The sequence below is a fragment of the Actinoplanes sp. L3-i22 genome, from assembly GCF_019704555.1.
Lineage (GTDB): Bacteria > Actinomycetota > Actinomycetes > Mycobacteriales > Micromonosporaceae > Actinoplanes.
Genome location: NZ_AP024745.1, coordinates 9,082,246 through 9,139,916 on the forward strand (window position 1 = coordinate 9,082,246; position 57,671 = coordinate 9,139,916).

Annotated in this window: 39 protein-coding genes (2 of these 39 only partly in view); 22 read left to right on the top strand and 17 right to left on the bottom strand. The window is 69.5% G+C overall.

Annotation, left to right across the window (positions count from 1 at the left end; all coding sequences use genetic code 11):
* Positions 1–170, bottom strand: partial view of a LuxR family transcriptional regulator gene (locus tag L3i22_RS40790; RefSeq protein WP_221322785.1) — the beginning only. 2,437 nt of this gene lie to the left of the window's left edge; only the first 170 of its 2,607 coding nucleotides appear in the window; its start codon is at positions 168–170; its stop codon lies off the left edge, out of view.
* A 108-nt stretch (positions 171–278) separates the two neighbouring features.
* On the opposite strand from L3i22_RS40790, the gene L3i22_RS40795 reads away from it, so the two are divergent.
* On the top strand, positions 279–986 hold the full coding sequence (locus L3i22_RS40795) for an alpha/beta fold hydrolase (protein WP_221322786.1): 708 nt from the start codon (positions 279–281) through the stop codon (positions 984–986).
* Here L3i22_RS40795 and L3i22_RS40800 read toward each other — a convergent pair.
* On the bottom strand, positions 960–2,552 hold the full coding sequence (locus tag L3i22_RS40800; RefSeq protein WP_221322787.1) for an acyl-CoA synthetase: 1,593 nt from the start codon (positions 2,550–2,552) through the stop codon (positions 960–962). The two genes, L3i22_RS40795 and L3i22_RS40800, sit on opposite strands and share 27 nt — an antisense overlap.
* Entirely contained in the window at positions 2,549–5,596 is a 3,048-nt protein-coding gene (locus L3i22_RS40805; protein ID WP_255657544.1) for a crotonase/enoyl-CoA hydratase family protein, read from the bottom strand. Before L3i22_RS40805 ends, L3i22_RS40800 begins: the two co-directional genes overlap by 4 nt.
* Before the next feature lie 122 nt (positions 5,597–5,718).
* Here L3i22_RS40805 and L3i22_RS40810 point away from each other — a divergent pair, with 122 nt between their 5' ends.
* Both L3i22_RS40810 and L3i22_RS40815 read left to right on the top strand, forming a co-directional pair.
* Positions 5,719–6,345, top strand: a complete 627-nt coding sequence (locus L3i22_RS40810; RefSeq protein WP_221322788.1) for a TetR/AcrR family transcriptional regulator — start codon at positions 5,719–5,721, stop codon at positions 6,343–6,345.
* A 2-nt stretch (positions 6,346–6,347) separates the two neighbouring features.
* A complete protein-coding gene (locus tag L3i22_RS40815) occupies positions 6,348–7,499 on the top strand; it encodes an acyl-CoA dehydrogenase family protein (RefSeq protein WP_221322789.1) in 1,152 nt (383 codons plus the stop codon).
* A gap of 10 nt (positions 7,500–7,509) precedes the next feature.
* Here L3i22_RS40815 and L3i22_RS40820 read toward each other — a convergent pair whose 3' ends face one another.
* Positions 7,510–8,313 carry an aminoglycoside N(3)-acetyltransferase gene (locus L3i22_RS40820; RefSeq protein WP_255657545.1) on the bottom strand — a complete coding sequence of 268 codons (804 nt, stop codon included), beginning with the start codon at positions 8,311–8,313 and terminating at the stop codon, positions 7,510–7,512.
* 326 nt (positions 8,314–8,639) lie between these two features.
* On the opposite strand from L3i22_RS40820, the gene L3i22_RS40825 reads away from it, so the two are divergent.
* The 3 genes from L3i22_RS40825 to L3i22_RS40835 all read left to right on the top strand — a co-directional run bounded on the left by L3i22_RS40825 (position 8,640) and on the right by L3i22_RS40835 (position 14,191).
* On the top strand, positions 8,640–9,908 hold the full coding sequence (locus L3i22_RS40825) for a TIR-like protein FxsC (RefSeq protein ID WP_221322790.1): 1,269 nt from the start codon (positions 8,640–8,642) through the stop codon (positions 9,906–9,908).
* Between the two features lie 9 nt (positions 9,909–9,917).
* The gene (gene fxsT, locus L3i22_RS40830) at positions 9,918–13,808 is read left to right on the top strand and encodes an FxSxx-COOH system tetratricopeptide repeat protein (RefSeq protein ID WP_221322791.1); all 3,891 of its coding nucleotides are present in this window, start codon (positions 9,918–9,920) and stop codon (positions 13,806–13,808) included.
* Between the two features lie 197 nt (positions 13,809–14,005).
* On the top strand, positions 14,006–14,191 hold the full coding sequence (locus L3i22_RS40835; protein ID WP_221322792.1) for a hypothetical protein: 186 nt from the start codon (positions 14,006–14,008) through the stop codon (positions 14,189–14,191).
* On the opposite strand, the gene L3i22_RS40840 is transcribed toward L3i22_RS40835, so the two are convergent.
* Positions 14,167–15,804, bottom strand: coding sequence for an HEXXH motif-containing putative peptide modification protein (locus L3i22_RS40840; protein ID WP_221322793.1), 1,638 nt, complete (start codon positions 15,802–15,804; stop codon positions 14,167–14,169). The two genes, L3i22_RS40835 and L3i22_RS40840, sit on opposite strands and share 25 nt — an antisense overlap.
* The gene (locus tag L3i22_RS40845) at positions 15,801–16,904 is read right to left on the bottom strand and encodes an FxsB family cyclophane-forming radical SAM/SPASM peptide maturase (RefSeq protein ID WP_255657546.1); all 1,104 of its coding nucleotides are present in this window, start codon (positions 16,902–16,904) and stop codon (positions 15,801–15,803) included. The genes L3i22_RS40840 and L3i22_RS40845 overlap by 4 nt, the downstream gene beginning before the upstream one ends.
* Positions 16,905–17,087: 183 nt before the next feature.
* On the opposite strand from L3i22_RS40845, the gene L3i22_RS40850 reads away from it, so the two are divergent.
* The 5 genes from L3i22_RS40850 to L3i22_RS40870 all read left to right on the top strand — a co-directional run bounded on the left by L3i22_RS40850 (position 17,088) and on the right by L3i22_RS40870 (position 23,846).
* Positions 17,088–19,445, top strand: a complete 2,358-nt coding sequence (locus L3i22_RS40850; RefSeq protein WP_255657547.1) for a bifunctional diguanylate cyclase/phosphodiesterase — start codon at positions 17,088–17,090, stop codon at positions 19,443–19,445.
* 48 nt (positions 19,446–19,493) lie between these two features.
* Entirely contained in the window at positions 19,494–20,300 is an 807-nt protein-coding gene (locus tag L3i22_RS40855) for an SAM-dependent methyltransferase (RefSeq protein ID WP_221322795.1), read from the top strand.
* Positions 20,297–22,303, top strand: coding sequence for a bifunctional diguanylate cyclase/phosphodiesterase (locus L3i22_RS40860; protein ID WP_221322796.1), 2,007 nt, complete (start codon positions 20,297–20,299; stop codon positions 22,301–22,303). Before L3i22_RS40855 ends, L3i22_RS40860 begins: the two co-directional genes overlap by 4 nt.
* Before the next feature lie 81 nt (positions 22,304–22,384).
* Positions 22,385–22,810: a hypothetical protein gene (locus L3i22_RS40865; protein ID WP_221322797.1), complete on the top strand. Its 426-nt coding sequence runs from the start codon at positions 22,385–22,387 to the stop codon at positions 22,808–22,810.
* A gap of 46 nt (positions 22,811–22,856) precedes the next feature.
* Positions 22,857–23,846, top strand: coding sequence for a LacI family DNA-binding transcriptional regulator (locus L3i22_RS40870; RefSeq protein ID WP_221322798.1), 990 nt, complete (start codon positions 22,857–22,859; stop codon positions 23,844–23,846).
* Here the strand turns inward: L3i22_RS40870 and L3i22_RS40875 are convergent.
* The 5 genes from L3i22_RS40875 to L3i22_RS40900 all read right to left on the bottom strand — a co-directional run bounded on the left by L3i22_RS40875 (position 23,840) and on the right by L3i22_RS40900 (position 32,664).
* Complete coding sequence (locus L3i22_RS40875) at positions 23,840–24,583, bottom strand: hypothetical protein (RefSeq protein WP_221322799.1); 744 nt, start codon at positions 24,581–24,583, stop codon at positions 23,840–23,842. The genes L3i22_RS40870 and L3i22_RS40875 overlap by 7 nt on opposite strands.
* The gene (locus L3i22_RS40880; RefSeq protein ID WP_221322800.1) at positions 24,580–25,047 is read right to left on the bottom strand and encodes an Asp23/Gls24 family envelope stress response protein; all 468 of its coding nucleotides are present in this window, start codon (positions 25,045–25,047) and stop codon (positions 24,580–24,582) included. Before L3i22_RS40880 ends, L3i22_RS40875 begins: the two co-directional genes overlap by 4 nt.
* 425 nt (positions 25,048–25,472) lie before the next feature.
* The gene (locus L3i22_RS54035) at positions 25,473–30,554 is read right to left on the bottom strand and encodes an AAA family ATPase (RefSeq protein ID WP_255657548.1); all 5,082 of its coding nucleotides are present in this window, start codon (positions 30,552–30,554) and stop codon (positions 25,473–25,475) included.
* 600 nt (positions 30,555–31,154) lie between these two features.
* The gene (locus L3i22_RS40895) at positions 31,155–32,204 is read right to left on the bottom strand and encodes an NAD(P)-dependent alcohol dehydrogenase (protein ID WP_221322801.1); all 1,050 of its coding nucleotides are present in this window, start codon (positions 32,202–32,204) and stop codon (positions 31,155–31,157) included.
* A 4-nt stretch (positions 32,205–32,208) separates the two neighbouring features.
* Entirely contained in the window at positions 32,209–32,664 is a 456-nt protein-coding gene (locus L3i22_RS40900) for a DUF4334 domain-containing protein (protein WP_221322802.1), read from the bottom strand.
* A gap of 183 nt (positions 32,665–32,847) precedes the next feature.
* Between L3i22_RS40900 and L3i22_RS40905 the strand changes: the two genes are divergently transcribed.
* From L3i22_RS40905 to L3i22_RS40915, 3 genes are all read left to right on the top strand, one after another.
* The gene (locus L3i22_RS40905) at positions 32,848–34,077 is read left to right on the top strand and encodes a phosphatidylserine/phosphatidylglycerophosphate/cardiolipin synthase family protein (RefSeq protein WP_221322803.1); all 1,230 of its coding nucleotides are present in this window, start codon (positions 32,848–32,850) and stop codon (positions 34,075–34,077) included.
* A gap of 63 nt (positions 34,078–34,140) precedes the next feature.
* Positions 34,141–34,482, top strand: coding sequence for a nucleotide pyrophosphohydrolase (locus L3i22_RS40910; RefSeq protein ID WP_221322804.1), 342 nt, complete (start codon positions 34,141–34,143; stop codon positions 34,480–34,482).
* Between the two features lie 104 nt (positions 34,483–34,586).
* Entirely contained in the window at positions 34,587–35,198 is a 612-nt protein-coding gene (locus tag L3i22_RS40915; RefSeq protein WP_255657549.1) for a type II CAAX prenyl endopeptidase Rce1 family protein, read from the top strand.
* An 18-nt stretch (positions 35,199–35,216) separates the two neighbouring features.
* On the opposite strand, the gene L3i22_RS40920 is transcribed toward L3i22_RS40915, so the two are convergent.
* Complete coding sequence (locus L3i22_RS40920; protein ID WP_221322805.1) at positions 35,217–36,614, bottom strand: tol-pal system YbgF family protein; 1,398 nt, start codon at positions 36,612–36,614, stop codon at positions 35,217–35,219.
* A gap of 239 nt (positions 36,615–36,853) precedes the next feature.
* On the opposite strand from L3i22_RS40920, the gene L3i22_RS40925 reads away from it, so the two are divergent.
* Both L3i22_RS40925 and L3i22_RS40930 read left to right on the top strand, forming a co-directional pair.
* Positions 36,854–37,687, top strand: a complete 834-nt coding sequence (locus L3i22_RS40925; RefSeq protein WP_370644562.1) for a hypothetical protein — start codon at positions 36,854–36,856, stop codon at positions 37,685–37,687.
* Between the two features lie 1,301 nt (positions 37,688–38,988).
* On the top strand, positions 38,989–40,893 hold the full coding sequence (locus L3i22_RS40930) for a hypothetical protein (protein ID WP_221322806.1): 1,905 nt from the start codon (positions 38,989–38,991) through the stop codon (positions 40,891–40,893).
* A 33-nt stretch (positions 40,894–40,926) separates the two neighbouring features.
* Here the strand turns inward: L3i22_RS40930 and L3i22_RS40935 are convergent, their stop codons facing one another.
* A complete protein-coding gene (locus tag L3i22_RS40935) occupies positions 40,927–42,219 on the bottom strand; it encodes a DUF3500 domain-containing protein (protein ID WP_255657551.1) in 1,293 nt (430 codons plus the stop codon).
* 325 nt (positions 42,220–42,544) lie between these two features.
* On the opposite strand from L3i22_RS40935, the gene L3i22_RS40940 reads away from it, so the two are divergent.
* The 6 genes from L3i22_RS40940 to L3i22_RS40965 all read left to right on the top strand — a co-directional run bounded on the left by L3i22_RS40940 (position 42,545) and on the right by L3i22_RS40965 (position 47,022).
* The gene (locus L3i22_RS40940) at positions 42,545–43,006 is read left to right on the top strand and encodes a YbaB/EbfC family nucleoid-associated protein (protein WP_221322808.1); all 462 of its coding nucleotides are present in this window, start codon (positions 42,545–42,547) and stop codon (positions 43,004–43,006) included.
* Positions 43,003–43,317: a type VII secretion target gene (locus L3i22_RS40945; RefSeq protein ID WP_221322809.1), complete on the top strand. Its 315-nt coding sequence runs from the start codon at positions 43,003–43,005 to the stop codon at positions 43,315–43,317. The genes L3i22_RS40940 and L3i22_RS40945 overlap by 4 nt, the downstream gene beginning before the upstream one ends.
* A complete protein-coding gene (locus L3i22_RS40950) occupies positions 43,314–44,000 on the top strand; it encodes a WXG100 family type VII secretion target (protein WP_221322810.1) in 687 nt (228 codons plus the stop codon). Before L3i22_RS40945 ends, L3i22_RS40950 begins: the two co-directional genes overlap by 4 nt.
* Positions 44,001–44,094: 94 nt before the next feature.
* On the top strand, positions 44,095–44,679 hold the full coding sequence (locus L3i22_RS54040) for a hypothetical protein (RefSeq protein ID WP_370644285.1): 585 nt from the start codon (positions 44,095–44,097) through the stop codon (positions 44,677–44,679).
* A 10-nt stretch (positions 44,680–44,689) separates the two neighbouring features.
* Entirely contained in the window at positions 44,690–45,121 is a 432-nt protein-coding gene (locus L3i22_RS40960; RefSeq protein ID WP_221322812.1) for a SitI3 family protein, read from the top strand.
* A gap of 191 nt (positions 45,122–45,312) precedes the next feature.
* On the top strand, positions 45,313–47,022 hold the full coding sequence (locus tag L3i22_RS40965; protein ID WP_221322813.1) for a DEAD/DEAH box helicase: 1,710 nt from the start codon (positions 45,313–45,315) through the stop codon (positions 47,020–47,022).
* Between the two features lie 455 nt (positions 47,023–47,477).
* Here the strand turns inward: L3i22_RS40965 and L3i22_RS40970 are convergent, their stop codons facing one another.
* From L3i22_RS40970 to L3i22_RS40985, 4 genes are all read right to left on the bottom strand, one after another.
* Positions 47,478–49,619, bottom strand: a complete 2,142-nt coding sequence (locus L3i22_RS40970) for a DEAD/DEAH box helicase (protein WP_221322814.1) — start codon at positions 49,617–49,619, stop codon at positions 47,478–47,480.
* Positions 49,620–49,659: 40 nt separating this feature from the next.
* A complete protein-coding gene (locus tag L3i22_RS40975) occupies positions 49,660–52,212 on the bottom strand; it encodes a DUF262 domain-containing protein (protein WP_370644286.1) in 2,553 nt (850 codons plus the stop codon).
* 62 nt (positions 52,213–52,274) lie between these two features.
* Positions 52,275–56,348 carry a DNA methyltransferase gene (locus tag L3i22_RS40980; RefSeq protein WP_221322816.1) on the bottom strand — a complete coding sequence of 1,358 codons (4,074 nt, stop codon included), beginning with the start codon at positions 56,346–56,348 and terminating at the stop codon, positions 52,275–52,277.
* On the bottom strand, positions 56,348–57,671 hold the end of the coding sequence (locus L3i22_RS40985; protein WP_221322817.1) for a DEAD/DEAH box helicase. The gene runs 1,580 nt beyond the window's last position; the window shows 1,324 of its 2,904 coding nt (coding positions 1,581–2,904); the start codon falls outside the window, past its right edge; its stop codon occupies positions 56,348–56,350. The genes L3i22_RS40980 and L3i22_RS40985 overlap by 1 nt, the downstream gene beginning before the upstream one ends.

The window sequence follows — 57,671 nt, forward strand, 5'->3', positions numbered from 1 at the left end:
TCCCGGCCGGTCACCGCGAGCGTGCGCATCGCCGCGGATCGGGCCACACCGGTCAGCACCGCGGTCTTGCCCAGCCCCGGATCGCCGATCAGGACGTGCACGTGGGCGCGGCGCGGCGGCGGGTCGACCAGGGCGCGCAGGCGGGCGAGCTCCCGCTCCCGGCCGATCATCAGCGCCTCCGGGAGGTAGTGCAGTCAACATGCCGATACCGGCGCCGGTGCCCCGCGGGCCAGCATGACTATGCACCAACACCGGTGCCGGGGAAAGGAAGCACCGACATGGACACACTGCCGAACATCGTCCTCGTGCACGGCGCGTGGGCCGACGGCTCCAGCTGGAGCGAGGTCATTCCGCGCCTGCAGGCGGACGGGTACCGGGTGACCGCCCCGCAGTTCCCGCTCACCTCGCTCGCCGCCGACGTGGCCCGGCTGCGGCAGGTGCTGGAGGCACAGGACGGGCCGACCGTGGTGGCCGGGCACTCGTACGGCGGGCAGATCATCACCGCGCTGGGCACCGACGCGCCGAACGCGGTCGCGCTGGTCTACGTCGCGGCGTTCGCCCTGGACGAGGGCGAGTCGCTGGGCGCGCTGCTGGCCCAGGGGCCCACGCCGGCCGCGCTGGAGCACCTGATCACCGACAAGCAGGGCCAGGTCTGGCTGCCGGAGGGCGACTTCGTCGAGCGCTTCGCGGCCGGCGTCGACCCGGCCCGGGCCCGTGTGCTGCACGCCGTGCAGCAGCCGATCGCCGGTTCGTCGTTCGCCGACGTGCTGGGCGCGCCGGCCTGGAAGTCGCTGCCCTCCTGGTACCTGGTCGCCGAGCGGGACCAGGCGATCCCGCCGCAGGCCGAGCAGCTGTTCGCGAGCCGGATGGGCGCCACCACGGTCTCGGTCCCGGCCGGTCACCTGGCGATGCTCTCGCACCCCGCGGAGACCACCGACCTGATCAAGGCGGCGGCCGGGTCAGTCGGTGGGCAGCTCCCGGCGTAGCACCTTGCCGGTCGCGTTGCGGGGCAGCTCGTCGAGGAAGAGCACGTCGCGCGGGACCTTGTAGCGGGCCAGCAGCGCCCGTACGTAGTCGCGGATCTCCTGCGGATCGCGGGCGGCGCCCTCGGCCGGGACGATGAAGGCGCGCAGGCGGGTGCCGAACTCCGGGTCCTCGACGCCGATCACGGCGGCCTCGATCACGTCGTCGCGCTCGGCGAGCAGGTTCTCCACCTCCAGCGGGTACACGTTCTCGCCGCCCGAGATGATCATGTCGTCGTCCCGGCCGTCGATGTGCAGCAGGCCGGCGTCGTCGAGGTGGCCGCGGTCGCCGGTGGCCATGAAACCGTCGATGACCTGCTTGTGCCGGCCGTCGGTGTAGCCCTCGAACGGGATGCCGGTGCGGACGAAGACCCGGCCGGTGACGTGCGGCCGGGTCACCCGGGCGTCCTGGTCGTCGTAGATCGCCAGGTGCACGGTGACCGGCGGTTTGCCGACCGTGCCGGGCGCGCGGCGCGACTCGGCCGGCTGGGCGACCGACGCGACGGCGACCTCGGTGGACCCGTACACGTTGTAGATCACCTCGCCGAAGGTGTCCTGGAAGCGGTTGGTCAGCTCGGGGGCCAGCGGGGAGCCGGCGACGAAGACCGACCGCAGCGACGACGTGTCGTACTTGGCGATCACCTCCGGCCCCAGCGCCAGGATCCGGGTGAGCATGGTCGGCACCGCGACCAGCATCGCCGCCTTGTGCTCGGCGATCGCTTGCAGGATCCGCTCGGCGTCGAAGCGGCGCAGCAGGATCGCGTGGTCGGCCAGCGACAGCCCGACCGTCCAGGCGCCGAAGCCGGTGCTGTGGAACAGCGGGGAGGCGACCACGATCGCGCCCTGCCGCGGGAACGGGATGCGGTCCGCGATCAGGGCGCTGGCCAGCGGGGACACCTTGGTGCGCGGGGCGCCCTTGGGCAGACCGGTGGTCCCGCTGGTCAGGATGATGAACCCGGCCGGCCGCTCGGGCATCGGCAGCGGGGTGATCGGCCGCCCGGCCATCAGCATGTCGATCGTCGGGTCGGCGGCGCCCTCGTCGGCCCAGGTCAGATAGCGCGGGAGGTCGTCCGGGACGGCGTCGACCAGCGCCGCGAACTCGCTGTCGTAGAGCACCGCCCGCACCTGCTCCCGGGCCACCACCTCGGCGAACTGCTGCGCGGCCAGGCCGGTGTTCATCAGCGCCAGGCGCAGGTTCGCCCGGGCCGCCGCGCTGATCGTCAGCACCAGCCCGCGGTGGTCGCGGGCCACCACCCCGATCACGGCGCGCGGCGGCAGCCCCAGCTCGCGCAGCGCGTGCGCGAGCGCGTTGGACTGCTCGTCGAGCTGCCGGTAGTTGAGCGTGCCACGGTCGTCGGTCAGCGCCGGCATGTGTGGGTGCTCGGTGGCCGCTTTCATGATCAGGGCGGCCTGCGGGCCGAGCCGCGCGTTGCGGACCGCGGCGCCGGCCAGCCGGTCCGGGCGCAGCAGGTTGACGATGCCGATCTGGTGCATCCGCAGTACCGCGTGCAGGTTTTCCAGCGCGCTCACGATCGGGCCTTTCGCTCAAGGTCGAAGTTCGCGGAGCCGAGCACCTCACCGGCGATCTCGGCGAGGTGCTCGAACGCCTCGTCGCCGCGCCAGTCGAGCTGCTCGTCGACGATGCGTTTGGAGCTCAGGACGGCCGCCGTCGGATGGCCGGCAATCAAAATCGCAAGATCAATTGCGCTTTGGTACGTCGTTCCGGGCGCCACCACCCGGTTGATCAGTCCCAGGTCGTGCAGTCGCCGAGCGGGCATCGGCTCGCCGGTCAGCGCGAGTTCGAGCGCGGTCGCCCGGGGCAGCGCGCGGGCCAGCCGGAGCACCCCGCCGGCCGCGGCGACCAGGCCGCGCTTGACCTCGGGGATGCCGAACAGGCTGTCCTCGGCGGCGACGATCAGGTCGGCGGCCAGCGCCAGCTCGCAGCCGCCGGCCAGGGCCGCGCCCTCGACCGCGGCGATCAGCGGTTTCCGCGGCGGCCTGGCGGTCAGGCCGAGCAGGCCGCGGCCCTCGGTGATCGGGTACTCGCCGCGGGCCGCGGCCTTGAGGTCCATGCCGGCGCAGAAGACCGGGCCGGCGCCGGTCAGCACCGCGACCCGGGCGTCCGGGTCGGCGTCGAAGGCGTCGATCGCGCGTTCCAGGGCGCGGGCGGTGGCCAGGTCGACGGCGTTGCGGACCTCGGGGCGGTTGAGCCGGATCACGGTGACCGGCCCGTGCCACTCGACCAGCACCGGCGGCTCCCCCGGCGGCGGCAGTGCCCTTCCGAACACCAGGCGCCCGCCCTTGTCGCCGCGCTCCGCCTCGCCGCCCGCTGTCTCGCCGTGCTCCGGCGCACCGCGCTCCGGCTCGCCGCGCTCCGCCTCGCCGCTGCCGCCGGGGAGTTTCTCCGGGGGGACGGTTCGGACCACTCGGGTGCCGTTGTTCAGGATCGCGGTGGTGATGCCGGTTTCCGGGGTGCCGTCGCGGCGGTAGGTGACGGTGTAGGCCTCCGGGGTGCCGGGCTCGTCGGACTCGGCGATCACCCGCCGGGCCGGGCGGGTCAGGCGCAGGCCGGCGTCGATGTCGCGGAACTCCGCGGCCGGCGGGCGGGCCGAGAGCACGGTCATCGCGTGCTTGGTCAGGTACCAGCCGAGGGCGGTGGCCAGGCCGAACCCGTCCGGATCGGCGCGCAGCCGCGGGACCAGGCTCGCGACCGCGTGACTCGCGTAGTTGTTGCCCGGGCCGCCGGCGAACGTCAGTCCGCCGGTGACCGTGAGCGGGCGGTCGAGGGGCAGGCCCAGTTCGGCGGCGGCGATCTGCACTGCGGCGGGGAAACACGCGTACAGATCGAGGTGCTCGATGTTCTCGATCTTCAGGCCGGTGTGCGCCAGGACGGCCTGGCCGACGGCGTGGATCGCGGGGGACGCGGCCAGGTCGGCGCGCTCGGTCACGAACCACTCGTCCTCGGCGTGCGCCCCGGCGTGCACGAAGATCCACTTGTCCTGCGGGATGCCGGCCTCGTGTGCGGCCTGGGCGCTGCACATGATCAGGCCGGTGGCCTGGTTGACCTGCAGGTTCGCGGTGAGCAGCTTGGTGTAGGGGGCGCTGACCGGCCGGTTGTCCCGGTCCGGGGTGGCGAGTTCGGCGGCGGTCCGGGGCTGGGGCAGCCAGGCGTGCGGGTTGGCGGCGGCGACCTGCGAGAACCGGGACCACAGCTCGGTGATCCGGGCCTGGTGCTGCGCGGGGCTCAGGCCCAGCCGGGCGCGGATCGCGGTCTCGATCAGGGCGTACAGGTGCAGCGGGGAGGTCAGGCCGGCCGCGGTCTCCGGGTCGTTGTTCGGTTCCCGGTCGGAGCCGAGAGTCCTGGTCGGGGCCGTGCCCTCGGGTTGCACCGGCCAGTCGGGCTCCACCCCGGCACGTTCCGCGGCGGCCGTGGTTGCCGCGGATTCCCCACCCGCGATCAACGCGATGCTGGTCTCGCCACGGGTGATCGCGGCGGCGATGTCGTTGATCAGGCGCAGCGGGCCGTCGCCACCGAAGAGGCTGGTCTGCACGGTCCGCACCGCCGCGCCGCTGTCCGCTCCCGCGAATCCGGTTCCCGCTCCGGACGCCGGTCGGGTGGCGCCGACGGCTTCGGCGATCAGGGCGGCGGCGTTGGCGTATTGCCAGGAGACGCTGGCTACCCAGCCGATCGTGTCCGCTTTTTTCAGGATTTCGGGGGTGCCGGCATCGGTGGCGGCGCTGGTCAGGGCGCGGATGGCGAGCGTCACGGGGTCGCCGTGGCGGGGGTTGGTGGAGCGTTCGCTGAGTTGGCCGGCGCCCACGATGACCGGGGTCCACGGATCGAGTTCTGTCCCCGTACGCAAATGGGGGATTTTTTGGGATTTTTGGGGTCTTGGTGGGTGGGCGGATGCCACGGGTGCGGAGACTTTGAGGTCGGCTTGGGTCAGGCGCCGCAGGGAGGCGCGCAGGGCGTCGGTGAGGTTGCGGGCGACCATCCGGCCGAGCGGGCCGTCGGTCGGTCCGCCCTGGACGCCGCCTTCCAGGCGCACCACGGTCTCGCCGCCACCGGCCACGAGGGGCGGGCCCTCGCGGTCGCTGGGCGTGAGGGAGAGGTAGAGGCCGACCTCGATGCCCATCGGGCCGGTGCCGTCCAGCCAGATCGCGCGGCCCGGGGTGATGCCGGTGATCGTCCAGCGGACCTCGACCGGGGTGTTCATCAGCTTGACCCGCTGCCGGAACCGCTCCCCCGCCGTGAGCACGCCGGGCGGATCCGCGGGCCAGCCGGCGTGCATGACCAGCCAGTCCGCCATCGTCGAGGCGTTCGCCAGGTAGCCGAAGACCTGATCAGCGGCGGCGTCGACGGTGACGGACAGCGACCACGGCCGCCGCAGCCGGCGCGGCGCGGCAAGGGACGCGGGCGGCGACGTCGGGGCAGGCTCGGGCAGGGAGGCGGCAGGCGGTGCGGGTGGAGGGGTCGGAGCCGACGCGGAAGGTGAGGCGGCGGGCGGCGCGGATGGAGGGGTCGGGGCGGTTGCGGGCGGGGTTGCGGGCATGGCGCGGCGACGGAAGCGCATCGACACCTCCTCAAACAGTCTGGCGTGACGGTAAGCCAGTGACCTGCATCACGACAAGACCGAAAACGGCCAGGACAATCCGCAGTGGACCGCACTAACCGTCAGGCCGTACGGTAAGTGCCGTGAGGCGCACCCAGGCCCAGCGCAGCGGGGCCACCCGGGCCCGCATCCTCGACGCGACCCTGCAGGCCCTGGTCGAGCGGGGTTATGCGGAGACCACGACCGCCGAGGTGCTGGCGCGTGCCGACGTCCCGCGCGGCACCCTGCTGCACCACTTCCCGACCAAGGTCGACCTGCTGGTCGCCTCGGTGCAGCACGTCGCCCGGCGCCGGCTCGGCGCGCTGGACGCCGAGCTGAGCGCGCTGGACGGCGACGCCGACGCGCTGGACGCGTTTGTCGACGGGGTCTGGCACCACTTCTCGTCGCCGCTGTTCTGGGCCGCGCTCGAGCTGTGGAACGCGGCCCGCACCGACCCCGAGCTGCGCGCCGCGCTGATGCCGGTGGAGAAGGAGATCTTCGGGGTGCTGCACGAGCGGGCGCGGGCGCTGCTCGGGCCGGACCCGCGGGTGGCGACCGTGGTGCAGATGACCTTCGAGATGATGACCGGCCTGGTGATGACCGGGATCGTCAGCGGCGAGCTGGGCCGCCGTGAGCTGCTGATCCGCCGGTGGAAGCGGGCGGCCGCGATCCTGCTCGGGCGCCGCGACCCGGACACCCTGCTGGAACGCGACCGTGCGAAGGGGAACTGAGCATGTATGAGGATCCGTTCGAGACCGCGGAACGCTCGGCGCTGCGCGAGGCGGTGGCCTCCTTCGTACACAAGGAGGTCTTTCCGTCTCTGAATGCTTGGGAGCGGGCCGGGGAGATCCCGCGGGAGCTGCATGTCAAGGCGGCGAAGGCCGGGCTCTACGGCGTCGGGTTCCCCGAGGAGGCCGGCGGCGACGGCGGGGACACCGTCGACATGGTCGTCGCGACCGAGGCGTTCATCGAGGCCGGCGGCTCGTCCGGGGCCCACGCGGCGCTGTTCACGCACGGCATCGCGCTCCCCCACATGATCGCGTCCGGCGATCCGGAGCTGATCGCCCGGTTCGTCCGTCCGGCGCTGGCCGGCGAGCTGATCTGCTCGCTGGGCGTCACCGAGCCGGACGCCGGCTCGGACGTCGGCGCGCTGCGCACCACCGCGGTCCGCGACGGCGACGACTACGTCGTGAACGGCGCGAAGATGTTCATCACCTCGGGGACCCGCGCCGACTTCGTGACCACCGCGGTGCGCACCGGCGGGCCCGGCGCGGCCGGCCTGAGCCTGCTGGTGATCGAGCGGGGCACGCCCGGCTTCACGGTCTCCCGCAAGCTGGACAAGATGGGCTGGCTCTGCTCGGACACCGCCGAGCTGTCGTTCGCCGACTGCCGCGTCCCGGCCGCGAACCTGGTCGGCGCGGAGAACGGCGGCTTCCCGCTGATCGCCCGGGTCTTCGTCCCGGAGCGGATCATCGCGGCGGTGCACGCGTACTCGGTGGCGCAGCGCTGCCTGCAGTTGACCCTGGGCTACGTGCGGGAGCGGGAGACGTTCGGGCGGCCGCTGATCAGCCGGCAGGTGGTGCGGCACAAGCTGGTCGAGATGCGGCAGCGGATCGAGCTGGCCCGCACGTTCACCCGCCGGGTCGCGGCCCGGCACGCCGCCGGCGAGTGGGTGGCCGGCGAGGTCTGCCTGGCCAAGAACGCCGCGGTCGACGCCGCCCGGCACGTGGTCGACGAGGCGGTGCAGCTGCACGGCGGGGCCGGCTACCTGCGCGACTCCGAGGTGGAACGGCACTACCGCGACGTGCGGATCCTGCCGATCGGGGCGGGCGCCACCGAGGTGATGACCGACCTGGCCGCCAAGATCTTCGAGTACGACCGCTGACCGGCGCCCGTCACCGGGGGCGGTTGGCGCGCATCCACTGCGCGGCGTAGCTGACCGCGCCGTCGATCGGGAACAGCCGGCACCACGCCGAGCCGACCCGGCCGGCGGTCACCGCGCCGCTGTCCGCCTCGAAGTCCGCGCCGAGCCGGGCGAAGTCGCGGTCGTCGAGGACCACGTCCTCGTACTCCAGCCAGCGGCGGCCGCCCTCCGGCGTGCGTACCGCGCAGGCGTAGATCCGCCGGGCCGGGGCCGGCAGCCGGTACTCGGCCAGGTGGAACGCGGTCGTCTTGGCGAAGCCGACGCCGAGCAGCAGGGTCGACGCGCCGGCCGCGGCCAGCTTGGCCAGCGGTGACTCCTCGCCGTGGTGACAGTCGGTGTGGTGGTCGTGCATGAGCTCCTTGGCCCGCGGCCCGAGCGCCGCGTACGACGTCTGCGGATGGGTGCTGCGGACCGCGCCGGGCCAGGTGCGCACCTGCTCGGTGATCACGCCGACGCCGACGCTCGGTGTCCGATCCGGATCAAAGCCGGGCAGGGTCGCCCGGATCGACGGCCACCACTCCCGCGGCGGTGGCGACGACCAGGTCGACGGGTCGCGGTTGTTCGCGGTCTGACTGGGAACGACCAGGGTGCCGTCCGGGCCGAGCACGTCCAGCAGCGCCTGCACCACGGCCAGCGCACCGCCGCTGACCCAGCCGAGCGAGCTCAGCGAGGTGTGGATGAGCAGGATCCCGCCGCGGGGGACGCCCAGAGCCCGGAAATCCGCGGCGAGCGAGGCCCGGGTTCGCGGTTCCGGCGCGCAATAGCTGATCGGCACGCCGTAGTGTGGCCGGTCCGCCGGGTGCGCAACACCTCCGACCGGATAATTACCTCTCCCAGGGCTACCGAAAATGATCAAAGGCGTGATCTTCGGGAATGGGGAAACCAGGTCTGGCAACTGTCCGAATTGCTGGTCCGAGCGGGTTTTCGGATGGTGGGCCCCCCGAAGCGGCGTGTGCAGGTGGCGACCGGTGGACCAGTGAAAATCGTCTGTCTATTCGCGATCTTGATCGACACACATGTTTCACCGAGCATCAGGATTAATGTACGGTGCGTTACGCGGCACCGTCCGCCGCATAGGCCCTGACCTTTGTCGGAGACTGCGTGCTGTACTTCTTCCTGAGCTATGCCCGCGGCGGCGACGACGTTTACGTGCGACAGTTCTTCAGCGACTTGTGCCACGAGGTTCGCGTGCTGGAAGGCCTCGGCCGCGACGTCGAGGTCGGTTTTCTGGATGCCCGCAACATCCATCCAGGTCAAGCGTGGTCCGAGTCGCTGATCGACGCGCTGGCCCAGAGCCGGTCGTTTCTCGCGCTCTGTTCCCCGGCCTACTTTCTCAGTGAGCCGTGCGGCAAGGAATGGGCGATCTTCGAGGAGCGGGTGGAGGAGCACGAGCGCCGCACCGGCCAGCGACCACCGGGCCTGATCCCGCTGCAGTGGCTGCCACCGCGCACGCTGCCGCCCACCGCGGCCCGGATCCAGTACTTCGAGGAGCCGGTGGGCGCCGGCCAGCAGGCCGACCAGCGGTTGCGCGGGATCCGCCAGCTGCTGCGCCTGCAGCGCAACCGGGACGACTACCTGGAGTTCGTCACGCTGGTGGCCGAGCGGGTGGTCGAGGCCTCGCTGGTCGACCCGATGCCGCCGATGCAGAACGAGCGCCGGCAGCGGTTCGAGGCGGTCGCCAGCGCGTTCCACAAGCCGGTGCCGGTGCACGCCGGCGCGGTCAACGGGGTGCAGCCCGGCCCGATCGCGGACGTCGAGATGCCGATCTCCCGCAAGGTCTACTTCGTGATGTCGGCGCCGACCCGGGTGGAGGCCGAGGACGAGGAGCTGGGCCGCCGGGACCGGCGCTTCTACGGCGACTCGGCGCCGGACTGGGCGCCCTACCGGCCCAGCTCCGAGGAGGCGCTGGCCAGCTACGCGACCCGGATCGCCCACGAGCGCAGCCTGCTCGCCGACGTGATCGAGGTGGGCGAGCTGGAGCAGTGCATCGCCCGGGCCGAACGCGACAACCAGATCGTGGTGCTGCTGGTCGACCCGTGGAGCACCCAGATGCCGCGCTATCACGAGATCCTCAAGGACTACGACGGCCGGGACGAGCCGTCGGCCGCGGTGATGATCCCGTGGAGCCGCGACGACTCCGAGATCCGCGACAACGCCCAGCGGCTGCACAACTCGATCAACGAGACGTTCCCCCGCAACGTGCGCAAGCCACCCAACACGCTCTTCCGCCCGGCGGTGATGTCCACCGAGATCTTCGGCGCCGACCTGCACGTGGTGCTGGAGGAGTCCCGGAACCTGGTGATGGCCAAGGGCCGGGCGCGGCGGCCGTTGCCGGACCCGCCCAGCAGCCGACCCGTCATCGAGAGTTAGGAGGCGACGATGAGCAGCGGTCACATCGTGACGTTCTACTCGTACAAGGGTGGCACCGGGCGCACCATGAGCGTCGCCAACATGGCCTGGCTGCTCGCCGCCAACGAACTGCGGGTGCTGGTGGTCGACTGGGACCTGGAGTCGCCCGGGCTGCACCGCTACTTCCACCCGTTCCTGCTCGACAAGGAGCTGGCCGCCTCGCCGGGCGTGATCGACATGGTGCGCGACTTCGCCTCGACGGCGATGGAGCCCGATCACACCGACTCGCGCGACTGGATCCGCGAGCACGCCGCGGTGCTGGACTACGCCGTCTCGCTGAACTACCGGTTCCCCGGCAAGGGCGGCATCGACCTGCTGCCGGCCGGGCGGCAGGACCAGTCCTACGCACGCAGCGTCAGCACGTTCGAGTGGCCCAACTTCTGGGACCGGCTCGGCGGTGGCGCCTTCATCGAGGCGCTGGCCAAGGACATGCGGGCCAACTACGACTTCATCCTGATCGACAGCCGGACCGGGCTCAGCGACAGCGCCGGGATCTGCACGATCCAGCTGCCGGACACCATCGTCAACTGTTTCACGTTCAGCACGCAGAGCATCGACGGCGCGGTCTCGGTGGCGCACTCGGTGACCAAGCAGCGCGGCCAGCGCACGGTCCGGATCCTGCCGGTGCCGATGCGGGTGGAGAACTACGAGGCGTCCAAGCTGGAGGCCGGCCGCGACTACGCCCGCCAGGAGTTCCGCTCCTTCCTGACCGAGCTCGGCGACGAGCTCGACCACTACTGGGGCGACGTCGAAATTCCCTACAAACCCCTCTATGCGTACGAGGAGATCCTGGCCACGATCGCCGAGCGTCCCCTGGTGGAGAACTCGGTGCTGGCCTCCTACGAGCGGCTGGCCGGCTGGCTCACCGACCGTCAGGTGACCAGTCTGCCGCCGCTGGACGAGGAGACCCGGCGCAAACTGCTCGTCCAGTTCGAGCGGCGCCGGCCGACCACCAGTTACGACGTGCTGATCAGCTACGCGCCGGTGGACCGGATGTGGGCCGAGTGGGTCGCCTCGGAGCTGTCCGCGGTCGGGCTGCGCGCCCAGCTGTGGGACATCGACTTCGTCTCGGTGAACCAGGCCCAGGAGCTGGCCCGGTCGCTGGCCGGGGTCCGGTTCGCCCTGCCGCTGCTGTCCAAGGAGTACGTGCACTCGCCGCACGCGGGCGCGGTGTGGCAGCAGTTCTCCAACGTGGGCTCCGGCAGTCGCGTCCCGGTGATCCCGGTGCGCCTGGACGGCACGCATCTGGACTGGCCGTTCACCACGCTGCAGCCGGTCGACGTGACCGGCGCGACCGCCGAGCGCGCCCGGGAGCTGCTGCTGACCGCGGTCGGCAGCGCGCCCACCGCGGCGCCGGCCCGGCGTACCGGCCCCCGGTTCCCCGGCACGCTGCCGCCGATCTGGAACGTGCAGCAGCGCAACTCGGCCTTCACCGGCCGTGGCAGCGTGCTGGCCCAGCTGCGGGAACGGCTCTCGGCCAGCATCACCACCGTCGTCCCGCAGGCCCTGTTCGGCCTCGGCGGCGTCGGCAAGACCCAGCTCGCGCTGGAGTACGCGCACCGGTTCGCGGCCAACTACGACGTGGTGTGGTGGATCTCCGCGGAGCAGCCGCACATGGCCCGCTCCTCGCTGGCCGAGCTCGGCCGGGCGTTGCAGCTGGAGGGCGGCGACAACCTCGACGAGGCGGTGCGCATCGTGCTGGAGGCGCTGCGCCAGGGCCGGCCGCACCAGCGCTGGCTGATCATCTTCGACAACGTCGACCGGCCCGAGGAGATCCGGCACCTGATCCCGCAGGGGTCCGGGCACGTCCTGCTGACCTCGCGCAACCAGGCGTGGAACGAGGAGAACCGGGCGCTGCAGCTGGGCGTGTTCACCCGGGAGGAGTCGGTGGCGATGCTCAACCGCCGGCTGCCGCAGCTCGACCCGGAGGAGGCCGGCCAGGTCGCCGAGCGCCTCGGTGACCTGCCGCTGGCGATCGAGCAGGCGGCCGCCTGGCTGACCGCCACCGGGATGCCGGTCACCCAGTACATGGAGCTGCTCGACACCCAGCTGATCCGGGTGCTGGACGAGAACCCGCCGCTGGGCTACGAGAAGACCACCGCCGCCACCTGGCTGCTCTCGCTGGACCGGCTGCGCCAGACCAAGCGGGCCGCCGCGAAGCTGCTGGAGGTCTGCGCGTTCTTCGCGCCCGAGCCGATCTCCACCAAGCTGATCTACAGCAGCCGGTTCACCCAGGTGCTGCTGCCGCACGACCCGAGTCTGCGGGACCCGATCCTGCAGGGGCAGCTGCTGCGCGAGATCGGCCGGTACGCGCTCGCCACCCTGGACAACGCCCGCACCGGCATGCAGATCCACCGGCTGGTCCAGGCCGTCATCCGCAACAGTCTGACCGAGTCCGAGCAGGCCGCGAACCGGGCGGACGTGCAGATGATCCTGGCCACCTACGAGCGGGGCGCGCCGGAGAACCCGGAGAACTGGCCGTCGTACGCCCTGATCTGGCCGCACCTGCGGGCCTCCGGGGCGCTGGAGTCGGCGGACCCGGCGGTCCGGCAGCTGGTCTCGGACATGGCCCGCTATCTGGAGCAGCGCAGTGACTACTCCAGCAGTCAGGAACTGGCCGAGAACGCGCTGGCGATCTGGCATGATCGCTTCGGCGAGGACACCGCGACGGTGCTGCTCACCTTCCACATGGCCAACGCGCTGCGCTGGCAGGCCCGCTACGAGGAGGCCTACGCGGCGGACAGCCGGGTGCTGGAACGGCTGACCGAGACCGAGGGCCCGGACCACCCGTACACGGTGATCGTCGCCGGGAGCGTGGGCGCCGACCTGCGCGCCCTGGGCCGGTACGAGGAGGCGCTGGAGATCTCGGAGAGCGCGCGGACCCGGGCGCTCGACGTGTTCGGCGACGCCGACGACCGTACGCTCAAGGCCGCGATGAACCTGGCCGTGTCGCTGCGGCTGGTCGGCAATTTCGCCAAGGCCGCGGAGATCGACGAGAGCGTGGTGATGGACCGGCAGCGGTACTTCGGGGCCGACTATCCGATGACCCTGCAGGCCACCGACAACCTGGCGCACGACTACCGGGCGCTGGGCCGGTTCCGCGAATCCCGGGGTCTGCTGGAGCGAATCCTGGAACGCTACCGGGAAGTGCTGGGACCGGGCGCCTCCCTGACCTTGCGGACTGCCAAGAGCCTGGCCGCCACGCTGCGCAAACTGGGCGAGTTCAACGCGGCGCACGCCCTGACCAACGACACTCTGCGCCGCTACCGCGAAACGGTCGGCCTGGAGCACCCGGAGGCGCTGTCCTGCCTGATGAACCGGGCCTGCGAGGAGTCCGCGCTGGACGACCACCGCCGGGCCCGGGTGACCGCCCAGCAGGCGGTCGACGGCTTCCGGGCGGTGTACGTGACGAATCACCCGTTCGTCCTGGCCGGGGCGAACAACCTGGCGATCTTCACCCGCCTGGCCGGCCACGTCGAGGAGGCCAAGACCCTGCACAACGAGGTGTACCGGGCGTTCCTCGAGGTGCTCGGCGAGCGGCATCCCTATACGCTGTCCACCCAGGTCAACCTGGCCAGCGACATGTACGAGGACAGCATGTTCGACGCGGCCCGGGAGATGGACGAACGGAGCGTGGCGACGATGCGGGAGGTGCTCGGTGAGGACAACCCGGACACGCTCGCGGCCGCCGCGAACCTGGCGATCAGTCGCCGCAAGGTCGGCGACATGGCCGCGGCGGAGGAGCTGCGGGTCGACACGCTGCGGCGGGCCAAGCGGGTCCTCGGGGAGACCCATCCGACCGTGCTCCTGATGTCCGAGTCGCGGCGCCTCAACTGCGACATCTCGCCCCCGCCGAGTTAGTCATCTGATATCCCTCGCCAGGGGATCGCTTCCCGCAGTCGTACGACTACCCAGAGAAAGGCAGGCAGCTCAACCTATTTGTCCGATCCACGAGCCCGAGTCGGCTGGTCAGCCGTCTCGCGGTTCGGTGCTGCCGTGTTGCCGAAATGTGGTTTACTTGGGCGTCTTTTCTAAAGTCCAACTTCATCGAGGACCGCATGCCCAGGACGCTTGGTGACGACCAGATCGTCACTTCAGAGCTGGTCGACTTGTCGCACGTCCGGCTCCTGGAGCTGCGTGAGAGCGATGTCCCGCCCGCTCTTCAGGCGGTTATCGACGACATTCTCGAGTCCTCCGAAGAGATCTTCCCGTTCGGTTCCTACGCCGACCGCCCCACCGGCTGACCCTGCATCCAGCCCGCGACCGTCGCCGGATCGGCGCCGTCCTCGCGGGCTGACCTGTGCAGCACGGCCCGGGCCAGGTCCGGCCGGTCCCGCAGCACCGGCCGCCGCGGCGCGGCGTCACTGACCGCGAGCGCGAACCCCACCCAGGCGTCGTCGGTGTCGTTCAGGCGCTTGGCGTACAACTCGGCCGCCAGCTCCAGATCCCCGCTCAGATAGGCGTGGTCCGCCGGATCCTCGGCCTGACCGCCGGTCAGCACGTCGCGGAGCACGCCGACGATCCCCGGAAGGTGCAGCGGCTCGTTGCGGGCCGCACCGCGCAGCCGGCCGGCGCTCGCGACCGGGCCCAGCGCACGTCCGGACCGCCAGGCCGCCAGTACCGCGTCCACCTCGGCGTCGGCCGGCGACCAGTTCCTCGAACGCCACCGGATCGTCTGCGCCCGGACCATCGCCGCCACCAGCGCCACCGTCCGGCCGGGCAGCTCCGGGTCCGGCCACGCGGCCAGCGTGTCGCGCAGGAGCCCGACGAACCGTGTGCCCTGCGCGGTCAGCTCGTCGCTGCCGGCCAGTTCGTCGGCGGCCAGGCCGCTCTGGCGGTGCCAGTACGAGAACTCCACGTCGGCGATCGCCGGCGCGCCCGCGTCCCGGCGGCGCTGCCGCCAGTAGTCGGTGACCCCGGTGTGCGCGTAGACGCCCTGCAGCAGCGCCGGAACCGGACGCGGATCCATCCGCCACGGCGCGTAGTGCCGGCCCACCGGGCTCTTCACGTGCAGGGGCGTCAGATCCCGCAGCGCGTCCAGCTTCATGTGCATGAACTCGTGCAGCAGCAGCAGGCACAGGTTCTCCGCCTCCGGGGGGATCACCACGGCGACCGAGCCGGAGGCCCGGCGCGAGGCCGCGCTGACCAGGTCGCCGGAGGGCGGGGTGGCCAGCGGCACGACCATGGTCAGCAGCACCCGCATCGCGGCCGCGTGCTCCGGATGCCGGCGCACCAGGATCGCCCAGGCCGCGCGCAGCAGCTCCGCGAACCGGTCGGCGGCCGGCTCGTCGAGCCGCGGCTGCGGACGCCACTGGTAGGTGTCCCGGTACAGCTCCTGGTCCTCGACGACGATCGAGTAGCCCGGCTCCAGCTCGACCCGCCGGGTGGCCGCCCAGCCGGGCCCGCCGAGCCGCACCGGGCCGATCCGGGTCGTCCCGTCCGCCGCGCCGGTGACCTCGACCCGGTCGCCGGTGACCGTCGCCGCGCCCAGGGTCGGCAGGTGGACCGAGCCGCCGACCACCGGCACCTCGATCGTGAAGGTCACCCCCGCCCGGACCGCGGCCGCCGCCGCGACCTGCGCCAGATAGCCCAGGTCGCCGCCGGACTTCAGCGCCTGCCCGAGGCCGGCGTCGAGGTGCGGGTGCCGCAGCACCTGCTCCACCGCCGCCGGATCCCGCTGCTCGGCCCGGATCAGCAGGTCGATCGCGGCGGCCGAGGCCGGCATCGCCATGATCCGCTGCAGCAGCTGCTTGCGCTTGGTGAGCTGGACGGCGCGCAGGACGGCGAGCGCGTCCGGGGTGCCGTAGCCCGCGCCCAGCCCGTCGAACTGGGCCGTGGTGAGCGTGAAGCCGGTCATCGGGCCACCCGGAGATCCGCGGTGACCCGCGACTGGATGTGCCGGATCAACGCGTAGAGGTCGTCGCAGTACGCGGACGGGTTGTCGTACGACCCGTCCCGGAACCGGTGCGCCCGCAGGCCACCGCCGCAGACCGCGACGACCGGGCACTGCAGACACTGGGCACCCAGCGGCGACGGCGTGTCCACCAGGGCCAGCACGTCGTCGAGCGAGTCGGTGAGCACGCTCAGGCCGGTGGCGGCGGCGCCGTTCTCGGTGGTCCGCAGCGAGTCGGTCGCCTCGTACGAGCCGTCGGTCTCGATCACCACCACGCCGGTCTGGTCGCCGCCGATCGCCTCGGTCGCGCTGTGGCCGCCGAGCAGGCGCATCATGATCGACTCGAAGAGGCGGATGCGGGTGCGCAGCTCGGGGCCGCCGTACCAGTCGTCGAAGATCGCGATCAGCCAGTCCGCGTACGACATCGCCCCGGCCGGCCGCGGTGGCGGGTTGGTCCAGTTGCCGTGCGGCAGCAGCAGGTCGATCAGCGGCGGCTCGAAGGCGAGCAGGTCACGGTAGGTCTGCACCGGGTCGTTGCGGACGTCGATCGTGCACAGCAGACCGCTGTAGACGGCACGGTGCTCGGGGCGGGCCAGCAGGCGCAACCCGGTCGCGGTCTGGTCGTAGGAGTCGCGGCCGTTGGCGTAGACCCGGTGCCGGTTGGCGGCCCGGCCACCGTCCAGGCTGACCCCGACCCGGACCCCGAACTCGTGGAAGATCTCCAGGAAGCGCTGGTCCAGCAGGATGCCGTTGGTCTGCATGCCGAACCGCACACGGGTCCCGGCCGGCACCGCGTCGCGCAGCTCGCGCAGCAGCGCGGCGGTCCGGTCGGGCCCGGCCAGCAGCGGCTCGCCGCCGTGCAACACGATCGACAGCGACGGCGGGCGGTGGCGCAGCACGTGCTCCCGGACGCGCTCGCCGATCCGGGCCGAGGTCGCCGCGTCGATCGTCAGCGGCTGGCGCTTCCAGGAATCGTCCACGCTGTGATAGACGTAGCAGTACGTGCAGGAGAGGTTGCAGCGGCTGTGCACCTTGAGCACGATCTGCCGAACGGTGTCGGGCACGCGTGAAATAGTGCCAGCCGCCCGCGCCCGCCGGAACAGAAACGCCGTGACATCACCCACCCGGCCATCGTCAAAAATTGAACGAATCGGGCGCAAAGCCGCCGGACCGCGATAGCCGGGCATCGGTCAACGTCGAACGTTCGGGGGAGATTAGCTCCACATCGGACACGCTAGGGTCGGCCGGTGACGTGGGAGAGGCTTCAGCCGACGGCTCAGCTGTACGTGCGGGCGGCCGCCGCCGTGGCGGTGCTCGGCACCCTCTGGTGCGTGGCCTACCTGGGCTTCGGCATCGGTGTCGAAGCGGTTGCGTACGTCTTCGCCCCGCTCGGCGGGCTGTTCGCCGCCCCGGCCGTGCGGCACCTGCTCCGGCGCAACCCCGCGCTCGATCCGGTCGCCGCCCGGTTCTGGCGGGCGATCCTGCTCGCCGTCACCGTGGTCGCCGGCGGTTACGCCTGGCTGGCGGTGGACATGCTGACCCACGCCGACCAGGCCGCCACCCGCAGCATGCCGGTGCCGGCCGCGGGCCTGGCCGCCCTCGGCTTCCTGATCGCGATCTGGGCGCTGGCCCGGGTGCCGATCGTCACCCCGAGCGGCGTCGAGCGGTGGCGGATGGCGCTGGACCGCACGATCGCGTTCCTCGGCTGCGCGGCCGTGCTGTGGTACGCCGGGCTCGCCCCGATGCTCTCGGCCCGCGAGCCGTGGAGTCCGCAGGCGATGGTCCTGGTCGGGCTCGGCCTGCTGGTCGCGGTGGGCGCGGCGACGAAGGTGTCGTACCTGGCCGACGGGCCGATCGACCGGGTCGCGATGCGGTTCGTCGCGGCCGCCGGCGGTGTGCCGACCGGGCTGTCCGCGGTGCTGGCGGCGCAGTTCGGCCTGATCGGCAGCGTCCCGGCGCAGACCATCGTGCTGCCGCTGGCCCCGCTGATGATCACGCTCGGCGTCGCCGCGCAGCTCCGCGCCGACCAGGGGCGGCGCGTGCCGGGCCGGCCCGGCTCGGTGCTGCCGTACCTGGCGATGATCCTGGCCGACGTGCCGCTGGTCGCCGTCGCGTTCGGCGCGCCGCTGCGCTGGCCGGTCCGGGTGGTCCTGGTCGCCGCGGTGGTGGTGACCGCGCTGGTGATGATCCGGCAGTACCTGGCGTACCGGGAGAACGCCCGGCTGCTGCACACCTCCCGGGTCCAGGAGGAGCGCCTGCAGCACGAGGTCAGCCACGACGGCCTGACCGGGCTGGCGAACCGGGCGCTGTTCCGCGAGCGGCTGACCGCCGCGCTGGCCACCCCCGGCCCGGTGTCGGTGCTGCTGATCGACCTGGACGACTTCAAGACCGTCAACGACCTGCTCGGGCACGGGGTCGGGGACCGGCTGCTGGTCTCGGTCGCGGGCCTGCTGCGGGCCGCGGCGGGGGAAAAAGCCTTGCCGGTACGGGTCGGTGGCGACGAGTTCGCGGTCCTGCTGACCGGCGGCGACGACGATCCGGCGGACCTCGCCGTGGCGATCCTGGCCGCGCTCGCCCAGCCGATCAGCGAGCACCGCCTGCTGGTGCAGGCCAGCATCGGGATCGCCGGCGCGGCCGGGCCGGAAGTCACCGCCGACACCGTGCTGCGCAACGCCGACGTCGCGTTGTACGCGGCCAAGCAGCGCGGCAAGGCCGGCTTCGTGCGCTACACCGACGGCATGGAGGAGCCGGTGCTGGCCCACATGCAGCTCGGCGGCGAGCTGCGGCGGGCCCTGGACGACGACGAGTTCCGGGTGGTCTACCAGCCGATCGTGCGGCTGGACTGCAACCTGGTGACCGGTGTCGAGGCGCTGGTGCGCTGGCATCACCCGACCCGCGGCGTGGTCAGCCCGGCCGAGTTCATCCCGGCCGCCGAGCGCACCGGCCTGATCGTGCCGCTGGGCCGGTTCGTGCTGCGCGAGACGTGCCGGCAGGCGGCCGCGTGGCTGGCCGAGTTCGGCCCGGACGCGCTGGGCGAGGCCGGGCTCAACGTGTCCCCCCGGCAGCTGCACGACCCGGACTTCGTGGCCGACGTGACGAGCGCGCTCGCCGACAGCGGGCTGCCCTGCGAGCGGCTGGTGCTGGAGGTGACCGAGTCGGCGGTGCTGCGCGGCCGGCAGGTCTCGCGCGCGCTGTACGAGCTGGACCGGATGGGCATCCGGCTGGCCCTGGACGACTTCGGCACCGGCGAGTCGTCGCTGAGCCTGCTGCGGGCGTTCCCGGCCGCGATCGTCAAGCTGGACAAGTCGTTCGTCGACGGGATCGAGATCGACGACGGTCAGCCGGCCGCCACCGACGCCCGGCGGGCAGTGGCCCGCGCGGTGATCCAGCTGGCGCACGCGCTGCGCCTGGACACCGTCGCCGAGGGCATCGAGAGTCCCGAGCAGGTGGCCGCGCTGCTGGAGCTCGGCTACACCCGCGGCCAGGGCTTCTACCTGGGCGAGCCGATGACCGCCGGCGCGGTGTCCGGCCTGCTGGCCCGCCAGCGGTCGGTGGCGCCGCGGAGCGCGGACGAGAAAGTTGCCTTCCGGAGCCATGAACGATAGACAGTTGTGGTTCTTGGCGGGTGTCCGAAGAGGTTCATTGGGGGAACGGTGGCGGAGTCGAACGACTGGGTGCCGGCGGGGATCGACGTCAACGTCCCCAGCGCCGCGCGGGTGTACGACTACTTTCTCGGCGGGGCGCACAACTTCGCGGTGGACCGGGCGCTCGCCGGGCAGATCGCGTCGATGACGCCGAACATCGGCGAGACGATGCGCTCCAACCGGGTCTTCCTGCGCCGGGCCGTGCGCTACCTGGCCGCGCAGGGCGTCCGGCAGTTCCTCGACATCGGCTCCGGCATCCCGACCGCCGGCAACGTGCACGAGATCGCGCTGGAGGCGGCGCCCGGCGCGCGCGTCGTCTACGTCGACATCGACCCGGTGGCGGTCGAGCACAGCCGGGCGATCCTGGCCGGGGTCGACGGCACCGGGGTGATCCTGGCCGACATGCGCGACGTGGACCGGGTGCTCGCCGAGTCGGAGAAGCTCGGCCTGGACTTCGGCCGGCCGGTCGCGGTGCTGCTCGCCGGGGTGCTGCACTTCGTGCCGGACGCCGACGGGCCGGCCGCGCTGGTGGCGGCGCTCGGCGCGGCCGTCGCGCCGGGCAGCTACCTGCTGATCTCGCACGCCACCGCGGACGGGCAGCCGCCCGAGGTGATCGAGGCGCAGCGGCTCTCCGGGCGCACCGGGACGGAGATCGCGTTGCGGTCGGGGGCGGAGATCACGACGTACTTCGCCGGCTTTGATCTTGTTGATCCTGGTCTGGTCTTCATCCCGCGGTGGCGGCCGGACCCGCAGGACCCAGCCGACGAGCACCCGGAGCGAGTGGGGGCCTACGCCGGCGTCGGCCGCAAACGGTGACCGAATTCGCCCGGCTCTGGTTCCAGCGGATCGCGGCGCGCGAGGGTTTCGTCCCGCTGGACGGCGCCGACCTCGAGGCGCTGCTGGAACGGCTCGCCGACCAGCTGCCGCAGGCCGCCCGTGAGGTCGGCGCGGCGCTGGTCGGCGCGCACCTGACCGACCCGGCGGTGCTGGCCGAGACGATCACCCTGCTCGCCGAGCACCCGCACGGGTCGACCGAGGTGCAGGCGGCGCTGGCCGCCGGGTACGCCCAGGCCCTGCGCGAGGCGACGATGGCCGAGCAGGAGCAGCTCACCCGGGCCGTGCTGGACGCGCACGCGGCGGTCGAACGGGCGTTGCGCGGCAGCGAGTCCCGGCTGCGGGCGATCTTCGACAACGCCGCGGTCAGCATCGGGGTCAGCACCATGGACGGGCGCATCGTCCGGGTCAACCAGGCGTTCGCCGACCTGCTGGGCTACCGGCCCGACGAGATGTGCACGATGGCCGTGCCGCAGCTGGCCCACCCGAGCGACCCGCCCGGCATGTGGCAGCTCTACGCGGAGATGATCCGCGGGGAGCGCGACCACGTGCGGCTGGAGAAGGCGTACTACCGCAAGGACGGCACCGCGGTCTGGACCGACATGACCTCGTCGCTGATCCGCGACGAGCACGGCGCGCCCGAGCTGACCATGGTGATGGTGCAGGACATCACCGGCCGGCGCCGGCTCGAGGCCAGCCTGCAGCACCAGGCCACCCACGACCCGCTGACCGGCCTGCCGAACCGGACGATGATCTCCGCGCACCTGGACATGATCTTCGCGAACGCGGGCCGGGTCGGGCTGTGCTACCTGGACCTGGACGGCTTCAAACGGGTCAACGACACACTCGGGCACCAGGTCGGCGACGCGCTGCTGGTCGCGGTCGCCGAGCGGCTCACCGGGTGCGCGGACGAGCCGTGCCGGATCGCCGGGCGGATGAGCGGCGACGAGTTCGTGCTCGCGGTCCGCGACCCGTCCGGGCCGGCCGAGATGCGCGCGCTGGCCGAGCGGGTGTTCACCGAGCTGAGCCGGCCGTACGAGATCGAGCGGCACCGGCTGCGGGTCTCGGCCAGCATCGGCGTGGTGGACAGCGACGTCGCCGACACCACGCCCGCCGAGCTGATGAAGGCCGCCGACCTGACCCTCTACACCGCCAAGTCGGCGGGCCGGGCCCGCTACATGATGTACGACGCGGACCGCAACGCCCGCCAGGCCGCCCGCTACGCGCTGGCCGCCGACATGCCCGACGCGCTCGACCGCGACGAGTTCACCGTGCTCTACCAGCCGATGGTCTCGCTCGCCGACGAACGGCTGCGCGGCGTGGAGGCCCTGGTCCGCTGGCGGCACCCGGATCTGGGCCTGCTCTCGCCGGACAGGTTCATCCCGCTCGCCGAGGAGACCGGGGTGATCGTCGCCCTCGGCCGGCACGTGCTGCAGCAGGCCTGCGCGCAGGCCGCCGAGTGGGCCCGCCGGTTCCCGGACAACCCGATCTTCGTCAGCGTGAACGTGACCGTCGCCCAGGCTCGCGAGCCGGGGTTCCCGGCCGAGGTGGCCAAGATCCTCGCGGACACCGGCCTGGACCCGCGCCTGCTGGTGCTGGAGCTGACCGAGAGCGCGATCATGGACACCGACGGGGCGCCGCTGGCCGCGCTCGACGGGCTGGCGGCGAGCGGGATCCGGATCGCCATCGACGACTTCGGCACCGGCTACTCGAACCTGGCCTACCTGCGCCGGCTGCCGATCCACATCCTGAAGCTGGCCGGCCCGTTCGTGGACGGCCTGCGCGACCCGGACGCCGCCGTCGACGAGCAGATCGTGGAGACGATCGTGCGGCTGGCGCACGCGCTCGGGGTCAGCGTCACGGCCGAGGCGGTGGAGACCCGGCCGCAGGCGGACCGGCTCCGCCACCTGGGGTGCGACACCGGGCAGGGCTATCTGTTCGCCCGGCCGTTGCCGCCGGCGGCGCTGCTGCCTCTACTTGGTTGACGGTTCTCACGCCGTACCCAAGGAAAGGGTTTATGGTCTCGTCGCCGCGACCGTTTCCGCGGCGGCGTCGTTGAGCCGGGCATGTCTCGCAAGCTTGTCATCGCCGTCACCGCGCTCGCCGTCTGCCTCACCGGATGTTCCAGCGGCTCCAAGTCGACGATCGCCCCGGCGGCGCAGAACTCCGCCGCCGTGCAGTCGCAGCCCGACCTGCGGGCCAGCATGGAGGCGCAGCTCGGCTTCCCGCCGCGGCCGGACGCGACGACCGCCCAGGCGTTCCTGGCCGACCTGAAGACCATCGACCCGCAGCTGGTCGCCTCGCAGGACGCGGACTCGCTGGTCAACCGGGGTCGCGACCAGTGCCGCGACCTCAAGGCGCGCCCGGCCAAGGAGTGGGTGACGGTCGCGAACGAGCGGTTCGTCACGCCGCAGGCGCCGAAGGGTCTCGGCGAGCCGACCGCCGAGAAGATCATCAAGGTGGTGCGCGCCCGGCTCTGCCCGCAGTTCTGACCGGATATCGATTGACGACCATGCCCGGGGTGGACAACGCTCGGGTATGGACTCGGATCGGGTGACCATGGCGGCCATCGCGCAGCTGGCGGGTGTCTCGGTGCCGACCGTGTCCCGGGTGCTCAACGGGCGCGACGGGGTCTCCGCCGCGAACCGGGAGCGGGTCGAGGACCTGCTGCGCGAGCACGGCTACCGCGCGCGGCACTGGGCCCGGTCCGACGACGTCGCGCTGATCGACGTGGTCTTCCCGGAGATCGACTGCTCCTGGGAGACCGAGCACATCCAGGGCATCGAGGCGGCCGCGACCGCCGCCGGCGTCGGGATCGTGGTGTCGTCGCTGAGCGGCGGCGCGACCGCGACCGAGCAGCTGCTGCGCCGGCTGCGCCTGGGCCGCACCGACGGGGTGATCCTCGCCGGGGGCAGCTCGGCGGACCCGATGCGGGCCGCGCTGAGCAGCCTGAACGTCCCGATGGTGGCGCTCGACCCGGCGACCCGGGCCTCCGGCGAGCTGCCGACCGTCGACGCGGCGAACTTCCTGGGCGCGCACACCGCCACCCGCCACCTGATGGATCTCGGTCACCGGCGGATCGCGATGATCACCGGGCATCCGGAGATCCGGTGCAGCCAGGCCCGGCTGGACGGCTACCGGGCCGCGCTCGGCGGCCCCGGCCAGGTCGAGCCGGGCGACTTCTACTTCGGCTCGGGGCGCACCGCCGCGCTGCGGCTGCTGTCCGGCTCCACCCCGCCGACCGCGATCTTCGCGTCCAACGACTACATGGCGCTCGGCGTCTACGAGGCCGCCCGCCGGCTCGGGATCGCCGTCCCGGCGCAGCTCAGCGTGGTCGGGTTCGACGACGTGCCGAGCGCGCGCTGGGCGTCGCCGCCGCTGACCACGATCCGCCAGCCGCTGCGCGACATGGGCCGGCGGGCGGCCGGCACGCTGCTGGCGCTGGCGCGCGGCGAGTCGATCGGCGCCGGGCACATCGAGATGACCACGAACCTGATCGTCCGGGCGAGCACCGCCGAGGTCTACTGAAGCAGCGCCCAGTCCAGCTCGGCGAACAGCTCTTCCGGTACGGAATCGGTCAGCCGTCGCCAGTAGCCGCGCCCGCAGCGCCACGCCGCTTCGATCCCCGCCCGCAGCGAGTCGGCGTCCGCCGTGGCCGTGGCCCGGTGCAGTGCCGCGACCACCTCGGCCGGCAGATCGGTCTCGGCGGCCCGGGACGGGGTCAGCCAGTGCTGGGTGCGCCCCTCGGCGAGCCGGGCCATCCACAGCAGATGCCGTTGCACCTGTGCCATCGCGTCGACCGCGCGCAGCAGCTCACCGCGGGTGGCGACCCGATGCGCGAGCAGCAGCCAGTTCGCGAACCGCCCGCAGATCGCCGCGCCGTCGGTCTCCACCGCCGGCGCCGGCACCTCGAGAGCGGCCCGCAGCGCGCCGTCGCGGTCCACGAGCAGTTCGATGTCGCGTGCCGGCCAGTTCCCCACGTCGGCGATGTCCGCCACGGTGGCGAAGTGGAACTCTCCCCGGATCAGTCCCGGAAAGAACGCCACCTGCGCCCCGAACTCATTTATCGCGACATATCCGGTATTGCCGATCTGTCGCAGCCACTCGCCGGGCGCGACCGCCGCGTCGAAGAACAGCCAGAACTCGATGTCACTGTGTTCGTCCGCCTCCCCGGTCACGAACGAGCCGTACATCAACGCGGCGGCCAGCCGATCATCCGCCGCACACAGCTCACGGACCCGCTCGATCAGCCGCCGCTGGATCACTCCGGCATCAGGATGTCGTCGACCTTCACGGTGCAGTTGTTGACGTGCACCCCGTACTTCTCGACCGCCTCGATCACCCGGCTGCGCACCTCGCCGGTCACCTCCGAGACGACCTCGCCGGCGCGCAGGCAGAGAATCACGGTGATGTCCACATAGGTGCCCTCGACCCGGGCCGAGACCCCGCGGGTGGCGTCGCCGACCTTGTCCAGGCCGACCTTGTCGAGCACCGAGTTGAAGAACCGGGCCACGTCCCCGCCGAGCTCGGCCACCCCGGGCACCGAACGCGCCGCGGCCGCCGCCAGCTTCTCCACCACCTCCCGCTCGAAGACGGTGTCCCCTCGGTAGGCGGCCGCCTCGATGACCCCCGCCCCGCCGTCCTGCGGCGGCACCGGCGTGGCATGCGCCACGGTGGGAAGGAACATCTCCTGCGTACGGTCCGGGTGAAACGCGGACTCGTCGTTCATGTTGCGGATCCCTCGAGTCGCATCGACGTGCGTGTCCGGGCGAGCCTACAAGAGATCATCCGCGCCCTCGCGAACACGTCGAAGACCTTCAAGATCTTCATTGCCTATGCTGCGGCCAATAACTGATCGTCGCTCCCGCGGGGACCCTTCCGGGCCTCGCAGGGCGCTGCGCGCCCAGAACGCGAGCCCCTCCAGGGCGACGTCCGAGGGTGGTCGCGGTTTCAAAGGACCCACGCGAGCCGGTTGCCGGGTCAAGGCCCAGCCGCGCCCCACGGTCACGGGTTCGAGTCCCGCCCGGCCCACCTTTTCCTGCCTGGGGGCGACCCCCAGACCCCACGTTACGTGGGGCGCCGTGGGCGGGCCGGTCACGGCCCCCCGTTCGCATGGTGCCAACCTTCGGCCCGCCTTCACCGGCAGGGCGGCTTCTAGCGGGAGCTGCGTTTCAACAGCCCTTCCGGACAGGCGGGTGGGAGGCTGAACCAGAAGGTTGCCCCCTGGCCGTCCGCACCCTCGGCCCACGTTTCCCCGCCGTGTCGTTCCACGGCCCGGTGCACGGTGGTCAGCCCGATCCCGGTGCCGGGGTAGTTGTCGGCACTGTGCAGCCGTGCGAACGGCTGGAACAGCTCAGCGGCTCTGCCAGCCGGGAAGCCGGCGCCGTTGTCGCGGACGAAGAATCCTCGTGACGTCCTACCGATCGCGACGGTGGGCCACTCGGCGTTGCGGGTGAACTTGACGGCGTTGTTGATCAGGTTCTCCAGGACGACCCGGACCAGGCCCTCGTCGGCGTCGGCGGTCATCGCCTCCTGCACGGTGAAGCTGACCTTGGTGTCCGGGTTGCGGCATTCCACGTCGTCGATCACCTGCCGGGCCGTCGCACTGAGATCGAAGGGTGCACGGCGCAGCTGCCCGCGGCTGGCCCGGGCCAGGACCAGCAGCGAATCGACCAGTTCGCCCATCCGGACCGCGGCGGTTTGGACGCGGCTCAGGCAGCGGCGGCTCTCCGGGCTGAGCGTGTCCTGCTCGTCCTCGAAGATCTGCTCGGAGTAGCTGCTGATCACCTGGAGCGGCCCGCGCAGATCGTGCGAGACCGAGCCGGAGAAGGCCTCCAGTTCCCGGTTGCGCCACTCCAACTCCTCGACGAGGGCGGCGCTGGTCGCGGTACGTTCGGCCACCTTACTTTCCAGCGACGCGTAGAGCAGGGCGTTGTCGACGGACACGGCGAGCTGGCCGGAGATGAGGCGGACGGCATCGAGCCGGTCGACGGTGAACGCGCCGCGAGCGAGCCGGTTCTCCAGCAGCAGCATGGCCCGCGGCAGCCCTTGGGCGAAGATGGGCACCACCATCAGCGAGCAGCAGGCCAAGCCGGTCAGGTAGGGATCCCGGGCGAAGCGGTCGTCGTGTGCCGCGTCCTCGACCAGCAGCGGCTCGCGGGTGCGTTCGGCGTAGCGGACCACCGACATCGGTACGAGACCCTCATCGACTGCGACGGTCGCACCGGGGCCGCGGAGGCACCAGCTGCCGGCGGTGTCGTCGCGGAGCAGGAGCTGGACGCCGGTGGCGCCGGTCATGGCGCTCAGCACCCCGCTGACCTGGGCTCGGATGCGGTCGAGGTTGGTTTCCGAGCTGAGTGCCTGGGAGGCGTTGAGGACGGCGAGCAGATCGATGGTGTCGGTGGACATGTCACTGTCGCTGCGGCTGGTGTCGTAACAGAGGTCCACCTGATGCCCGGTGGGCAGACCGGGGTGGGCCGCGTCGATCTGGCGGACTTTCGCCGTGGCGCCCCAGGCCTCGTAGGCGGCGCGAGCTTCGGCCATCAGGGTCCGGCCGGTGTGGTCGAGTCCCTGAGCGAGGTGGAACAGGGCGGCGCGTTCGTGGATCAGCGCACGATGCCAGTGGCGTCCGGTCGTCCCGGCCGCGCGGACCGCCGCGTCGAACGCGGCCGCGGCCGGCCATGCGTCCCCAAGAGCCCACGCCTGCTCGGCCTCGATGAGGTGGGCGAGGTGCGCGAAGTTGGCGGGCGCGTCCACGGCGCGGGCCACGAACCAGCGGCAGCAGGCAGCGAGGCCGGCGGTGGCCTGCTCGTCCGCCGCTGTGGTCCGGACCTGCTCGGCGAGGGCGAACCCGCGCAGCAGTTGCGCGATCGCCGTGCAGTAGCCGCCGGAGTTGTCCGGCAGCACGGTGGTCGCCGCCGCGTTGGCGTTGAGCCGTGACGTGCTCCCGCAGAGGAGTTCGGCGACACCGCGCATCGTGTGGAACGTCAAGGCGCCGATGAGATGCCCGGCCAGCCGGCCGGCGACCGCAGCCTCGTCGAACGACTCGTCGTCGAAGCAGTCCGGCGCCGCGGTCTCTCCCCGCAGGGCACGGACCAGCTGGCGGATCGACGTCAGCGTGTCGACGACGATCCGGTCGTCGGTCCGGCTGGTGCACGCGATCGCGGCCTCCAGCTCGGTGAGCAGGCCGGTGAGTGTCGGCGAGCAGTCGACCAGGACGCTGCCGATCGCGACACGGCAGTAGCTCGCGATGCACGTGTCCCCTACGCGTTGCAGGCCTTCGTGTGCCCGCCGCAGGATGGTGACGGTCTCCTCCAGCGGTTCGAACCAGTGCGCGACCCCGGTGCCGAACACCAGGAGCGCGTTCGGGGCGGTGGGGTACCCGCGTGCCTCGGCGACCGTGACAGCGTGCCGCGCCATCGCGTGGCCGCCGTCCCGGAGCTCGTGCCGCACCGCCTGTTCGATGAAGGCCACGCAGCTGATCGGGACGATCAGGTCGGCGCAGGGTCCGTGTTCGACCCAGAGGCGCCAACCTTCGAACACCATCCAGCCGTACGTGGCCGGATCGCCGATGTGGGCGACGGGCATCAGGCGGTTCAGCAGCCGGGCGACAGAGAGCACCCGTGAGTCGGTCACGTCCGGCCGGTCGAGGTCCGCGGCCGGTCCGCCCTCGGCCGCCCAGCGTTCGACGGCGGTCAGGCCGTCGGCGATCCGGGCGTCCATCGTCTCTGCCGTCGGCTTGGCCAGGCCGAGCCGGCCGAGCAGGTCCAGGCCCAGTGCCATCGCCTCGCTCGCCCGGTCGCGGTTGACCAGGCTGGAAATCTGGGCGTACGCGGCCGCCGCGAGCGCTTCCGGTCCGGAGCCGCGGCGCTCGATCGAGCGGTAGACCTCGTCCGCCTCCGCCATCCGACCGAGAGCGAACAGGGCGGCATGCCAGTCGATCTCCAGCCGCATCAGCAACGGTTCGCCGGCCACCGGCTGGTCGCCGCCGGCCAGGGTCAGTGCCGTGGACAGCAGGAGCTCGGCCGTCACCGGGTTGACCAGTCGCAGAGCCGCCGCCTGGTCACGGAACAGTTCGGCGACCAGCAGCCGCTCATCGCCGCCGGTCACCTCGCCGGCCACCGGCAGGTACTGTTCCGCCGCGGCACCCCGGAACCGCGGCGCCGAGGCCAGCCGCCGGGCCAGTGTCAGGTGCAGGCCGGGCCGGGCCGGCGGCGCGAGGTGGAGGAACGCCGCTTCCTGAACCCGGTCGTGACGGAACCGGACCGAGGGGACGGCGCCGCGTTCCATCAGCAGCAGGCCGTCCTCGAGCGCGGGCCGTAACCCTTCCTCGACGGCCTCGGCGCGCTGGCCCGCCGCGGCCGCCAGCATGTCGATCGTGATCTCGCTGCCCAGCATCGCCATCATCTCCAGGAGTTCCCGGGTGGGCGGCGGTAGCGTGTCGATGCGGGCCAGTCCGAGTTCCGGCAGGTCGGCACGGCCGAGATGGCGGCGCACCGCGTCCGCGTCCCACTGCCATCCGTCGCCGCCGGGTACGAGCAGGCCCTCCCGGCGCAACGAGTTGACCACCTCGACGCAGTCGTAGGGATTGCCACCGGTGCGGGCGGTGAGCACGTCGGCCAAGCCGGCCGCACGGTCCGGTTCCAGCCGCAACATCTGTGCGAGCAGCGTGCCCAGGTCGGCCGGTGGCAGGTTCATCAGCCGGATCCGCTCCGGCCCCGGCCCGTCCGGCGCCCACCGGGACAGCAGCGCGGTGAGCGGATGGGCCCCGTCGATCTCGGTCTCCCGGTACGCGCCGACCAGCAGGAGTCCCCTCATCTGTGCATCGGTGAGAACCGCGTCGACCAGGCCGATCTGCGTGGCCCCCGCCCATTGCAGGTCGTCGAGGACCAGCACCAGCGGCTGTTCCGGCGAGGCGACGACGCGCAGCACGTCGAGCCCGACCCGCACCAGTCGTCGTTCGACGGTCATCGGGTCCGGCGGCGTCAGGTCCGGCATCACATCCATCAGCACCGCGAATTCCGGCACGATCGCCGCGGCCAGGCCGGTGTTGACGCCCAACGCGTCGTGCAGGCGCTTCCGCAGGGCCGCCACGGCTTCCTCCGGCTCGGCCAGCAGGAGGCGGCACAACGCGCGCAGGGCCTGGCGTACCGCGTCGGAGTTCAGTTCTCGCCGGTACTGGTCGCATTTTCCCGTCACCAGCCAGCCGCCGCGCCCGGTCACGTACGGCCGCAACTCGTCGATCAGGCTGGACTTGCCGACCCCGGGGCCGCCGCTGACCAGCACGCCACGTCCCCGGCCGGCCATCATCTCGTCGAACGCGGCCCGCAATCGGGCGATTTCGGCGTTCCGGCCGACCGGCCGCGACGGCGGAGCCAGCCGGATCGGGAAGTCCCGTTCACCGAGCGGGAAGACGGCCGGCCCGGCATTGCGCAGGCCGTCACGCAGCCGCAGCAGGTCATGGGCGAGACCGTCGGCGCTCTGGTACCGCTGGTCCGGCTCCTTCTCCAGCAGTCGCAGAACGATGTCGGACAGCAGCCGTGGCATCAGGGGGTTCACCTCGGCCGGCGGGGCCGGCACGCGGGCCAGGTGGTCGTGGGTCAGCCGCAGCGGGTCACCGGCCCCGAACGGCGGCCCACCGGTCAGCGTCTCGTACAACGTGGCGCCGAACCCGTACAGGTCGGCGCGGTGGTCCACCGACCGGGCGGTGCGCCCGGTCTGCTCCGGCGCCAGATACGCCAGCGTGCCCACGATCTGGTTCTGGTGGGTGAAGGCCGGCCGTTCCTCGGCGAAGGTCGTCGCCAGGTCGAAATCGATCAGCGCCGGATGTCGTGGCGTTCCGGACAGCAACACGTTCGACGGGGTGATGTCCCGGTGCACGACACCCCGGCGGTGCACGGACGCGAGGACGCCGGCCAGTTCCGCGGCGAGGTCCACGGCCTCCGCCGGATCGAGCGGTCCCGCGGCGAGAACGGCGTCGAGGCTGACACCGGACGTGTCCGTCGACACGATTGCCTCGTCACTGTCGTGGTGTACCAACTCGGGTACACCCTGGACGCCGGCCAGCCGCTCCAGGATCGCCTGCTCGTGACGGTACCGCCCCGCCGCCTGGACGCCGAAAGCCTCCTTGCGGATCACCGCCCCGGCATCCGATCGCACCCGGGTCACCCGCGTGCGGTCGCTCTCGTGCAGCACCTCCTCGGCGGCGTAGACAGCCGAGGTCTCACCCGTCGCCATCCGTCGCCCCCCAAAAACCCGGTTCGCTGGTCTCCGCCATGTCCCAGGTGCCGTGCCAGGCCGGTGGACACGGCACTTCCTTGATCATTCCTCTTGGTAAAGAGCAACTTCGGATTTCGCCAAGGCCCGGCAGAACGGACGATCGGCGACTAGCCTGACTTTCCCCGGCGCACAGCGAGAGATGACCACACCTCCCCTGGCCACGGATGGACATCTCCGGGGATGGCTACGGCGGGAAGAGGGCGGCCGCTTTGCTGCCACGTGAGCTGATCAAACGTCCCTGTAGTGGTGCGCCCGAGGCGACGGTGGGATGGTTCGCATGGTGCAACGTCCGGCCCACCAGCAGGTTGACCTGCTTGGACGTCTAGTTCGGTTGGAGTATTGCGCGAACCGTCTGCGAATCATCGACAGCGCTGGCGCACGTAGCGGCGGTCTGGCCTTTGCCGGCCGCCGCCCAGTGTCCGACGTGGCAGCGAATCGGGTGGCTCGTACCAGCCGACTAGCGGACTGGAGGAGAATCGGACTTCGACGTCTGCGCAGTTGGAGGGGCGCTCAGCGCCTTGTCAGCGGCGTGAGGTCCACTTCGATGTCGTGTCCGCTCTAACGACTGTTGAAAGTGAGCACCGGTTTGATCGTGTGGCCGGCCAGCATGTCGGTGGCGGCCTGCTCGATGTCGGCGAACGGGTAGGTGGTGATCAGCTTCTCCAGCGGGAAACGGCCCGCCCGGTGCAGGTCGATCAGGTGGGGCAGGAAGTCGGCCGGACTGGCGTCGCCCTCGATCACGCCGCGGATCCGGAGGCCGCCGGCCATGACGGTCATGATGTCGAACGAGGCCGCACCGCCCATGCCGACCAGGGCCAGGGTGCCCCGCCGGCGCAACGACGCGAGCGCGGCCTCGATCGCGTCCGACCGGCCGGTCGTGTCCAGCGCGTGATGAGCGCTCGGCAGCGGGGCGCCGGGTTCGACGGCGTCGGCCGCGCCCAGGGACAGGGCCAGTTCCCGGCGCGCGGGCCGGGGTTCCACGACGGTCACCACGCACGAGCGGGTGAGCGCGGCCAGCAGCGCGCTGAGCCCGACTCCCCCGCCGCCGAAGATCAGGATGCGGTCACCCGGGGCGGGGTCGAGCACGTTGAGAACCGTCCCGGCTCCGGTCTGGACGCCACAGCCGAGCGGCGCGGCCAGCTCGGCGGGGAGGTCGGCGGGGATCGGGACGGTGTTCGTCTCGTACGCAATCGCATGGGTTGAAAAGCTTGATTGCCCGAAAAATCCGGAGAAGACAGGCTGCCCGTCGCGGCTGACCAGACCGGTGGCGCCGCGCGTGTTCAGCTCGCCGCGCAGGCAGTAGGCCGGCTGCCCGAGCCGGCACTCGGAACAGGCCCCGCAGCTGCGAAAACTCAGGCACACCCGGTCCCCCACGGCGACCGTCGTGACCCCGGATCCGACCGCCGCCACCACCCCGGCGCCCTCGTGACCGAAGATCATCGGCAGCCGCGCGGCCGGCCACCGCCCGCGCATCGCCAGGTCGGTGTGGCAGATCCCGGCCGCCTCGATCCGCACCAGGATCTCCCCGTCGCCCGGCCCGGCGAGCTCAACGTCCCGCGGCACGAACGGCCCACCGGCCGCCTCGACGAGCGCCGCCCGAATCCGCACCGGCTCAGTCCCGCTCGAGCCGGAACCAGTAGTGCCGGCCCTGATCACGGACCCCCTTGCCGTTCATCACCCCGAGCAGCGTGTCCGCCCCGGCCCACTTGAAGTGGTCGAACACCGGCTGCCCGTCGTAGACCATGGTCGCCGTCGACTCCCCGCGGAACTCCACGCTCCACAGGCTCGCCCCGCCCTTGGCCAGCTCCACGTTGTCGTAGAGGCGCCCGTCGGCGCCCCGGCACACGATCGGCGCCACCTCGGTCAGCGAGGTGAACCGCTTGCCGTACCACCCGACCCGGCCCAGCGTCCCCTCGAACCGGTGCCCGGTGATCAGCTCGGCACCCCGCCACAACCCGAGCATCTCCACCGGCCGCACCACCGGCAGCGCCGCCCAGATCTCGTCCAGCTCCGCAGTGTCGAACTTGTTCTCACCGGCCAGCCGACCCCGCGCCACATCAGCATCCATCACCGCACTCTAGCTGCCCGGACAGAAGATCGGGGAATCACTTCCCGGCTTCGGTCAGTCAGCAAGCAGCCATGTCCACATTGGGCAAGATCATTGGGCGCAATCTCACAGTAAATTGACGTTAATATATATTCAACCTCATACTCCCCGTTCCGACATGAACGTGACACGGGGAGGCATTTCATGCGGGGTAACTTCATGCTGCGCGCCGGACTGGCCGTGGCGCTCAGCGCCATCGCGCTGACTCCGCCGGCCGCCGCGGTGGCCACCACGAGCGACACGGTGCAGGCGACGATCGGTGGATATCCGGTCTGGGCGCACTTCAACGACCCGTACGCCAGCGGTGCCAAGGGCGCCGACAACACCATCCACCTGGAACTGGAGCGGCTGATCAACAACGCGCCGGCCGGCTCCACGATCCGCGGCACGATCCACTCGCTGAGCGTCGACGGGCCGGCGAACGCGCTGAAGGCGGCCCAGGATCGCGGGGTCAACGTCTCGATCGTCATCGACGGCAAGAACGAGGCCTCGACCGACAGCGGGGTGGCCAAGCTCAAGGAGCTGACCAACCACAAGTTCTGTACCTACGGCACCGGCCGGGCCTGCATCAGCACCAGCGCCGACGGTGACATGCACACGAAGATGTTCACGTTCAGCGCCACCAAGGACCCCAACGGCGTCGACCGCACCAACGTCTCGTGGTTCGGCTCGGCGAACCTGACCTACACGACCGGGCCCAACTCGTTCAACAACACCATCACGGTGTACGGCGACACCGCGCTGATGAACGGGCTGAACACCAACTTCACCGACATGTGGAACCGCAAGCACTACACGGGCAACGACTACTACGACGCCGCCTCGGGCCGTGGCTACTACCAGGCGACGGCGGCGGACGCGTACGCGTCTCCGGAGGCGCCCGGCCAGACCGACACCATCGTCACCCGGCTCAACGACGCCACCCCGGACGCCAACTGCCAGATGCGCATCGGCATGGCGTTCATCACCGCGGGCCGGCCCGGCATCACCAGCCTGGTCAAGCGCTTCGCGGCGGCCGGCTGCCGGATCTGGATCGTGGCCGGCAGCACCGAGGCCGGTGGGATCAACGTGACCGAGAGCGTCTACGACGACCTGATCGGCGCCGGCGTGAAGATCCACCGGATGAGCGACGTGCACGACAAGTTCTTCGCCGTCTACGCCAAGTACGGCAGCGCCTACGAGTACCGGGTCTACACCGGCTCGCAGAACTGGAGCCAGGACGCGCTCAGCGAGAACGAGGAGATCTTCGTCAAGATGGCCCCGGAGTCGGGCACCACGCACCCGCTCTACAACGGGTTCTACAACCACTTCAACGACGCGTACAACAGCACCTTCGGCACCGCCTGCACCGCCTCGAACTACCCCTGCGCATAGTCGCCGACCGGCCGCGCCCGTCCTCGGGCGCGGCCGGTGTGCTGCACTGGTGGCGTGCCGGACATGGGTGAGCTGACCGAACGGGTGCGGGCGTTCGCCCGCGAGCGCGACTGGGAGCAGTTCCACACGCCGAAGAATCTGGCGATGGCGCTGGCCGGCGAGGTCGGTGAGCTGCTCGCCGAGCTGCAGTGGCTGACCCCGGAGCAGTCGGCCGCGGTGATGGCCGACCCGGAGCTCGGGCCGCGGGTGCGCGCCGAGCTCGGCGACGTCACCATCTACCTGGTGCGCCTGGCCGACGTGCTCGGCATCGACCTGGTCGACGCGGCCCTCGACAAGCTCGGCGAGGCGGGCCGGCGCTACACCGTCGAGGCGGCCCGCGGCACCGCCGCGAAGATCAAGGACTAGACGGTACGGCGATCGCGCGCCCGCCACGACGTCAGGTGCGGTGACATCTGCGGGTCACCCCGGCGTCGCATGCCGGATGCCCGGGGCGGTTACCGTCCCCGCTGGTGATCGTGGAGCATCTGCTCGTCTTCTACGGGCTGGTCGGGCTGTTCATCGTGGCCCACATCCCGGGTGGCCCCATCCCGTTGCTGCTGGTGGCGGGGGCGGCGGCGGTGATCTGGCTCCGCCGTACCCCCAATTTTGACAACCGTGATCTGTGGCGGCCGCAAGCGTTGCGCCCGGCCCTGCCCGCCATGATCGCCCCATGGGCGATCTTCTCGGTTCTCGCCGCGGCCGGCGTGGCCGTCTTCGACCGGGGGCACCTGTTCGACATGCCGCGGCAGCACACGCTGTTGTGGCTGCTGATCGTGGTGTTCTATCCGCTGGCGTCGGTGTATCCGCAGGAGCTGTTGTACCGGGCGTTCCTGCTGCACCGCTACGCGCCGCGGTTCGGTGCCGGGCGGCTGGCGGCGGGGGCGAGCGCGGCGGCGTTCGGGTTCGCGCATCTGCTGTTCGGCAACGTGCTCGCGGTGGTGCTGACCATCGGCGGCGGGTGGCTGTTCGCGCGCCGCTATCAGCGGACCCGATCGCTGCTGACCGTGTCGGTCGAGCACGCCCTCTACGGCATCACGATCTTCACGGTCGGGCTGGGACGGCTCTTCTACCACGGGGCGTAGAAGAGCCGTCCGCCCGAACTACTTGACGATCAGCTTCTGGAACTGGGCCTTCACGTCGGCGGCGTTGACCTTGACGTCCATGTGGCGCGGCGGCCCGAGATCGGCCCCCAGCGTCGAGGTGTAGGACACCGTGGACGGGCAGCTGGACCCGCCGAACTGCATCGTCGTGCTGAAGACCTGCTTGCCGGTGCGGATCTCGTAGCCCTTCACGGTGATCTTGACCTTGTGGAACGTCACCGGGTAGCGGCCGGTGCCCAGGCCACTGCGGTAGTCACAGGTGCGCACCGCCGAGCCCTGCGTGTCCGAGCCGATGCACAGGACCAGGGTCGCGGCCTCCGGGTTCGTCGTCTTCCACGACGCCGGCAGCCGGTTGGACTGCGTGGTGTTGCCGAACACCATCGCCTTGTTGACGCCCTTGCCGTAGCCCTTGGCCGCGCTGTACTTCGACGGATTCTGGCAATAGTCCGCCGTGGTGCCGGTGGTGCGCTCGCGCAGCGTGTCCAGCTCGATGGCCAGGTCCGCCTTGGCGATGCCCTCCTTCGCCTTGACCGTGCCCGGATCGCTCGGGTACGCGTTGATCAGCTGCTGGTACGCCCCTTTGGCGGCGGTCCAGTTCTTCGTCGACATGTACCCGTCGCCGCAGCCGAGCAGCGCGGTCGGCTCGTGCTGGGGCACCACGTCGGCGGCGCGGTCCAGCGTGTTACCGGTCTTCGCCCGGTCGCCGAGCCACTCGGTGATCTTCACGGTCGAGCAGGCGTCGCTGACCGGCAGGCCGGACAGGAACTGGTCGAGCACCTTGTCGGTCATCCGCTCGTGGCCGGGCATCGAGGTCAGCACCAGGTTGAGCCGGTCGAACCCGTTGTTGAGCTCGGTCGTGTCGGCCGCGGCGAGTCCGGCCGCGATCTGGTCCCGGGCATCGTTGAGCTGGTGGCAGGCGGAGACCGTGTCGTCGTCCTTGGCGGCCAGCGGCGCGTCCGCGATGCGCAGGCCGAGCCAGACCTTGTCCAGCTTCTCCAGCGCGTGCGAGCAGTCACCGTTGGCCTTCGCGTCGGTGACGGCCTGGCCGATGCCGCCGGCCTGCACCCGCAGCAGGCCCAGGACCAGCAGGACGACCACCGCGGCGGCGAGCCCGATGATCCGCTGGCGCAGCTTCGCGGACGGCTCGACCGGGCCGCGGGCCAGGAACCAGCCGTGCACGATCATCGCCAGCCACCAGAGCACGGCGACGATCTCGATCAGCACGGTGTGCACCGACGGGACGACGAAGAACATCAGGATGAACGAGACGATCAGGGTGAGCACGCCCAGGCCGGGGCGGCGCATCATGAAGTAGCCCAGGCTCAGGAACGAGGCGTTGCCGGCGGCGGCGGCGAGGCGGTCGGTCTTGGCCGGCTCGCGCGGCGGGGGCGGGGGCATCGGCGGGGCCTGCTGCCAGCCCTGTTGCTGCTGCCAGTTGGGCGGCGGCGGCTGCGGCGACCAGGGCTGGCCGGGCTGGGGCTGGCCGGGCGGTCCCCAGGGCTGACCCGGCTGGGGCTGACCCGGCTGGGCCCAGGGCTGACCTGGCTGCGGCTGGCCGGGCTGCGCCCACGGCTGACCCGGCTGGGGCTGACCCGGCTGAGGCTGACCTGGCTGAGGCTGACCTGGCTGAGGCTGACCTGGCTGAGGCTGACCTGGCTGAGGCTGACCTGGCTGAGGCTGACCTGGCTGGGGCTGCCACTGCTGGCCAGGCTGCTGCCACGGCTGGGCCGGCGGTTGCCAGGGCTGCTGCGGCCAGGCCGGCTGCTGCGGGGGTGGCGGCAGGTGGGGCCAGCCGGAGATCGGGGCGGTCGGGTCCGGCTGCTGCGGGGCGTGCGGGACCGCGGAGATCGGGGTGGTCGGATCAGGATCCTGGTGCGGCTCGCCCTCGACCGGGGCGGCCTCAGCAGGGGCGGCCTCAGCAGGGGCGGCCTCAACTGGGGCGGTGTGCTGCGACGCGGCCTCGGCAGGAACGTCCTGCTGCGACGCGCCTTCGGCAGGAGTGGCCTGCGGCAAAGCGGCTTCGGCAGAGGCGGGCGGCGGCGGGGTGGCTTCGGCAGAGGCGGGCTGCTGCGGCTCGCCTTCGACAGGAGTGGCCTGCTGCGGGGCGCCCGCAGTGGGGGCGTCGGGGACCGGCGTGGACGGCTCGTCCTGCGGGCGGCGCTGTTGCGGCACCTGCGGCGGTTGCCAGGTCTGGTCGGACGGCGGTTGTTCCGGCGGCTGCCAGGGCGGCGGCTGAGTCATTGGCGATCCCCCGAGCGGAAAGCGGTTCAATAAGATCGGTAGGGGTGACTTTCACATTCGATACGACGGCAGCGTCGTTAGCGATGGTCGATGGCTTAGCCGGAAGGAGCGCGCACGGTCAAGTCCATTACCTCCCCGTGGCCGATTGGCGATCCATCGACCAGGATTGCAGCCTACCGGACCGCCGCCAGCAGGTTTCATACCGGACATCACTGTCCGAAATGGTGTGATTACGGGTTTGGAAAATGGATCACCCGGGGCGAAAAGCCGCAGTAGCGACAGCTTGGCTGCGGCTTTCCTACGGCATTTATTCGGCGTCGGCGGGCGACGAAACGGGACCGTCCACGTCGACGGAGCGGGTGGTCGGGCACTCTCGGATGCGAGCCGCCCGGGTGTCGCCGCTCGCGGGGGCATCCCGACCCCGCCCGGCCCAGCCCTGCCTGACCCCGCCCGGCCCAGCCCCGCCCGGCCCCGCCCGGCCCCGCCTGGCCCCGCCTGGCCTTGCGCAAGGATCACGGCCCATTCGGGGGATTTGCCGATTTCGACGCGATGTGCGCTGCGGAGCTTGCGGCACCGTGGACCGCCGTCCTGGCCTGCGCGCCGCCCGTGCCGGCCCCGACTCGATTGTGTGTCGCTTGTGCCACAAGAACCGGTGCGGTCGCCGTTATCGCCTTCCCTCACTAGGATCGTCCCGTCCGGTTACGGATAGGAGTTGTAGGTGGGTTCGGAGCGCGACGAAGGCGAACGGGAGCACTATCCGGGGCCGTGGGACACGCCGCCGCGGAAGGGGGCGCCGTCTTCGGCGGATCGACCTGCCTCCGGGCGGCCGTCGATCGCGCACGCCGAATCGCCGCCCGATCCCTCGCCGCCTTCTCCGCCCTCGCGGTCGCCTGATCCATCGCCGCCGGCTGCCTCGCCGGCCGCTCCATCGCCACGGGCTGCCGCCCCGGCCGCTCCATCGCCGTCAGTTGCCGCCCCGGCCGCTCCATCGCCGTCAGTTGCCGCCCCGGCCGGTTCGCCTGAACCGCCGCGGGTCACCACCCCGGTTGCGCAGTCCACGGCGCCGGCTCGGTCGAATCCGTGGGCCGGCGGTGCCCCGCAGAAAAAGGCCCCTGCGGAAACTCCGGCGCCTGCCCGGGCTTCCACCGCGCCGCCCGCTCCGGTGGCGCCCCCGCAGCGCACTCCCCCAAGCTCGCCTTCGCAGGGCGCTCCCCCAGGTCCGCCGCCGCAGGGCGCTGCTCCCGGGCCTGCGGTGCACGTCCCGCGAGCGCGGCGCAACGTCGAGCCGCCATGGGGTGGCCCTCCGCCCCGGACTCCGACGCCGATGCAGCCTCCGCCGAGCGCGCCCGAGCCCGTAGCCCCGCCACCGCGCGTGCCATCCGCGCCGCCGTCGTCTCGTGCACCGTCCGCGCCACCGCCGCCGCTCACCCGCGAGTCGCCCGCGGCACCACCGCTCACGCGTGAATCGTCCGCACCGCCACTGACGCGCGAGCCGTTCGCGCCCCGCGAGCCGTTCGTGCCGCCGTCTCGGGTGCCGCCCGCGCCGCCACTCGCGCCGCCCCCCGCTCCATCATTCGGTTCCGAGATTCCGCGGCAGCGTGCGACGTCACTGCCACCCCCACCGCAGCTGACATCGGCGCCGCCATTTCAGCCGGCTCCGCCCGTACCCCCGCAAGAAAGCGCAATCGAAGCGGAGCCGCAGCCGCGCCGCACGCATTATCTGCTGATCGCCCTCGCGTTGTTGTTGGCTCTGGCCGCCGGCGGGGGGCTGGTCTATCTGCAGAAACGCGACGATCCCGCGCCGAAGCCGGCGGTCGCCGCGGCGCAGGCGGCGGACGCCTTGCGCGGGCAGAAAGCCGCGTCGCTCAAGGTCAGCTACTTCGATCAGGGCGGATTGGACGTCACCGGCGATCTGACGATCGCGAAGGGCGGCGCGACGAGCGGCACGCTCACCGATTCCGGTGGCGGAAAAGCCGAATACCTGGCCTCCGGCGGCAATGCCGCGGTCCGCGGCGATCAGGATTGGTGGGCCCGTCGCGACTCCGGCCGGGTCACGGTTCTCAAGGACCATTGGGTACGGCCGAAGAACTACGCGTTCCCGGTGGAGGGATCCGGCCTGGAACCGGAGGCGCTGGCCGGAACCGTGGAATGGGTGCGCAGCGGCGGAGTGTCCGCCGACGACGTGGAAACGGTCGCCGGTCAGCCGGTGGTCGGCATGCGGCGCGACGGATGGCTGGTGTTGTTCAGCCGGGCGCAACCGCATCGACTCGTGTGGCTGGGCGGGCCGTTGCGAACGGACACGCCGATCGCGACCGGTGCGTCGTCCGGGCCGCAGGCGCCGCCGTACATCAGTGTTCTGGTCAATCCCGAGCCGGACGACGTCAAGAATGTCAGCCTGCCGAAGGACGTCCTGATCGAGGAGAAGACCGCCGCGAATCTGCCGGCCTTCGACGTGAACGTGAACGCGACCACCTGCAAGACGGTGAATTGCTCGTGGACGGTGACGGTGACCAATACCGGAACCGTGGCGGGCACCGCCTCGGTGATCGCCTCGGTCTCGCCCGGGATGCCGAAGACGCAGGTCAAGGAGCTGGGGAAGCTGTCGCCGGGGCAGACCGCGACGACCCCTGCAATGAGCTTCCCGAATCCGGCGCCGACCAACAAGAACGTGCCCGCCGACTATCAGGCGCAGGTGTACTCGCCCGAGTTGCACGGCGCGAATCTCAAGCTCATGCGGCAATTGCAGGAGAAGGGCATGGTCCCCGGCCGGTCACAGATCCTGAGCCGGCTCGACCCCAGCCAGACCTCGGCGATGCTGTTCACCCTGGACGCGATGGCCGAAGCGCCCAAACTCGACGCGGACAAGGCGATCGAGGCGATGGAGAACACGGTCGAACTCGGGGTGCTTCCGGAGGTCGGCGAACTGGTCCGGTCCCGGCGCCTGGAGAATCCCGCGGTTCTCTACCCCAAACTGCAGAACCAGTTCTTCGAGTACGACACCGGCGCGTCCGGGACCCCGGTGCAGGAGAAGACCGGGAATCGGCGGGAACTGCAGATCGCGGCCGGAATCCTGAAACAGGACCCGGACGCGACCGTGCGGCTCGACACCGACGGGGTGGACATTCTGGTCCACACCTCGCAGCAACGGGTGTTCGCGATCCAGACCCGGTCGGTGGGCAGTGACTCGGTCGCCGCCAATGCCCGCAGTGCGGTCAAGGACCTGACCAAACACGCGCCCGACGGGAGCAAGCGGGTCGTGCTGCTCTATGTGGAGGCGCCGGCCGGGATCGTGCACGCGGCCGGGCGCGACTATTTCGAGGCGCAGTTCCGGCCGCTCAGTTCCGTGCTGTGCCACGCCGATCTGAATGAGGTCGTGGTGGTCAATCAGACCGGCGTGCAGCGCTGGACTCCGGATCAGTTGCCTGGTTGCCGGTGAAGGTCCCGCTCTTCACGGGACCCGTTCGTGGGCTCAGGCAAAGGTGAACTCGCCGCCGTAGTCACGGGTGTGGTCGCGGTAGACGGTGTGATAGTGGATCTGGTTCTGCAGGACGATGCCGTTCTGGCAGACGAATTCGATCCAGACACTGGGGCCGTCGATGCGTACGTAATCGGCATGGTTTGTCAGACCCAGCGTGCCGGACCAACCGATGTAGGTCTTGTCCAGCTCGCTCTCGTAGGTCTTCATCAGTGCTGCCGCGGTGGCGTCGTCGGCATTCGCGACCCAGGGTTTGATGGCGGCCAGGACCAGTTTCTTCTGATCCGCGGTCAATGTGCTGACCGGCAGGCCCTCCTTCTTCGCCGGGAACTGGCCGTCCTTCTGCGGGCCGACCAGGACGTCGCTGAACGACTCCGCCAATTTGGCGGTGGCCTGATCCTGCTGGCTGAGGCTGCCGGTCATGGCCAGGATGGCCGCTTTCATGTCCTGCATCGGGGCGTGATCGGTGCCGTTGTCGTCGGTCCAGGTGGTGGGTTCGACACCGACGAAGAACGGGGAGGCGCCGGTTACCTGGCCGGCTTTGTAGGTCAGGTGGACGGCCAGGTGGTGGCCGCCGAAGTTGAGTTGCCAGGTGCCGGTGGTGCTGGGGGTGCCGAGGAAGGCGAGGAAATAGGTGCCGGCGGAATAGCCGCTGTCGGCGCCGCCCGGGCCGCCCTGTCCGCCTTGATTTCCACCCGGGGCTCCGCTCGGATTTCCACCCGGGAAGCCGCCGGGGGCTCCGCTCGCGTTTCCGCCCGGAAATCCGCCGGGAGCTCCGCTCGGGAAGCCGCCCGGCGCGCCGCCATTCGGTCCGCCGTTCGCTGCGCCGTTCGGTGCGCCGGATGCATTGGCGCCGGGGAATCCGCCGCCCGGGGCTCCGCCTGCTCCCGGGCCGCCGCCGGTGCCGCTTTCCTGGGCGTTCTTGAGGTAGTCGTCGGCCAGCATGATCTGCTCGACACGCTCGTAGCCGGCGCCCTCGGTCGTACCGAAAGCGGTCTTTAAAACGCTCTTCGCCGCGGCGAGCTGGGTCGCATTCAGGTCGCCGAGCTTCACGCCGGGCCGGCAGCTGGAACCGCACGGCAGGTTGGACCAGGACGTCGCGGTGCTCTGCGTGAGCTCGAGCTGCGCCTTGGTCTTCTGGTCCGCGGACAGCGTGGCGAGGAAGGCGTCGGCCGCCTCGACGACCCCGGCCACGCTCTTGTCGTAGGACTTGACCTCCGGAGCCGGCTTGTCGTCACCTCCCCCACCGCATCCGGCGACGCCGAGCAGCAGGACGGCCGAAGCCACCCATCGACCTGTGTGGACCACGAAGCACTCCCTTGGATCGGCGATTGTTGACAATGAAGTCAGCAATACTCGCCGTTGTCAATCCGAGCGCAGCGCCGTCACCAGGGAAAACGCAAATTCATAGGAAATCGACAGGCTTTCCCGTACGCATTCACAGGCTCGCGCCCGCCGAAGTTATCCACAGGCAGCAAATTCGTCGTCGCGACGGCTCGGCGCTTGACCTAACTTGAAACCGGCCGGCCAGCCAGACCCTCTCTCGCCTCCCCGCGGAGCTGCACATCCGTGTGCCCTCGCTCCCCGAGGACCGCACGACGCAGGAGTTTGCATGGAGCCTCTACTCGATCCCGCCGCGGCGCTGGACCGCATCGCCGCCTGGCAGGAAGACATCGACCAACTGGTCACCCGAGCCCGGACGATGAGCGACCGCCTCGGCGCGCTGCGGGTGACCGCGAGCGACCCCCGCCGGGTCGTGGAGCTGACCATCGACACGCACGGCGCGCTGCAGGACATCCGGTTCAGTCCGCACGCTGCCCAGCAGGGTCACGACGCCCTCGCCCGGACCGTGATGTCCACGCTCGGTGAGGCCCGCCGCCAGGCCGCCGAGCAGAACCGCCGGATCATCCTGGAGAGCATCGGCGCGGAGTCCCCCGCCGCCCGCGAGATCCTCACCCACGTCTCGGCCAAGCTGAGCCCTGCCGGGGACCGCGAGGGCGCTCCGGGCTTCAACTCGGGCCGGGCGGGCTTCGGCTCGGGCCGGGCAGGTCGCGGCGAGCAGGACCAGCCGTGATCGACAGCGTCCTGGTCGACGCCGCCCAGATCCGCCGGCACGCCGGCACCTTGCGCGCTCTGCAGGACCGCCTCGACGCCGTCCAGGCCGCGAGCTCGTCGATCATCCAGGACGACGCGGCGTTCGGCCTGCTGTGCAGCTGGCTCCCAGCGATCCTGGCCGCGCGTCACCGGAGGCAGGAGGAGCTGACCGACTACATCGCCGAGAACCTGCAGCTCCTGGCCACGGACCTGCACGCGGCCGCCACCGACTACGAGTCCACCGATGGCCGCTCGGCTGCCACGATCCGCACCGCTGGCGGCCTCACATGACCTTGGTAGCCACCCCCACCGAAACGTCCGCCACCGACGCCACCGTGATCGGCGACATGGAAGACCTGGCCGCCGAGATCCGCAGCGGCGACTGGATCGACGGCCTGCTGTCCGGCGCTACGACGGGCGTCACCCTGGCGTCCACGGCGATCGACCCGTTCGGTTCCCTGCTCGCCAACGGCCTGGCCTGGGCCATGGAGTATTTCGAGCCCCTACGCCACATGCTCGACGAGCTGACCGGCGCGCCGGAAAAGGTGACCGCCCACGCGGCAACCTGGCAGAACATCGCCACCGAGCTGAACGAGACAGCCGCCGACCTGCAGCGCTCGGTCCGCGCCGACCTGCCTGATTGGCAGGGCACAGCATCGTCGGCCTATTGGTCCATGATGTCGCACAACGTAACGGCCCTGGGAATCCTGAGCGGCACCGCAAACGCCATGTCCGCAGCCACGGAGGCAGCCGGAAACCTGGTCCGCTTCACCCGAGACATCGTCCGCGACCTGATCTGCGACCTGGTAGCGAGAGTGATCGTCTGGGCCCTGGAGGCCATGGCGGTAGTCACGATCCCAGTGGTCGCCACCCAGATCGTCGCCGCGGTAGCCAAATGGGCCACCCGAATAACCAGCTACACCACCGCCCTAACCACCAGCCTGACCAACCTCTCCCGCCTGGTCGGCGGGTAACACACCCATGGCGCGGCCGAAGAGATCCAGGGACAGCAGCGATTCCTCGGGCAGCCGACATCACAAGCCGAACCCAGGGTCCGCCGGACGTAGCGTGCCCGCGGGTCACAAGGGCGCAGCAGATGCCGGGCACGGTGGCCGGGCTCGAGGCAGCCGACCAACAAGAGACCGCTGGCAGCCAGGCGATTCGACAATCACCCAACCGACAGGACAGAAGGGTGGCGCACCAGAAGGCAAGCTGACAGAACTGGAACCGCACCTGGATGATGAAGCTCGCCGATCAACCAATCGAGAGAACGAGGTTGCCGCACTACTGGCCACAAGCGGATATCAAATCAAGCAGAATCCCGACGACGCGGAAGTCGCACGTGCCCGGCAAGAGCACAACGACAACGGGAAACCCGAAAAGGAGCCGGACTACCTCCTCGAAGGACGCGTATTCGACTGCTATTCACCGAACCCGGGAACCAACCCCAGGAACGTTTGGAGCGAAGTAAGAGATAAAGGTGAGGATGGACAGACACAGCGCGTAGTAGTGGACCTCAAGGAGTGGAGGGGCGACATGTCAGCATTGTGGCAACAGTTCCACGACTGGACCCTCCCCAAGGTCAAGGAGGTAAAAGTCATAACTCCCGACGGACAGATCGCGCAGATCGTCCCCTACCCGAACAACACCTGAGAGAAGACTCATGGCAATTGAATACCGAATGATAGTTGCCGGATCCACCCCTGTCAGGGAGATCGCCACCCGAGCATTCCCCGATCCGGACGAACGCCCGATCGGCACGCCGCCCCTCCTGACAGCCGACCTAAAAGACAAATACGGCTTCGGCGTCACTCTCTACGCCGGAACCGACGGCTACCTCGAAGCCGAAACCGACGACGGCATGTGGGAGTGGGAACCTACCCAGTTCGTCAGAATTACTTTCCACATGAGTAAGCACGGCGAGATGGGTCCAGCGCTGGCCGCCATGCTCGCCGCGGTCGGACGGGTTCTTGACTCGGGTTCCGAGGACACCTCGTTGGACCTCAACGGAAGCTGGTTGCTCCTGACCCGCATGGGCGGCGTCATCACGAGGCATAAACAAGCCGGCTGGTGGGAGGTTTACAACCTGCCCTAGAAACAGATTCCCCTCGAACATCTTCGGGAGAATGCCGGACCTCCCACTGGTTGCCGGCCAGCAAGATCAAGAATCTCGCCCAGCCATCGCTACAGCTACCGACTGAGATGGAGACGTCGCTCAGTGTTGGGGGAATGTGGCGCTGGTCGCCCGATTCGCGGTTCGGAGGGGTGACTCCGTATCCTTGAGTCATGGACGAAGACCTCGCGACCAGCACCGATGCAGGCTTCGCCAGCCTTGGACTACGCCCCGAACTGCTGCGCGCCCTGGCCGACCTCGGCTACGAGGAGCCGACACCGATTCAGCGGGAAGCTATCGCTCCCCTGGTCGCCGGGCACGACCTGGTTGGTCAAGCGGCGACCGGCACCGGCAAGACGGCGGCGTTCGCGCTGCCGCTGCTGCAGAGCCTGACGCCCGGCGAGTCGGACGGGCCGACCGCGCTGGTGCTCGTGCCGACCCGTGAGCTGGCCGAGCAGGTGTCGCAGGCGGTGCACCGCTACGGGCGGGAATTGAACGTGCGCGTGCTCCCGGTCTACGGCGGGCAGCCGATCAGCCGCCAGCTGCAGGTGCTGCGCCGCGGCGTGGACGTCGTCGTCGGCACGCCCGGCCGGATCCTGGACCACATCGAGCGGGGGACACTGAAGCTCGACGGCGTCAAGACCGTCGTGCTCGACGAAGCCGACGAGATGCTCGACATGGGCTTCGCCGAGGACATCGAGGCGATCCTCACCGAGACGCCCGCGGAGCGGCAGACCGTGCTGTTCTCGGCCACCATGCCGCCGCGGATCGACGCGATCGCCCGCCGGCACCTGCGTGACCCGCTGCGGATCCGGATGGGCCGGGACACCACCGCCGCCGACTCGCTGCCTTCGGTGCGGCAGAGCGCCTACCTGGTCGCCCGCCCCTACAAGACAGCCGCGCTCGGCCGGGTGCTCGACGTCGAGGCGCCGACCGCGGCGATCGTCTTCTGCCGTACCCGGGAAGAAGTTGATGAGGTCACCGAGAGCCTCAACGGCCGTGGGTATCGCGCGGAGGCCCTGCACGGCGGGCTGAGCCAGGACCAGCGTGACCGGGTGATGGGCCGCCTGCGCGGCGGCGCCACCGAGCTGCTGGTCGCGACCGATGTCGCGGCGCGCGGCCTGGACGTCGAGCAGCTGACCCACGTGATCAACTACAACGTGCCGTCGGCCCCGGAGGCGTACGTGCACCGGATCGGCCGGGTCGGCCGCGCCGGGCGCACCGGCGCCGCGATCACCCTGGCCGAGCCGCGTGAGCAGCGGATGCTCAAGGCGATCGAGCGGCTCACCGGTCAGCGCATCGCCCTGGAGAAGCTGCCGACCGTGACCGACCTGCGCGCGCGACGGCTCGAAGCCGTCCGCAACACCGTGCAGGAGGCGATGGGCGCCGACGACCTGGACCGTTTCCGGTCAGTGCTGGACTCGCTGACCGACGACGCCGACCTCGAGTTGGTGGCGCTGGCCGGCCTGAAGCTGCTGCACGAGGCGAACGGCGGCAACGTCGAAGAGCCGGAAATCCCGACGGTTTCGCCGCAGCGCGAGCGCGAGCCCAGCAACCGCACCGACCGCCGCGGCACCAACGGCCCTGGTGGGGGCCGGTTCGACGACCGCGGCCCGGCCCGTGGCCGCGCCGGCGGCGGTGACGTGACCCGCGTCTACGTGAGCCTGGGCCGCCGGGCGGGTCTGCGTCCGCAGGACCTGGTCGGCGCGATTGCCGGCGAGGCAGGCCTGCCTGCGCGCGACGTCGGGGCGATTCAGATCACCGACCGGTTCTCGCTGGTCGAGGTCCCCGAGGCGGATGCCGACCGGGTGATCAAGGCCCTGAGCCACAGCACCATTCGCGGCCGCCGCCCCACGGTCCGCCGCGACCGCCCCGGCCACTGATTTAACCGCCAGTTACGGCAGGGGTAGCCAAGCGACGAGACGGCTTCCGAGAGATCGTCCACGGAAGCCGTCATCGCTCGGTTCAGGACGAGTGCTCCGCTCAGAGGAAGCGCTCGTCTGTCTGATGACCAGAGGAAGAAGCTGGGTGTTCGTGGCGTAACCGTGAGCTCGTTCCGGCGAGTAACCACGATTTCGGGTTCCTCACCGAGGTGAAGGCGTCCCAGAACGTCGGCTCGCACCCTGCCGCAGCGACCACCGGAGAGACGCTCTTCGCTGGATCCCGGAGTCCGGATTCCGCAGATATGAATCCTGGAGCAACGCGGATCTAGTTCCGCCCGCCCGACGAAGCCAAGGCCAGACTGCGGAGCTGAGCAGATTAGGGCCTCGACACCACGACTCACGCACGTGCTGAAGATCTGATCTCCGATGCGCTATTTCGCTACAGCGAAGTCCGGTTACGGGGCAGGCGCTAGGAATGGGCTCTGTTCGCCACTCCAGGAGACGAGCAGCGCCTCACGTGCTCGCGTGCAAGCGACGAAGAGTAAACACCGTTCCCTGAGTAGGTCGATGTCGTGTTGCAGGCGATCCACCTCAACTGCGGTAACCTCTTTGGCAAAAGGAATCGCTTTGGCGGTCACGCCAACTACCGCAACGCAGCGGAACTCCAACCCTTTCATCGCATGCATGGTGGCCAGCCGTACGCCTTCCTCCTCCGCGCCCGGGTTGTCCTTGACCCGTACGGCGGGGATGCCTACCGCAGCTAGGCTGTCGCGGACCTTGTCCAACAGCAGATTAAAACGTGTGCAGACCGCGATCTCGCCAGTCCGCACGCCGCTGCCCACCCACTCCTGGATCCGCGCGACCAACGCCGCGACTTCGGCGTCCTCGGATGCGTATCCGTCCGTGCGAGGCTTCTTGCCGTGCAAGAGTGATCGGTAGCCGGCCAAGGTGTCGGTGCCGGTGCCGCCCAGGTCCTCCACCGGCATGTCGAGCAGCACGCCGGTCGACCAACGCAGAATTTCTTCGGTGCTGCGGTAATTAATCCGCATCCGGCTGCTACGGCCCGCGACCGAGATACCCATCGATGCCAGTGATACCCGCGTGTCGTAGATCCGTTGATGCGGGTCACCGGTGACAAACAGATCATCGGGACCAGCGCCCACGGAGGCGCGCAAGACCCGCCATTGGGCCGGATGTAGATCCTGCGCCTCATCGACCACGACATGGTCGAAGCCATCCCCGGCCGAACCTGACTTCTCCAGGAGCTCCGCGGCTGTGGCGCACATCTGCAACTGGGTCGTCCGGCCGGCCGCGCGCAGCTCGGCAAGAAAGTCGTGCATCGCGTCCCAGACTCGCTCCCGGTGTTGTGGTGCCAGCGCGCTCCCGCGCCCCCGCCGGAGGGCCTGCCGGTACTCCTCACGGCTGTTCAGGTTTTGGGCAAGGACAACATGGCGGTACTCCTGTGCCAGGAATTGCTCGGTCCACGGCAGGTCATGCCGGCGCAGTACGCGGCGCCAGATCTGCCGCTCGTCCACATCGGTGATCGGCGACGGCGCCCGGCCAGACAGGGCGCGGACCACGCGGTAGGCGTATCCGTTGACCGTAGTGACCTCGACCCTGGTCAGGAGTTCCTCGCTGTCGAGCAGCAGCGCCAGGTTCTCCCGCAAGGTGTCGGCGAGCGCGTTGGTGAAGGTCGTGAGCAGGATCCGATGTTCCGGGTGACGGTGCAGCAGGTGCTTGACCCTATGCAGTGCGACGACCGTCTTGCCGGTGCCCGGACCGCCCGTCACCTGGGCCGGGCCGCTATAGGACACCCGATAGGCAACGCGCCGCTGCGACGGGTGAAGAAAGACCCGCCACGCAGCGAACGGCTTGTCCAGCGCCTCAAGAAGCTCGTCGGGGCTGGTCACCAGGGTGATGCGGTTCTTGGTGTTTGAGATGGCCGCCGCCAGGCTCTGTTCGTCGGCCGCGATCGGATTGGCTGGTCGACGCTCGGCAACGACGTCGCGGTAGACCTCATCGGTGGTGAAGCCCTCGGCCAGGTACTGCAGCACCTCGAACTGGTCTTCGGGAAGCAGCGTGCCAAATGCGTCCAACTGAGGCTTGTCGACGATGGTCCGCACCGCACGCAGCACCTGATCGTCGATGCCCAAGTCGCGCAGGGCAGTGTTGGAGAATTTCGCGAACAGCAGCGATGGTGCTTTGGCCGCTTGTTCCTCCAGCATCGGGGTCAACTGCTCGATCGCGACGACGTTGCGCACTTCGAGCGCCCGGGTCGCCGTGTTGACGGTGTAGAGACGCTTGGCAGCCCAGGTGTAGGCGTCGTCGTGTGGGACGACGTTCAGGAGGAGAAAGGTGTCGCTGCCGTCATCCGGCGCGAGCACGATGCCGCGCCAGAAGGCGGTCACACGGATCGTTCGCATCCGCCCATCTCGGGCGTTGTTCACCGATTCCAGGTGCAGCCCTTTGTCGGCGTACAGCTCGGCGATCGGCAGCTGCTGGAACTTCTCCATAGCCTTGCGTACGCCGGCCTTCACCTGCTTTTCGAGTACGTCGTAGCTGGCCCAGAAGCTGTTGGCGAAAGCGAGCTGTGGCACGAGCGGAACCTCCCGGGTAGCGCTGCTACGGCGAACGCCCTCAGACCGTATCCAATTCGGCATCGGCGGACATCTGTGCCTCGCCGTGGAACCAGCGGAGACCATCCAGCAGATTTTCGCGAGCGTCCGCATCCGCGAGGACCGCCAGGGGAAATCCCGGCCGGAGAGCGATCTTGGCGGCGGGGATGTCAATTCCGGACACGTCGTTGAGCCGACGGCGGAGTTTCTCCCGCAGAACGATGTCGTCGAACGGAGGCCGCACGCTCAGGTGCTGGAACACCACCTCGAACTTTCCGCTGGGATAGATCACCGCCGGCCAAATGTCGCCGAGCTGATGTCCCCGGTCGCGTGCCATGAGGAAGCATGATGTCTCGCCGCCGGTCCCGTAGAGCAGAAAGCCCCCCTGGTCGGTCCAGGCTTCGATCAGGGCAATCGTCGCCACGGCGACCGCTGACCCTTGCATCGAGGTGAGTTGCTCCACGAACTGCTCCGCGAGGGGGACGTCTTGATCAGGCCGCGGGCGAGGTAGCCGTTTCGGCAGATCGTCGGGGGTCAGACCGGCAAGCTGAGCGAGCTCCTCCACGCCGATGCGCTGCGACTGACTGGCCCGACCGTGCCCGTCGAACTCCACGCCCTCGGCGCGCAGCACCTCGACCGGATCATCTGTCCGGTCCGCCGCCAGCCAGCGGAATCCCGGCGAAATGGTTCCCTCCACCTGCAACACCCGGTGCGCATTCGGGGCCGGGTGGTTGGCCAGGCGGACACCGAGCGGCTGCGGCGCGGTGCCGATCAATGCCGCGAGATCTCCGTAAGTGGTCCAGGAACCGGCCGGTAGCTCCGCGAGGGCCTTGTTCATCACATCCCACGGCACGTCGGACTGCTTCCCTGCCTGGGCGGTCGGGCCGGGCCACAGCGAGATGATCCGGTCGGCGAGAGCGTCGGCGCGGGCGTGAATCTCCGGCCGGCTCCAGCGGTCGCGCCCGGCGATCTCCTGGTTCAGCACGATGCCACTCTTGGCGAGCTGGACCCGCTTGACCGCGAACGAGCTGTTGCTCATCTCGGCGTTATAGCCGGTCAGCGTGAGGTTCCCCAAGGTGTGCACCAGAGCCTCGTGCGCCTCACCGAAGTCCTCCTCCGGATCCAGATCGGCGGCCAGCATCTGCCGCCACTCGGTGGTGGGGGTCTGTGGCAACACATGCTCGATGGTCAGGGAGTCCAACGCCACTGGCTCTTTGCTGCCGTAGGACTCCTCCAGCCAGCGGAGCACCAGGTTACGCTGATGCGGTCGGCCGTTGAGGTAATACGGGATCGACCGGACGTGGTCGCGAACGCTGGCATCGGTGGCGTAGTACTTGCGGCCCACCGACAGATAGGCGCGGACCGCCTCGTCGACCGGCAGGTCCTCGTCCATCTCGGTGACGATGGACAGCAGAATCCGGTTGGTGTTCGCAGTGGCTCGGCCGATCACGAGCCGTCGGACGAGGAAGCTCTCGACATACAGCATCGCCGCGGCGATCTGCTCGGAAGGCGCGGTGCCCTGTTCTCGGCGGTCAAGTAGATGTAGCAGCAGCGGGTAGACGGTGGTCGTACCCCAGGCGCTCAGCCGCTGCAGCCGGCGCCGAACCCCTGGGTCTTGCTCCTCGTCGGGGTGCAGGATGAGGCGCAGTAGCGATCCCAAACGGCCGAAGCGCCGCACCTCTGCCTCGGTCTCCTCCTCGGAGTGCAACCGGTCCAGCCGGGCCTGCTGGCCGGCGTAGATGTCGGTCTGCTTGATCCGGGCGTCGCGTTGCACCAGGTCGAGCCAGAAGAGCAGTTCCAGTTCTGTCGGCGTTAGCATCGTCTGCAGCGACAGCCACAACGAGTTGTAGACAGCTTCCGCCCGAGTCGGCAACTTCATGAACAGGTAGTTGCGCAGAAGATCGGCCTGGGTGAGCTTGAGACCGGTGTTGTTCAGCGACTCGAAGATCCGATGCACGTTGTCGCCCTGCTGCGCAGTCACCGACACCAGCGCCAGCCCGGAGATGACGGCGTCCTCGATCCGCTGAATGTCGATCAGGTCGTCCGGATCATCGGCCGCCGCCAACTGCGCGACGAAGAACCGGTACGCCGCACCCACCTGATCCGCGCCGCCTGCATGAGGGTTCGAGTCGAGGCAGTCGGTGTACGCGGCCCGGTCAGCCTGAGTGGGTACCAGCTTCAGCCGGTGTTCCTCCGGTCGCCACGGATTGATCAGGTATTGCTGGTTGAGCCGCTCCCGGTGTTCGGCGGACTCATGCTTGGCACGGTAGTCGCGGAGCGCGCAGAGCAGGATGGAGAGGGTAGTCAGCCGTTGCTGGCCGTCGACCACCAGGAACTGCGAGACGCCAGCGGGGCCGTTGTTCGGGCTAGGCGCGAGCACGAGTGAGCCGATGAAGTGCGTCGCCTTTGGGTTGTGCGCACGGTCCTCGGCGAGCTTGACGATGTCATCCCACAAGCGGGAGAGCTGGGGCTTCCTCCAGGAATAGGTTCGCTGGTATAGCGGCACCTGGTACTGCTTTGCGCCCTCCAACAATCCTTGAAGACTGGTCTCTGCTGCCGCAACCATGGGTGCCATCACTTCCTGTACGCGCCGGGCGGTGCGTTTGGGGCGCAGTTCGCGTATGTCCGAAACGATGTCTACTTGGAGGGGTGTCGGGGGCCATGGCCCGGCGGCGGGCTCAGCGTTGAGGTGTAATTCTCGCCCTCGACCAGATGTGTGGCGGGGCCAACACCAGCCGTTGCCATCCGGTCGTACTCAGCAAGGATGCGGTCTTTGGTACGGTATGTTCCATACCTTGCCACGTCCTTACGCTTGACAATTGGAAAGGTGTCCATAATGTACTCTAAATCACTGCGAGAGATGCCATATAGATGAAAAAATAGCGCGTCCAACTCTGCCTGGATGACCGGCCGGCGCTCATCATCCCAGATGAACGGTGGGCCTGAGCAACCCATGTCGTGAGCAAAAGGTGCCATGTCGCGACTTGTGTAGGTGAGTTCCAAAACGCGGCGACGGATGAAAGCCCCATTTGAAGCGGTCATTTCTGGTGAGAGCACAGGGAACTGATGGCAAATAAAGAAGTTGAGGTGGAGCCCGCCGACCTTAAGGCGCGCTGCGAAGTCGAGAACGAAGGAGCTTAGACATGCGGTGAGCTCGCTGATCCGGTTGGCCAGATCAGGCCGGACAAGTGAGATCGGCAGGCTGTTGCCAACGGCGCTTTCAGGAATAAAACCTACGATGACTGTGCGCTCGTTGGTGGCGCTGGTGACATCACGCCAGCCTAAATGCCATTGATGGCTCCAGTTTTTGGTGGCGAGCTTCGCTGTCACCTCGGCTTCGTTTACCCAGCTGTACGGAAGTCCGACGCGATCGGGATCGCGCCACTGCTCCGGGCGTAGATAGCGTGGTTGGTTTTGTCGCTTAGCGGCGGTTTCGCTCTTAACCACGTCTGCTGCGCGATGGTTGAAGAAGTCCAGCATCTTCGCCTCGTACAGTGGCAGCATTCGGGCGTCGTCCCTAGTGAATATGTTTCCTTCCAGGTCCCAGCCGTCGGACTCGAGTTCCTCCTGGCTGCAGAAGAGGTGGGAGTCGTTGGACAGGTGGAACATCGCCATGAAGGAAAGCCCCCATGGGTTACCTAGGCGATCGCCTTCCCTTATGAGGACGGGCACGCGGTGGTAGATGCCAAGAGTGATCTCCGCGTCGCGACGCGAGCGGAACACTGGGCAGGTGCCGGTGTTGGGATTGAGAATATTAATTTCTTCCGGAGTGAGCACAAATCTCTTGTGCGCATCGGCGAGTTCTGCAGGTTCGTGGATGAAAAACGCGAATCTCGCCGCCGTTTCGCGCAATGCTTGACCCACCAAAGAAAGGATTGCGAATCTGGCTGAGCGATGTACCCCATGAAATAGTAGTGCGGAGTTTTCGAAGTCGTAGAGGGCAGAAAGGGATCCGCTGACCACGACGTCCTTGAAGAAGAACTGCGTGGTTGCATCGGTGGCGATGCCGGTGGGTATAATTACACCCATCCTGCCTCGAGCTGCCATGAGGGAGCGGTCACTCTCTGCGAACACCGCGTATGTGTTAATGTCGCCACGCGCAGTGAGTCGGAAGCGGCCAGAGTTACGCAAAAAGTGACTTTCTCCTTCTGCCTTGCGCTTTGCCGCCTCGAATTGAGAGAAGAGAGATTGGCGATTGGGATCGACCTTTAATGCGGCGATTAAGTTTTTGCGTTCAGCGGCACTGCCCGCAGTTGCGATGGCTAAGTCGCGTTGTGCGAAGAATTCCTGCTCCTGCAGCTTGATTCGTTCCCACGGGGGATTGCCAAGGACGCAGTCGAAGCCGCCGGTCCAGCCGTTGGCTGAGCCGATTTCTGCGGATCCGTCCGTCACAGTGAATACGTCGGGGAATTCAACGTGCCAATGAAAGAAAGCGTACTCATGGCGCAGTCGGAAAATTTCGTCTCGGGTCTCCTCGGGAATAGGTAGTGCCTCAGGGTCTTTCAGCGAGTGGAATGCCTCGTGAGTGACGGCCGGTGGGGTGTCTGGATCCTTCCTCCACATGAAGGCCGCACACCAGGCGTCCGCAACGTTCTTGGCCTGTATGTACTCGTCAGACTGCGCTAGGTTTCGGTACGCCAACTCCTGCGCTCGCACCTGCTCTAGGGAGCCGGAAGGTGCGGCGATGATGCCGTTTAGTCGTTCGGAAATCCCGGTGTTCGAGAGTTGGATTTGGCCCGAAACTCCGAAGAAGCTGCCTTGATTCGCCCGCTGCTGAATGTTCTGCTTCTCGAGCCCTTTAGCGTACTTCTTGTCATCGCCTTCGATCGGCTTGAACGCCTCGTTGGGGATCCCCGCCTTTAACAGGGCGGGCGTAGCCCCGATAAGGGCGTTGCCTTCCTTTATGTGGGCGTCAAGGAAGCTGAGCGGCCTACCCGGTTCCAATCCTTCAAGCCACAGTGAGACTTTCGCCAAATCGACCGCCATAGGATTGAGGTCCACGCCATAGATGCATCGTGCAATGACTTCATGCAGGGCGTGGCGCATCGCATCGAGGGTTGGCTCGGGGTTGTGCTCGCGGACTGCCGCAACGCGCTTGGCGATGCGGCGCGCGGCGGCGACGAGGAAGTGTCCGGAGCCGCAGGCCGGGTCACAGATGGTGAGCGACAGCAACTCAGTGATGATGGCGTTCGAGGGATCGGACTGTTCAGCCACGGTTGCGGCTTGATCGCCTCTCTTGACTGCGTCGTCAATGACCGGGTCGAGCGCCGAGTCGAGCAGGCACTCGATCAATGACGACGGTGTGTAGTAGGAGCCCGTGGTCTTGCGGCTATTGCCAGCCAACTCCACCAGCTCGAAACTGCGGTCCACCGCGCTGTGCTTCGGCACCAACTCCAGCAACGACTCGTAGATCGAGCCCAGTTCCTCCGCCCCGAGATTGCGGTAGTCCACTGGCCTCCAGCGCCCGGTGCCGGGATCCCGCACCTGTGCGAGATGCCGGACGGCTGTTAACAGATGTTCGTTCGACAGCAACAACCCTTGCAGCGGCTCGACTGCCGAGTCGTCCAGAGTGCCCCCGAGCTTGCCAGTGAAGATTCCGCCCAGACCGGGCAGACCGAGTTCCGGTCGGCCGTTTTCGTCGCCCAATGCGTCCTGCACTATCGTCAGCGCCTGGTAAAGGTCGCTATGCGCGGTGCCCCGGCGCCGCCGTGCATGCACACGCAGGCGGGCAGTGGAAAAGTACTTCGCGTAACGTTCGCGGGCGTACTGATCTGTGTCCTTCGGGTGGAGCACGTCGCGATCCTCGGCGACAAAGAGGAAGAGCATTCGGTAGACCAGCCGCAGGAGCGCGTTGTGGAATGCCTGCACATCCACGTCTTCGCGCAGTCTGACGTTCGCGGGATGGCGCAGGAATCCGGTGCCGAGGGAGGTGATCGCCTGCTGCACACCGTCGCGGAGGTGATCGAGGGCGCGGGTTCCGGAGGCGATGGCTTCGAGGCGCCACTTCTCAAGCCAGCAGGTTGATAGCACTGCACCCGGAGTAACCGCGAAGCGCGACACGTGCAACAACCGGTAGAGCAAGACGAACTCGCTGAACAGCTCACCGTCAAAGATGGCCTCAAGGTCGAATTCGACATACGACGCGGTGGCGAGCGCGTTGGAGTCGCGCAGCAGGCGCACCTGGCGGCCGTTGGACAGCACCGCCCATAGGTGGGCGTCGCTGCGGTTAAGGCATTCCTGAACGAGGGACTGTGGCGGCACAGCACCCGGCGCCGGGCGGGTATCCAGCTTGGCGTTCCACGGGATCAGGTGGATCAGTACGTGGTTCCATCGGTGGCTAATCGCGAACGTCTTGCTGCCGTCATCAGAGCTGATCTCGGACGCGCCGACCGCGGCGAGACTGCCGAAGCCGAGCTCGTTGAAGAGCGGCTCCAGCCACTGGCCGCGCGCCTGGCCGGTCGGATCGGCCGGGACGTCGGCCTCGCCGGCCACCGGAAGTTTCTCGCGGAGCTCGACCCAGATCGACTTAAGGTAGCTCCAGTGCCGTTCGGCGTCGTCGCGTACGGACCGGGCGCCGGCTACCCGGTAGTCGGCCGGTTTGGAGCCGCTGATGTCTTTGCCTTCGGAGATGCGGACCAGCATGTCGGCCGGCAGTAGGCCGCCGACCGTGTGCACGGCGGAGAAGACCTGGTTACGGGCGGTCGCGGACATCAGGCGTTGCCTCCGTTTGCCGGCAAGTAGACGTATGTGCCGAGCACGTCGGCGGGTTTCTGGACGACGACATCGAGGCCGCGGACGATTTCGCCGGAGGCGCTACGGACGCGGCGGTGGGATGCTTCGAGTTCCTCAGCGAGTTGCTCGCCGTACTTCTCCAGGTGCTTGGTTAATGTCGGTAGACCACCGAGCATGCGGCGGACGGTGCTCTCGGCGAAGCCGCGGTCGGTGTTCTCATCGGCGGCGGCGTCGAGTAATTTCTGTGCGGCTTCGGGCGTCAGCCAGGTCGCGTTGGTGGGGGATCCCTGGAAGGCCAGCATCCGGGCGTCCTCGGCGATCAGTTGCCGGAAGCTCGCGCGCGATGGCAATGTCAGGTGGAAGCGGTAACGGACCAGCAGCAGGGTGGTGCGCATCGTCACCGCGCTAGTGCGGATCACCCCGCAACGCTGAGCCGGGCGCGGACCACTGGCGTGGGCGTCCAGCGCCGAGTCGAGGACGTGGCTCGCCAGCGCGCTGACCACCGGATCGGTGCGCACCAGGGCGGCCTCGCCTCGCCCAACCGCCGGGGAGTCACGGAACGGGACGGGTCGGCCACGCTCCACGACGTCACCGCCGAGGAGCGGCGCCAATGCGTCGCGGAGGCCGGCGGGGCTGCCGCTGACATCGGTGGTGAAGTCGCCGGAACCGCTGGGGTCGTCGCGGAGCACGCCGTCGAGGGCGGCGAGTGACTGGCGTACGAAGTCTCGGATCTCACCGGCCCGGCCGAGTGTCTCGCGGATGGCGGCGACCTCGACGGCAACCTCTTCCGGATGGATAGAGCGTTGCGCGAAGAGCGAGCGTGACGTCTTCTCGCGGTCCGCGGCCGAATTCCACTCGGCGTCCAGTATGGCCGCTTTTTTGTCGATGCCCGCGTCCAGGTCGAAGAGGCTGCCTTGCTCGTGTCGCTGCTGCCCGCGGAGCAGCATCCACTCCACGATGGCGTCGGTGACGCCCTTCGAGGCCTCGTCCGGAATGGATACGGAGATGCCGAGGTCCTTGCGGATCTGGCGGTGCTTCTTGATCAATACCTCGAGGACCTTGCCGTCGATGCCGTTGTCGGCGCCGTAAAGCGTGATGACACGGACATCGGTCCGTTTCTGACCGAACCGGTCGACCCGGCCCTCGCGCTGGTCGTGACGGGTGGGATTCCAGGCGAGGTCGTAGTGGACGACCGCGTCGAAGTGGTGTTGCAGGTTGACGCCCTCAGACAAGCAGTCGGTGGCGATCAAAACGCGTCGCGCCGCCGGGTCGTCGCCGGCCTTGGTGGCGAGTTCCTCGATA

What these genes read in the sequence shown, in the direction of transcription:
- L3i22_RS54035 (WP_255657548.1), bottom strand. Translation starts at nt 30,554, where the DNA reads ATGGCGACGGGTGAGACCTCGGCTGTCTACGCCGCCGAGGAGGTGCTG.
- L3i22_RS40980 (WP_221322816.1), bottom strand. Translation starts at nt 56,348, where the DNA reads ATGTCCGCGACCGCCCGTAACCAGGTCTTCTCCGCCGTGCACACGGTC.
- L3i22_RS40840 (WP_221322793.1), bottom strand. Translation starts at nt 15,804, where the DNA reads ATGACCGGCTTCACGCTCACCACGGCCCAGTTCGACGGGCTGGGCGCG.
- L3i22_RS40960 (WP_221322812.1), top strand. Translation starts at nt 44,690, where the DNA reads ATGGCAATTGAATACCGAATGATAGTTGCCGGATCCACCCCTGTCAGG.
- L3i22_RS40940 (WP_221322808.1), top strand. Translation starts at nt 42,545, where the DNA reads ATGGAGCCTCTACTCGATCCCGCCGCGGCGCTGGACCGCATCGCCGCC.
- L3i22_RS40975 (WP_370644286.1), bottom strand. Translation starts at nt 52,212, where the DNA reads ATGGCACCCATGGTTGCGGCAGCAGAGACCAGTCTTCAAGGATTGTTG.
- L3i22_RS40950 (WP_221322810.1), top strand. Translation starts at nt 43,314, where the DNA reads ATGACCTTGGTAGCCACCCCCACCGAAACGTCCGCCACCGACGCCACC.
- L3i22_RS40795 (WP_221322786.1), top strand. Translation starts at nt 279, where the DNA reads ATGGACACACTGCCGAACATCGTCCTCGTGCACGGCGCGTGGGCCGAC.
- L3i22_RS40900 (WP_221322802.1), bottom strand. Translation starts at nt 32,664, where the DNA reads ATGGATGCTGATGTGGCGCGGGGTCGGCTGGCCGGTGAGAACAAGTTC.
- L3i22_RS40805 (WP_255657544.1), bottom strand. Translation starts at nt 5,596, where the DNA reads ATGCGCTTCCGTCGCCGCGCCATGCCCGCAACCCCGCCCGCAACCGCC.
- fxsT (WP_221322791.1), top strand. Translation starts at nt 9,918, where the DNA reads ATGAGCAGCGGTCACATCGTGACGTTCTACTCGTACAAGGGTGGCACC.
- L3i22_RS40815 (WP_221322789.1), top strand. Translation starts at nt 6,348, where the DNA reads ATGTATGAGGATCCGTTCGAGACCGCGGAACGCTCGGCGCTGCGCGAG.
- L3i22_RS40835 (WP_221322792.1), top strand. Translation starts at nt 14,006, where the DNA reads ATGCCCAGGACGCTTGGTGACGACCAGATCGTCACTTCAGAGCTGGTC.
- L3i22_RS40865 (WP_221322797.1), top strand. Translation starts at nt 22,385, where the DNA reads ATGTCTCGCAAGCTTGTCATCGCCGTCACCGCGCTCGCCGTCTGCCTC.
- L3i22_RS40920 (WP_221322805.1), bottom strand. Translation starts at nt 36,614, where the DNA reads ATGCCCCCGCCCCCGCCGCGCGAGCCGGCCAAGACCGACCGCCTCGCC.
- L3i22_RS40880 (WP_221322800.1), bottom strand. Translation starts at nt 25,047, where the DNA reads ATGAACGACGAGTCCGCGTTTCACCCGGACCGTACGCAGGAGATGTTC.
- L3i22_RS40870 (WP_221322798.1), top strand. Translation starts at nt 22,857, where the DNA reads ATGGACTCGGATCGGGTGACCATGGCGGCCATCGCGCAGCTGGCGGGT.
- L3i22_RS40965 (WP_221322813.1), top strand. Translation starts at nt 45,313, where the DNA reads ATGGACGAAGACCTCGCGACCAGCACCGATGCAGGCTTCGCCAGCCTT.
- L3i22_RS40905 (WP_221322803.1), top strand. Translation starts at nt 32,848, where the DNA reads ATGCGGGGTAACTTCATGCTGCGCGCCGGACTGGCCGTGGCGCTCAGC.
- L3i22_RS40910 (WP_221322804.1), top strand. Translation starts at nt 34,141, where the DNA reads ATGGGTGAGCTGACCGAACGGGTGCGGGCGTTCGCCCGCGAGCGCGAC.